Source organism: Stenotrophomonas sp. GQ19, assembly GCF_059758695.1.
This window is the reverse complement of sequence record NZ_JCAXES010000004.1, coordinates 114,278-171,765: the sequence shown is the minus strand read 5'-3', so window position 1 is coordinate 171,765 and position 57,488 is coordinate 114,278. Positions and strand designations below refer to the sequence as shown.

Here is a 57,488-nt window from a genome sequence, read left to right as displayed (position 1 = left end):
GCCGGATTCGGGCGGAAGCGATCGATCACCACAATATTGCCGAGCCCATTGCTGCCCGATGGCGCAGTGGCGGCGGCTTCAGTGGCGGTGATCATACGGGTGCTGCCATCACTCATGTCCACAACGAACAGAACCGCCTTGCCATCGGCACTGCCGTAACCGTTACCGAAGATTGCCTTCCATGCCACGCCATTGCCCGACTTCACCGGCACGATCACCGGCTTGCCCAGCACGTGGCCGATGTTGGCGCGCACCGTCGCATCAAGCTGCGTATTGACGTCGCTGATTTCCCACAATCGGCTGCCCGTGCCGAAACTGGACGGGGTGGTCACGTCAAGCCCGAATACAGCGCGCCCGCCAGCACCCGCGGTGCCCACCAGCGCCGTCGCCCAGCGGCTACTCAACTGCACATCGGCCACGGCAAGGGGGCCATCGACGTAATAGCGATGGCGGAACTTCTGGTCGGTCTTGTCCGACGCCTTGTAGGGATACAGCAGGTTGCCCATGTGGCCCAGCGCCGTACCCGGAACATACGCAAATGTTTCGGTGCCACCTGCGCTGTCCGCGGTTCCTGCGCCATTCATGCCACCGTCAAAGGCATGCAGCATGCCGTCATTCGCGCCGACGTAGACCATGTAACGGCCGTGGTCAGCCTTCGTCTGCAGATAGTCAGCGTACGAGGTGGCAAACGCGGTGCTGATGCGCTGGTAGCCATAGTCATCGGTAGGCGAGCTGATCAACGGGCTGGAGTTCACGATATCGCCCAGCACGGTGGTGCGGGTACGGTAAATGCCATTGGAATTGCGCACTTCGCGAGAAGTATTACCGCGCAGGTATGCCATGGCCGTTGCGATATCGCCCCCCAGCGCCTCGATCTGCGACGCACTGCACAGCACCATGTCGTTGTAAAGCGAATTCGGCTTGCTGCACAGATCAGCAAAGGTGATGTTGGTGCTGTTGAAAGCAACCGCGCCCGCACCCTTGGTCGCCACGATGTTGCGATTCGTCTGCGCGCCGAGCTTGGCCGCCGCCTCCCACACGGTAACGTACTCGGCCTCACGGTCATCATTGACCTGAAGACGCGATGCAGTGAGGCGACTGAACCAGTCGGTCTCTTCGTTGGCAATCTCGAAGGTCGGGGTGACCGACAACGAACCGGTACCGATGCGCGCGCCGGTCAGCCCCAGGCTGCCTGACGGTGCCGCGCCTGCAGTCACCGAGGACAGCACGCGGCGCATCGCGGCGGTGATGTCAGCCGGGGTCCGCGCGTTGATGTACTCGCCACGGGTATTGGTGGCGGCATGCCAAATATCGTCGACGGTGCTGGGGTTGTCGTTCTGGCGGGTCGGCCAGTTCTTGTATACGGCCGGGGTGGTATACGGATTCTGGCTGCGGTTGGGATCGTACAGATTGCCGCGCGCGCCCAGGGTAATGCCGTAAAAGTTGATGTGCAGGTCTTTGTTGCAATCCAGCGACGGATCACCGCCGACGCCACACGCCTGGGGGATCGGCACCTGGCCGCGCGGCATCAGCGCGTCAGTGCGCAGCGGGTTGAGGTAATACTGCGACACGATGTCTGCCATCGTGTCGCTATGGATATCACTGAACGGCTCGCCCATGGCGCCATCAATGTTACCGACGTCCGGACCACCGCCGTTGCTGTAGCCGTCGGTGAACAGCATGACGGCATTCTTCTGGCAAGACAGCTTGATGGGTGCGTTGGCATCCGTTCGCTGGAACTGCATGCCCGCCGAGTTGACCGCCTGCCGGTTGGGCGTACCACCACTGGCGGTCAGGGCGATCATCGACTTGTACAGCGCAACCTTCTCCGCAGGCGTGGCCATGTTACGGATTGCCAGCCGCTTGTTCGTCTCGGTGGCGCTGTTGTAACTGCCGTGATCGTTGATCCGGAAGTACCCGACGTTCATGTTGTTGACGTCGAGGGCGCGGGTCATGCCCGCGATCATGGCGCGATTTCGGTTGCCGTAATACGAGTACCAGTTGGCAAAGTTCTGCATTGCCGCCGTGTCCGTGCTGGCAATGGTGTACTTCCACATATGGCACCCGGTACCACAGGCGTTGTCGATCTTCGTCCTGGTCACGTTGGCGTACGCGCCGGTGGTACCCGCAAGCTGCGGACGGGCGTCGCCGGTGCCGGCCCAGGGCATGAAGAACGTGGAGGGCGTGTATTGAATGCTCGCGTACCCAGTCCCGTTATAAACGGTGCCGTTACGATTGGTGACCACGCCACCAAAACTGAAACCGGTGAAGTTGTTGTTACGGTCATAGTTGGCTGTCGCCGTTCGATACGGCGTGCCAGCGGGAATGGTCATTCCGTTCTGCATGCGCGACACGTCGCCGTCACTGGTACCCAGGTAGGCCGCTGCGAGCGCGACCACGTCGTTCCTGCGCGGATCGATCTTGGTGCTGGTCGGAGATGCGGCCGGGTACGGCGAAACACTCTCCACGCCGTTGGAGGTGAACACCCCCAGCCAGGGCTCGTAATGCACCGTGGGGTCGTAGAAGGTGGGATTGTAGGCGGCAGAACGCGCGAACCCGTACAGATCCAGCTGCGGCAAGCCCACGTAGCCCACGCCGATGCGCGGCCCCGGCAGCACGTAGAAGTAGCTGCATTCGCCCAAATTGGCCGTGTCGCTATTGTTTCTGATCGTCGCCGGTGTATTGAGCGCACCCGCAGTCGTGAAGAAGCTTTGCCGTGCCGAGCTCCAGCAGCCCGTACCATCCTGCCCGGGGAACTGGGTCTGGAACGTCATCGAGCCGGAATCATCCACGGCCATGATGAAGGAAGGGGTGGCCGACACCTTCACATTCAGCGGCGCCTGGGCCAGACTGCCCTGCCCTTGTGCGGCGAACAGCGAGTACGCCAACCAGCCGGCCGCTGCCACCAGCAGCAGGCCCGAGCCAGTGAGAACCTTGGTCTTTCGGGTGAGCATGACGGTGGTCCTCAGAGCTTGAATACGGTGTCGATGGCAGCCGAGGAGGTGCCTTCGTTGTTGTTGGCGTCGTCGCGGTCGGACGCGTACGCGGTGATCTGGTAGACGCGGGTGGGCTCTTCGCTTTCCGGTGCGCCCAGGTCCAGCGCTGCCTCTCCCTGGATGCAGCTTTCGATGCGGCGCACGTTGACTGCCGGCGCATCGGCCAGGGCCTGTTCGCCGACCCAACGGGTGGGGTCGTAGCCATCGTCGCAAATGCGCTTGATGTCATCGGCGCTCAGCGCCCCGCCATCGCCGGATTTGTTGTCAATTTCCTCGATCGAACGCTCGGTGTCGCGCACTGCCTGCTCGCCGGCCTGGAATGCGACGTTTACCGCCCGATAATTGGAGGACATGCGTTCTTGCATGCTTGCCACCTGCATGCCGACGATGCCCAGCAGCGAGAGCAGAATCAGCAGCATGAGCGCGATGTACAGCACCGCGCCCCGCTGCCGTGCGGGTACCTTGAACTGACGTCGGGCAGAAAGGATCATGGCTTAGTTTCCGAACAAACGGTTGCGCAATGCCACCGACACCTCATATGAGGTCCGGTAACGGCGATCATTGGTCGCAGGCGGATTGAAGCCCACTCCGAGCACGCCCAGCTGGGCGACAGCCGCGTCGGCCTGCTCGGCCGAGGCCGGCTGCGGGCTGCGCACCAGGATGCCCAGTTGCACCAACCCGACCCGCCGCCACGCCGCCACTGCACTGGCGTCGGTCGCGGTGCTGACATCGGCCGCGGTGCGCTGCACACTGATCCTGCCCGTCGGCGGGGCGATGCTGCTGATGTTCGGCTCGGCGTCCAGTCCATACAGGAACTGCAGGCTTTCGATACCTTCGGCCAGTTCCTCACCATTCTCGAAGGTGCCAGCGCCGTTGGCCCGCGCGCGGTACAACGCCGGCTCGTTGGCCGGGTTGGTCGCCACGTAATACGCCACCGCCTCAGCACGGTAAACCATGGTGACGGCATTGTTGGCGGCATAGTTCGCCAGCGACGTGGCCGTGGCAGTTATCGTATTGGCAGCCAGGCTGCCGGCGAACACATCGACCCGACTGCAGTCGGAAACGGCGAACAGGGAGGGCGTCGTGGCCGTACCGGCGGACAGTCGCGCGGCGGCATCGGAGGCCACGGTCACTTCCGAATCGGTGCCGCTGATGATGTTCAGTACGGGCGACCCTTCCGAGGTGAGATATCGCATCATCAGGATGTCGCTACCACCGATCGGCGCCGGCGTCAGGCCAGTGATCGCACTCGGCACGCTGCCTGCAGCCGACCAGGTACCGCCAATGGTGAGCGCATCGCCCGGTGCGGTGCCACCCGCTTCGTAGCCCTGGATAGGCACCGAGAAATCCAACGGGCTGCCGTCGCCCTCTGTGATGCCGGCGATGTTGACCCGAATGCTTTTCCCGTCTTTGATCACATGGCCCTGGTCGTTGACGCACCCCATGTGCCCGGCCATGCGGATATCGCGCTCAAGGAAATCCAGTGCGAAACGCGCGTTCTCCTGCGTGCGTGCCGCACCCTCGGACAGCCGGGAGGCCGCATGCGAAGCCATGAAAATCTGCACTACGCCCAGCATCAGGACCAGGCCAATGACCATGGCGACCATGAGCTCAATCAGCGACATGCCGACAGCTGCGCGACGAGTGCGGAACGAGGAGCGGCTCATAGACGCGTGACCAGAGTGAAGGTGGTGGTGGTATCGGCGTTGTCGGCATCCCAGCGTTCGTCGCCCCAGCCAATGCCCACGGTGACCAGGCCATCGATGACGCTGACGTTGGCGCTCGCCTTGTCCCCGAGGGTTTTGACCACCTGGCACTGCCAGCGGGTAACGTTGCTGGACTCGGCAGTGGCATCGGTGCCCACCGGCCAGGTACACGGCGCGGCTGCCACGGTCACGTCACCGGCATCGAACGATGCAGTGGTGTAGTCACCGCCATTGAGCGTGGCAGTGCGTTGTACGCGCATCAACTCAATCAGGTCCGATGCCAGGTTGGTGGCCTGGGTACGCTGCCCCGAACTCTGCACAAAACGCACATTCATGGTCTGCAGCAGGGCGAAACCCAGCAGGCCGAACGCCAGCACCAGCAGCGCGATCAGCACTTCCAGCAGGCTGAAGCCGCCATTGCGACGGCGGCCGGAGAATCCGGAGCGATTGCGCATCATGAGCAGGTTCCGTTGGTGGAGCGAACCTGACCGGACAGGTTCACGGTAAGGGTGCGGCGGGTTTCGCCACTCTTGCAGTCCGCCGGCGCGAGCGTGATCGACTGATCGCTGACGGCGCGGCGGCGGCCACGCGGATCGAAGGCGATGATGGCCGGATCCGGCGCGCCAACGCTCAGGCCTTTGTTGCCGGCGCTGTAGCGCAATACGGTATCGCCCGCGCCGAATGCCCCATCGCCATCGGCATCAGCCCAGGCCATTACGCCGTCGGCCCAGTCGCCATCGCAGGCGGTACCGTCGGTGCTGCCGCAGACCCCGCCACCGGCGTTGTTGCGGATGCCCTCGCTGCGGGCCAGCGAGAGCAGGCCGAGCAGTTCGTTGTTGCCGGTGCTGATCCGGTTGGAGCGCATCATTCCGGTAAAACTCGGATACGCGATACTGGCCAGCACTGAGAACACGATCAACGTGATCATCAACTCGACCAGTGTGAAGCCTTTGGATCGGCGGACGGACATGGAACGCTCCCCAGCGTGATGACACAGAAGATGGACGCCCTGCCGCCCGGCTGCAAGCGGCGACAGGACGAACGGTCGCCCGGGGGCGACAGGCGTCAATCAGTTGACACCGCAAGGCCCGGGCGGGGGCGCCAGGGACGACGGCAGCGCTGCCGCCTCCCCGCCCTGCCCCGCCCGAGGGCGGGGTCGGAACCCCGGCCCGGCTGGCCGGTCAGATCAGGCCAACACCTTGTAGCAAGGCTGGTACTCGCCGGAGATCTTCATCCGACGCTGCTCGACGAAGCCGCGCAGCAGCTCGTCCAAGGCCTGCATCATGTCCGCGTCGCCGTGGATCTCGAACGGGCCGAACTCCTCGATGCGGCGCATGCCGTCTTCCTTCACGTTGCCGGCGACGATGCCGGAGAACGCGCGGCGCAGGTCGGCCGCCAGGGCATGCGGCGGACGCCCGTGATGCAGGTCCAGCGCGGCCATGGCTTCATGGGTCGGCACGAACGGCTGCTGGTACTCCCACGGAATCTCGATGGACCAGTTGAAGAAGAACGAATCCTTCTGCTCCAGGCGGTGCTCGCGCACGCGCTTGATGCCGGCGGACATGCGTCGCGCCACCGCCACCGGGTCGCCGATGATGATCTCGTAGCGCGCGGCCGCCGCATCGCCCAGGGTCAGGCGGATGAAGCGGTCGATCTGCTCGAAGTACGGCGCGGCCACGGTCGGGCCGGTCAGGATCAGCGGGAACGGCAGGTCCTTGTTTTCCTCGCGCAGCAGGATGCCGAGCAGGTACAGGATTTCCTCGGCGGTGCCGACGCCGCCGGCGAACACGATGATGCCGTGGCCGATCCGCACGAACGCTTCGAGACGCTTCTCGATGTCCGGCATGATCACCAGGTGGTTGACGATCGGGTTCGGCGACTCGGCGGCGATGATGCCCGGCTCGGTCAGGCCGATGTAGCGGGTGACGTGCTTGCGCTGCTTGGCGTGGGCAATGGTGGCGCCCTTCATCGGGCCCTTCATCGCGCCCGGGCCACAGCCGGTGCAGATGTCCAGGCCGCGCAGGCCCAGCTCGTAACCGACCTGTTTGGTGTACAGGTACTCATCGCGGCCGATCGAGTGGCCGCCCCAGCACACCACCAGGTTCGGGTCGCCCGGGTTGAGGATGCGCGCGTTGCGCAGCAGCCCGAACACCGCGTTGGTGATGCCTTCGGAGGATTCCAGTTCGGCCGCGTAGGCCGGGCCCATTTCGATGGCCATGTAGGCCAGGTCGCGGACCACGGCGAACAGCAGCTCGGCGACGCCGCGGATGATCTCGCCGTCGACGAAGGCCATCGCCGGTGCGTTCACCAGGTCGATGCGCACACCGCGATCCTGCTGGGCCACCTGGATGTCGAAATCGGGGTACAGATCGCGCGCCGCGCGCGGATCGTCGGAGGCGCTGCCACTGGTCAGCACGGCCAGCGCGCACCGGCGCAGCAGCTCGTGCATGCCACCGCCGGACGCATCGCGCAGGCGTGCCACCTCGGCGCGCGACAACACATCCAGTCCACCGCGCGGGTAGATCCGCGCGTCCTGCACCGGCAGCGTCCGCGCCGGGGTTTCGGTGATCTTCATTTCCATTCTTTTCGCTTCCTCAAGGTAGACGACTGTACTGCTGCCCCCTTAAAAAGCAAAACGGCCGGGAAACCCGACCGTTGGATACATCCTGACGTCAGCAGGCCATTTGGAGCCGCTGCGGCGCGCTGATTTCCGCGCAACCCATTGAGAGTACATGGACCGGACCCATGTGGCAAGAAGACCGATACACACGGGCGAGGTGCCACAAAAAAACGGCCGGGTTTCCCCGGCCGTTTTCAATTACACGTCAAGCTCGCTGGATCAGAACTTGTACTTCAGGGTCAGCTGCATCGACCAGCGCGACACGCCGGTGTTGCCCTTGTCGTTGTTGTTTTCCTGGATCTGCGGGGCATCGGCGGAACTGAAGTTGTAGATGTACTTGCCGGTCGCCGGGTCGATACCCGCATAGCTGGCCACGCGGGCGGTCGAGTTGAAGCCGTAATCCTCGATCTTGCCCCACTTCTTGTTGATCAGGTTGCCGACATTCATGATGTCCAGCGCCAGCTCACCCTTGTGCTCCTTCATGAAGCCCGGGAATTCCTGGGCGATATGCACGTCGAAGCTGTTGGTCCACTTGGTGCGGAAGGCGTTGGCCGGGGCGATCTGGCCCTGATACTTCTCCAGCTGCGGGTTGGCCGCCAGCCAGTCGAAGAAGGCCTTTTCCATCGCCGCGCCGCCGGTGAACTTGACGTCGCCGTAGCCGTTGGGCACGTAGAACAGGTCGTTGAAGACGCCGGCACCCGAGGTGGACGCAGCGTCGCCGTTCATGTCGTTGTAGTAGATGTAGCTGAACGGACGACCCGAACGGCCTTCATAGAACAGGCCCACGGAGGTGTTGTAGTCGCCGAAGAACGCCTTCTTCCAGTTGATCGAGCCGGTGATACGGTCCTTGATCGCATAGCGCGAGTCATAGGCCACGTTCTCGTTGGCGGTGCCGATCAGGGTGCTGCCCCAGTTGGAGGTGTTCTGCGAGCTGGTCAGCGGGCTGACTTCGGTCGCGGCGGTGTAGGTGTAGGCCAGCGACCAGCCCCAGTTTTCGGTCAGCGGCTTGTTCAGGCCGACGGTGAACTGGCGGCTGCTGCCCTTGTCGGTGTTCTTCATCAACAGAACGTCGCCAATGTCATCCGGACGGTTGTACTTGCCACCGACGACACCACCGCCGGGTGCGGTCGCACCCTCTCGGATCGAGCAGGTGGCGCCCACGCACGGGACGTAGCCCTGCGGGTTCCAATACAGCTCACGCCCATCCTGACCGATGCGGGTAGCCGCAACGTCGCCATTCTTGCCACGCAGGTCCAGGCGCTCGAAGTAGATGCCGTTGTTGACCTTGGTGTACAGGAACTCGGCCGACGCGACGATGCCGTACCACGGCAGCTCATGATCGAAGGCCAGGTTGGTCTTCCACACCGACGGCAGCTTGAGGTCCGGCGCGGCAATGTCCACGTTCTGGCGCGCACCCGCACCCGACGCCGGGATGTACGGCGGATCGGTTTCCGGGGTGAAGATACCGTTCTGGTTGCGGACCGTGTACTCGATGTAGTTCAGGCCGGTGTTCTGGTAGGCACCTGCCAGCCACACGTTCGGGGCCGCGCCACCGAACAGGCCCACGCCGCCGCGCAGCTGGGTCGGGCGATCGCTGTCGAAGGTGTAGTTGAAGCCGAAGCGCGGCTGCACCAGCTTGTCATCGGGCAGCTGGGTGTTGTCGTACCCGTACAGCTGCATGATGCGCGGGTTGTACAGCCGCTGCGAGCTGAAGTCCGGCATGTCGACGCGGACGCCGGCCTGCACGGTCAGGTTGCTGTTGACCGCCCAGCTGTCCTGGATGAACACACCGGTGTTCTTCAGGGTGTACTTGGCCGGAATGTCGTCGTAGCTGCCGCCGGCACGCGGGGCACGCACGACGTACTGATTGACGCGGTTCGCTTCGAAATCAGCCAGGGTGTTGAAGATGTACGCGCCATTGACGTTACGGCCGTAGTAGTTCAACAGGTCGTTGTCGGAGTAGTCGAAACCGAACTTGACGGTGTGGTCGCCGACATACCAGGTAGCGGCACCGAAGGCGCTCAGTTCCTTGCTCTCGACCGCATTGACGTGCGAGTTCTGCTCGGTACCGAAGTACAGCGAGTCATTGCCGCCGACGCCAAAGCCACGCACCTGGATCTGCGGCAGGCTCGACGGGGTGGTACGGATCGAGGTGTATTCCTTGTGCGACAGCTTGAACTCGGTCGAGAAGTTCTCGGACCAGTCACTGAACAGCTCGCCCATCCACGATTCGTAGGTCTTCGGCTGCTGGTACCAGAAGCTGCTCAGCGACACGGCGCTGCTGCTGATCTGCGGGAAGCGGACCACGTTCTGCTCGAGCTTGTTGTAACGCACGGCGGCACGGTGGTTGTCGCTGATGTTCCAGTCGACCTTCAGCGCGTACTCTTCCACTTCGGTCTTGTTCGACGGCGCGTTGAGCGAGCCGGCATCGAAGCCGTAACCGGTGGCGATCTGCTGCGCGCGGGCAATGTCGGCATCGGTGATGCTGCCCTTGCCGTACGGCGAGTCGGTCAGGCTGACGCCCGGGGCCGAACGCTCCATCTTCTCGTAGTTGGCGAAGAAGAAGACCTTGTCCTTGATGATCGGACCACCCAGGGTCATGCCGTAGGTCTTTTCGTCATCGAAGCCGTTGAAGCGGACGCCTTCCAGATCCTTGCGGACCATGTCCTTGTCGCGGTACGCGTAGTACACGGTGCCGCCGAAGTTGTTGGTACCCGACTTGGTCACCGCGTTGATCACCGCACCGGTACCACCGGCGATGGTGGTGTCGTAGTTGGCGATGTCGATGTTGATTTCCTGGATCGCATCCATCGACACCGGCTGACGCTCGGTCGGCAGGTTGTTGGATTCCAGGCCGAACGGATCGCCGGCACCGATGCCGTCGATGCGGATCGCGTTGTAACGGGTGTTCTGGCCACCGACCGAGATCGCACCGTCGGCCTTGCTGACCTGCGAGATGCGCGGGTCGAGGCGGATGTAATCCTGGATGTTGCGGTTGACCGACGGCAGCGACTCGATCGTCTGGCGATCAACGTTGGTGCCGGTGCCCATCTTGTAGGCGCTGAAGATTTCCGAACCACCGGCCACGGCCACGACCTGCACGGCATCGAGGTTGGTGGCACCGGCGGCCATGTCACCGGCCAGGTTGGCGTTGACGGTGTTTACCTGATTGAGGTTCAGGTAAACGCCGTCTTCGGTCTTGGTGCCTTCACCGGCCTTGTTGATGGTGATGGTGTACGGACCACCCACGCGCAGGCCGCGCGCGTTGTAACGACCCGACGCATCCGTGGTGGCGCGGCTGACGGTGCCCGACTCGGTGTGCGTGATGGTGACTTCGGCACCGACGACAGGCGAACCTGCGGCGGACGTGACCTGGCCGCCGACACCGGCAGAGGTGCTCTGGGCGAAGGCGGGAGCGGCGGCAAGTGCAGCCACGAGACCAAGAGTGAGCTTGGACATCCGGAGGTGGGTCATTTTGGGGATAGCCTCGATGCGAGATTGGGGATGGCGGAGAAAAAAACGCGCCCAAGCAGCCTTGCTGGCGGCTGACTGGACTTTTGATCTGGGTTCCCTAGCCGCTGGCTGGTTTCAGCCGCAACGGTTAACACTAGATTAACACGGTAGCTTCGGATTGTGACGGTTTGGCGACAAAACACACGCCATCACAACGGTATCGTGACGCTTTCTTCACATTCAGGATGAACCGGCTGAATGGCGGGGAGATGACAGCGCGCGAACCCGTAGAGCCGGGCTCTGCCCGGCTTGGGCCGTGGTCGGCGAACCCGTAGAGCCGGGCAGAGCCCGGCGCTACGCGGCGGGGGTGTGGATCTGGCCGCGGTGGGGCGCACCGGCGGCTGAGAGCAGCAGCACGGCGGCCTGCGCGCAGTCGGCCGGATCGCGGGCGCTGCGGTCTTCATCCAGCGAGAAGGCGCGGGCACGCAAGGCCGTGCGCATCGGGCCCGGCTGCAGGCCGCTGACCCGGACCGTGCTGCGGCCCAGCTCGTCATGCAGGCTGCTGATCAGGCCGCGCAGGCCGTGCTGGGCGGCGCCATAGCCGCCCCAGTACGCCAGCCCTACCCGCCCGGGATCGTCCACGGTGAACACAAGTGCGGCATCGTCACGTTGGCGCAGCAGCGGCAGGCAGGCCTGGGCCAGCCACGCCGGGGCGGTCAGGTTGACGTGCACCGCCCGGGCGAAGGCGGCCGGGTCGGCCAGTTCGAACGGGGTCAGGCCGGCGAAGTCGGCGGCGCAGTACAGCAGGCCGTCCAGACGGCCAAGTTCGCTCTGCAGGCGCTCGGCCAGTGCGGCGTAGTCGTCGGGGGTGGCCCCTTCCAGGTCCATCGGGTACAGCAGCGGCTCGGGGCCGGCGGCCTGGACGGCCGCGTACACCCGGTCGAGCCGGCGCGGCTTGCGCCCCAGCAGGACCACCGTGGCCCCGGCCTCGGCACAGGCCACGGCAGCGGCGCTGCCGAAGCCACCGCCGGCACCGGCGATGAGGATGACGCGATCGGCAAGCGATCCAGTCCCGACCACAACGGACGGGACCGCACTCATGGGAGTGACGCCTCTTCCACGATGCGCTTGAGCTCGCCCGATTCGAACAGTTCCAGCACGATGTCGCAGCCGCCGATCAGTTCGCCGTGGATGAACAGCTGCGGGAAGGTGGGCAGGTTGGAGAAGCGCGGCAGGTTCGCGCGGACCTCCGGTTCCTCAAGCACGTTGACCGTGCGCAGCGCGACCGCGCCGGCGGCCATCAGGGCCTGGATCGCCCGGCTGGAGAACCCGCACATGGGGTACTGGGGGGTGCCCTTCATGAACAACACGAGGGGGTAACGCTCCACTTCGGTCTGGATCTGCTGCATCACCGCCACAACGACTCTCCCTGCGGGTGGGACAACCCGGCCTGGCCGGTCGGATAGACTTCCCTCAGCGCCATTGTAAGCCTTCCGGCCCTGCCACCGGCGCCCCCGTCCCCAATCCAATGCGAGCCATGCCCCTCGACCTGCCCCGCCTGCCCTACGACCGCACCGCCCTGCAGCCGCACCTGTCGGCCGAAACGCTGGACCTGCACCACGGTCGCCACCATCGCGCCTATATCGAGGCGGTCAACGCGCGCATTGAAGGCACCGAGCTGGCCGACCTGCCACTGGAGGACATCGTGCGGCAAAGCCAGGGCAGCCTGTTCGATGCCGCCGCCCAGGCCTGGAACCACGCGTTCTACTTCCAGTGCCTGCATCCGCGCGGCGGCGGCGACCCGAAGGACCGGCTGGGCGAACTGGTGACCCGCCACTTCGGCGACGTGCGCCGGTTGCGCGAGGAGTTCGAGCGCGCCGCGCTGGGCCTGTTCGGCTCGGGCTGGGTATGGCTGGTGCAGCACCCGACCGGCGCGCTGGCGATCCAGTCCACGCGCAACGCCGGTACGCCCCTGACCGGGCAGAGCACGCCGCTGCTGGCGTGCGACGTGTGGGAACACGCGTACTACACCGACTACCAGAATGAGCGGGCGCGCTACCTGGAGGCGTTCTGGAAGCTGGTCAACTGGGACTTCGTGGCGGCGCAGCTGCGCGATTGATGCGCCGACGCGGGTGGGTGTGCCGACCCGGGTTTCGGGAGGGCTGTGTGTACCGACCAACGGTCGGTACCTACCCGGGTTTCGGGAGAGCTGGGTACCAGCAGACGCCGGTAGGTCACGACCGTTGGTCGTGACCGGGGCGCCGGCATCCTGCCACCGCTCTACCCGCGCAGCGCCGCAACCACCGGGGCGACCTGGGCACCGCGATCAAGCTGACCGCCCACGTGGTCCAACACATCGGCCAGCGCGCCCGCATCGTCGTCGCGCAGCGTGGCGTGGCCGACCTTGCGGCCGTCGCGCGGCTGTTTGCCGTAGTCGTGCCAATGCCCACCGGGCTGGCCCAGCACGGCGGCGGCCGCGGGCATCGCGCCCAGCCAGTTGAGCATGCAGGCCTGGCCCAGCATGCGGGTGTCGCCCAGCGGCAGGCCAAGCACCGCACGCAGGTGGTTCTCGAACTGCGAGGTCTCGCTGCCTTCGATGGTCCAGTGGCCGGAGTTGTGCACGCGCGGCGCCATCTCGTTGACCAGCAGTTCATCGCCACGGCAGAACAGCTCCAGCGCGAACACGCCCACGTAGTCCAGCCGCTCGGCCAGCGCGCGGGCATGGCCGATGGCCGCCTCGTGCTGGGCCGGGCTCAACCGGGCCGGGGCCAGGCTGGCCGACAGCACGCCGTCCACATGCCAGTTGCCGGTGACCGGCCAGGCACGGAACTGGCCGTCGCGAGCGCGCACCGCAATCACGCTGACCTCGCGATCAAAGGCGACGAAGCCTTCCAGGATCAGGCCGGTCTTGTCGACGTAGTCACCCAGGGTGGCCCAGGCGGTGTCGATGTCGGCCGCGCTGCGGATACGGAACTGGCCCTTGCCGTCGTAGCCCAGGCGGCGGGTCTTGACGATGCACGGCATGCCGAACTCGGCCACCTTGGCGGCCAGCTCGTCGCGACTGCGGATGTCGGCGAACGGCGGCAGCGGAATGCCCAGCTGCTGGAACAGGGTCTTTTCGCTCAGGCGGTCCTGGGCCACGGCCAGCGCATCCGGATTGGGATACACCGGCACGCGCTCGGCCAGGAAGCGGGCACTGTGCGCGGGCACGTTCTCGAAATCGAAGGTGACCACGTCCACGCGGGCGGCGAATGCCGCCAGCGCGGCCTCGTCGTCGAACGCGGCTACCTGCAGCGGCGCCACCTGGGCACCACAGGCATCAGCGGCCGGGTCGAACAGCTCGAAACGCAGGCCCAACGGTGCGCCAGCCAGCACCATCATGCGGGCCAACTGCCCGCCACCCAGGATGCCAACGGTCTTCATGCTCATTGACGCGGGTCGTCGTGGGCCATGACGTCTTCGGTCTGGCGGGCGCGGAAGGCGTCCAGCGCCTGGCCGATGGCCGGCTGCTCCGGGGCCAGCATGGCCGCGGCGAACAGCGCGGCGTTGGAGGCGCCCGCATTGCCGATGGCGAAGGTGGCCACCGGGATGCCGGCCGGCATCTGCACGATCGACAGCAGCGAGTCCATCCCGTTGAGGGCCTTGGACTGCACCGGCACGCCGAGTACCGGCACGGCGGTCTTGGCCGCGATCATGCCCGGCAGATGGGCCGCGCCCCCCGCACCGGCGATGATCGCGCGCAGGCCGCGCTCACCGGCCTGTTCGGCATAGGTGAACAGCACGTCCGGCGTGCGGTGTGCCGACACGACTTTCACTTCGTAGGGAACGCCGAGCGCATCGAGCTTCTGGGCGGCGTGCTGCATGGTTTCCCAGTCGGAGCGGGAACCCATGACGATGCCGACGAGCGGCGCGGATTGGTTGGGGGTCATTGGCCGTCACCTGCCTTAAAGACGTATTCTAGCCATCTTCCACGCAAGACGAAGAATCCATGGATCGCAAGCTGCTTGACCTGCTGTGCTCGCCCGACACCCGCCAGCCCCTGTCCCTGTTGGACGCCAAGGGCCTGGAGGCACTCAACCGCGCCATCGGCGCCGGGACCGTGCTCAAGGCCGACGGCAGTGCGCAGACCCAGACCCTGCGCGAGGCGCTGCTGACCCGCGACCGCAAGCAGGTGTTCCGCGTCGACGATGGCATTCCGGTGCTGCTGGCCGAGGAGGCCATCGCCACCGCGCAGATCGCCGACTTCCCGGAAAAATGAGCCGGGCCGAGCTTGCGGCACCCGATGCCGCCGGGGTAACGGCCGATGTGGCACGGGCGCTGGCCGAGGATATCGGCAGCGGCGATGTCACCGCCGCACTGCTGCCCGACCGCCCCGACAGCGCCTACCTGCTGTGCAAGCAGGACGCGGTGATCGCCGGCCGGCCGTGGTTCGACGCCACCCATCGCGCCCTGGACCCGCAGGTCCAGATCGACTGGCGGGTGGCCGAGGGCGACCACGTTGCCGCCGGTACGGTGCTGGCGATCCTGCACGGGCGCAACCGCAGCCTGGTGAGCGCCGAACGCACGTCGCTGAACTTCCTGCAGACGCTGTCAGGGACGGCCACCACGACGGCGCGATACGTGGCCGCCGTGGCGGGCACCGGCGCACGCATCCTGGACACCCGCAAGACCCTGCCCGGGCTGCGCGTGGCCCAGAAGTACGCGGTGCGCTGTGGCGGCGGTGACAACCATCGCCTGGGATTGTTCGACACGGTGATGCTCAAGGAAAACCACATCCGCGCCGCGGGCTCGCTCACGGCGGCGGTGCAGTCCGCACGGGCGCAGTGGCCGCAGCTGCCGCTGGTGGTCGAGGTCGAGGATCTGGACCAGTTGCGCGAAGCGCTGGCCGTGGGCTGCGAGCGCATTCTGATCGACGATTTCGACGCCGATCTGCGCCGCGAGGCGGTGCGGCTCGCGGCCGGGCGGATTCCGCTGGAAGTCTCCGGCAGCGTGGGCCTGGACGGGCTGCGCGCGATCGCCGAGGACGGGGTGGACTGCATCTCGATCGGCGGCCTGACCAAGCACGTGCAGGCGATCGACCTGTCGTTGAAATTGGGCCCGCCGCCGGGTTGAGGCGCGCGTGTCGACCCACGGTCGACACCCACCCCGCCGATGCCGCACGACCGTTGGTCGTGCGGCATCGGCGCGCGGCGTTCACGGGATCGGCAGACCGGGTCTGCGAGGCTTGCCCTGCCCCCACCCGGAGAGCGCGTATGCGCCCCTTGTTCCTGCTTGCGTGCCTGTCGCCGCTGGCGACACTGCTGCCGGCCACCGCGTCCGCGGCCGAGGTCTGCGACATCCCGCCCCGGTTCGGGCTGAGCCCCCTGGCGGTGAACATCGTGCAGACCGCCTGCAACGAACATCGGCTCTGGTATCGCCCGTTCATCGACCGCGACGGCCGCGTGGCCAGCATCAGCGCGACCGAGGCCGAGGACGTGCACCTCGCCGACAACGGCATGGTCGCCTGGCAACGCGTGGTGGGGTACTGGCGCCAGAGCGGTACGCTGTCGCCGATGGGCGGGCAGCCCGGTGCAACCAGCTGCATGGCCCCGCCGGGCACGCGCTACACCGATACCGACTGCCGGGCGTTCCTGATCGACAACCCATGGTCGGCCGCCTTCATTTCCTGGGTGATGACCCGCGCCAGCGTGCCGGGCTTTACCCGCTCACCCCGGCATATCGACTACATCCGCGCGGCGTACCAGAACAGCGGGCCGTACCGGATGACCGATCCGGCGCAGGAAAAGCCCGCGCCGGGCGACCTGCTGTGCTACCTGCGCGATCGCCGGGAAGCGCTCAGCTACAGCGGTCTGGTGCAGTCGCTGGGCAGTGGCGCGGTGACCCACTGGAAGTCGCATTGCGAGGTGGTGATCGCGGCCAACATGGGCGGCGACCGCACCCTGTACCTGATCGGCGGCAACGTGATGAACACCGTGGCGATGCGCAAGCTGTCGCTGGACCGCAGCGGCCGTATCGAACTGCCGCCGGCCAAGGCCAATGCCAGCGATGGCATGGAACTGGGATGCACGCCGGGCCGCGAAGAGGAATGCAACTTCAACCGGCAGGACTGGGCCGCACTTCTGAAACTGGTGGCCACCGCGCCCGCGGCGCTCCCGCCCTCGCCCACAGCGCCGCCACGCCCGGTGCCGGTGTCGCCTGCTGCGCCGGGGTCGGCACCGGTCCCGGCACGGCCGTCGTCGTTACCGGCTACGCCACCCCAACCTCCCGTGCCATTGCCCGCTGCCACGCCTCGTACCGACGGATGACGGGCGCGTACCTGGCTTGATCCGGGCACGGTTCGCCGCCATCTTGGGGGTTCCAGCCGCTCAGAACGTCCCGAGTCACCCATGCCCAGTTTGATCCTGTTGATGATTGCCGGTGCGTTCGCGTACGCGTTCTGGAACTCTGCACGCGCCGCCGCCGAGCGTGCCGGCGAGCTGGGCCGCAACGCCTGCCGCGCCGCCGATGTGCAATGGCTGGACCAGAGCGTGCATTCCACCGGGCTGCGCGTCTGCCGCAAGCCCAACGGCTGGCTGGGCTGGGAGCGCACGTTCAAGTTCGAGTATTCGCACGATGGCGTGGACCGCCACAGCGGCCGCATGGTGCTGCGCGGGGACGAGCTGGTGTCGTTCGTCGGCCCGTCGGCGGCCCGCATCAGCGAGATCCGGCGCAGCGTGGACACCAGCGGCGCCGAAGACGTCTGACCCCCGGGGGTAGAGCCGACCGTTGGTCGGCTGAAGCATCCCGCATCCCGCGGTAGAGCCGACCGTTGGTCGGCTGACGTGCCCCGCATTTTGTCGTAGAGCCGACCGTTGGTCGGCTGCCGTCGTTCGGTTGCCGTGGATTTCCGCAGAGAGCAGCCGACCAACGGTCGGCTCTACCGGGTGGGTTACCGTAGATTCCTGCGGAGAGCAGCCGACCAACGGTCGGCTCTACGTGGAATGGCCGCCTTGCGGCGGCCATGCGTGTTCTATTTCACCACGCGCAGATGCGGGCGGCCGCTGGGCTTGGGCGGCACGTCATCGGGCGGGGTCGGGCTGTCGTCCGGCGGCAGCTCATCCTCCGGGCCCGGCTCGTGGCCGGGGATGTCATCCGGCAGGGCCATGCCCTGCCCGGTCTCGCGCGCGTACACGGCCAGCACGGCCGAAATCGGCACGTGCACCGGGTAGCTGGTGCCCGAAAAGCGCGCCGAGAAACTCACGCCGTCGTTGTCGATGTGCAGCTGTACCACGGCGCGTTCGGCGATGTTCAACACCACCCGGCCGTCTTTGACCGCGCTCTGCGGCACCTGCACGCCCGGCATCCCGGCGTCGACCAGGATATGCGGCGTCAGGTCGTTGTCATTGATCCATTCCACCAAGGCCCGCAACAGGTACGGACGGTGGCTGGTCATGCGGAAAGTGTCTTCAGTCATGGGGTAGAGCCGAGCCTTGCTCGGCTGCGGGGATCCGATTGCGTAGTGACAAGTGTACGCGCCCGCCTACCCGCAGGTCAGCCTCCGCGCGCGCCCGCCCTGCGTTTTCATTCAGTGCACCGGCCCGTTGACAGCGCCGGTGCGCCCGGTCAACCCGGCAGATCGCGCAGCTTCTTTTCCTGGTCGGTCAGGCTGCGGATGAAACCGGGATGGCGGAAAATGCGGTTGCCGTAGTCTTCGATCGACTTGCCGTCCTTGGGCAACGGCACGTCCAGCGACTGCAGGCGCCAGATGATCGGGGCCATGGCGCAGTCGGCCAGGCTCATCTCCGGATTGAGGAAGAACTTGCTGGCCTTGAACAGCGGCACCGCGCTGGTCAGCAATTCCTTCAGCCGCTTGCGACCGGCTTCGGCCTGGGTCTTGTTGCCCAGCTGGATGGCCTGCACCTGCGGCACCCAGTCGTGTTCGATGCGCAGCATCGCCAGGCGGATGCGCGCGCGCGACAGCGGATCGACCGGCATCAGCGGCGGGTGCGGGTAGCGCTCGTCCAGATACTCACTGACCACCGATGCCGCGTACAGCACCAGCTCGCGCTCCACCAGGGTGGGCACGGAGTGGTACGGGTTGAGGTCGATCAGGTCCTCGGGCGGATTCTGCGGGTCGACCGGGACGAAGTCGTAGCTCACGCCCTTGGCAGCCAGTACCAGGCGCACGCGATGGCACAGGACATCGTCGTTCGAGGAAAACAGCGTCAAGGTGTTTCGCATGCGTACGCTCGCCGCCATCAAAGGCTCTCCAACGTCCGGTAACCGCCGGTCGTATCGGCGCCGCCAGCCCATTGCCAGCGGTCGTCACAGTACCCGAGTGTGCAACCGCCCATCACAAAAGCCAATAGGCCGATCGACCCCTGCCGGGATCGATCCACGCTCGGTGGCGCCTGGAGGCTCAGTGCACGTCCTTCCAGTATTCCTTCTTGAGCAGGTAGGCAAGGAAGGTCAGCAGGGCCAGGAACAGGATGACCCAGACGCCCAGCTTCTGGCGCTTGAGCGCAGCCGGCTCACCGGCGTACTCCAGGAAGTTGGTGATGTCGCGCACCGTCTGGTCGTACTGCTGTGCATCCACGTTGCCCGGCTGCTCGATCTTCAGGCCGATCACCGGCGGGTCGGCGCCCGGGCTTTCCGCCTTGCCGTGCACCGCGTGCTGCAGGCCCTGCATCTCCCACAGCGGGTTGGGCATGGACGCATTCGGGAACAGGCTGTTGTTCCAGCCCAGGGGCCGAGACGGATCCACGTAGAACGACTTGAGATAGGTGTACACCCAGTCGCTGCCACGCACTCGGGCAATCAGGCTCAGGTCCGGCGGCATCTTGCCGAACCACTTTTCCGCCTGCGCCTTGGGCATGCTCACCGGGATCTGCTCGCCGATCGGGGTGCCGGTGAAGTTGAGGTTGTTCATCACCTCGTCCTCGCTCAGCCCGAGATCGGCAGCCATGCGCGAATAGCGCAGGTACTTCAGCGCGTGGCACCCCGAGCAGTAGTTCATGTACAGCTGCGCGCCACGCTGCAGCGAGGCCCGGTCGCTCAGGTCGTTGCCGGCCTGCAGGGTCTTGCCGCCCTCGGCGGCACCGGCGATGGCGCTGCTCAACATCAGGGCGGCCGCGCAGGCCAGCCGGACAATCCAGTGGTCAGTCATGCGTGGTCACCCGATCCGGTACCGGTTTGGTCCTGTCCAGCCTGGTCCATAGCGGCATGGTGATGAAGAAGGCGAAGTACAGGAAGGTCAGCACGCGGCCCACATAGGTTTCGTGGGCGTCGGTGCCAGGGCCCGAGCCGATCACGCCCAGCCAGACGAAGCACACCGCGAACACGCCCAGCAGCACCCGCGACAGCCAGCCACGGTAGCGGTAGGACTTGACCCGCGCACGGTCCAGCCACGGCACCAGGAACAGGATCGCGATGGCCGAGAACATCACCAGCACGCCACCGAGCTTGTTGGGCACCACCCGCAACATTGCGTAGTACGGGGTGTAGTACCAGACCGGCTTGATGTGTTCGGGCGTGACCAGGCGGTTTGCCTCGGTGAAGTTGTCGTGTTCCAGGAACAGACCCCCAAAGGCCGGGGCGAAGAAGATGATGAAGGCGGCGATGATCAACAGGAACCCGGCGCCCACGCCATCCTTGAGCGTGTAATACGGGTGGAAGGGGATGCCATCGGTAGGCGCGGTGGCCGACCAGCGGTTGCCCTTGGGACCCTTCTTGATTTCCACGCCGTCGGGATTGTTGGAGCCCACCTCGTGCAGCGCGCCCAGGTGCAGCACCACCAGCAGCAACAGCACCAGCGGCAGGGCGATCACGTGCAGGGCGAAGAAGCGGTTGAGGGTGGCGTCGCTGGGCAGGTAGTCGCCCATGATCCACTCGGTCAGGCCGGTCCCGATCACCGGGATCGCGCCGAACAGCGAGATGATCACCTTGGCGCCCCAGAACGACATCTGGCCCCAGGGCAGCACGTAGCCCATGAAGGCTTCGGCCATCAGCACCAGGTAGATCAGCATGCCCAGGATCCACACCAGTTCGCGCGGTTTCTGGTAACTGCCGTACAGCAGCCCGCGGAACATATGCAGGTAGACCACGATGAAGAACAGCGAGGCCCCGGTGGAGTGCATGTAGCGGATCAGCCAGCCCCACTCCACATCACGCATGATGTATTCGATGGAGGCGAACGCTTCGGCGGCGTTGGTCTTGTAGTGCATCGTGAGGAAGATGCCCGTCACGATCTGGTTGACCAGGATCAACAGCGCCAGCGAACCGAAGTAGTACCAGATGTTGAAGTTCTTCGGCGCGTAGTACTCGCTCACATGCTTGCGGTAGACCGGCATCAGGCCCGGTGCGCGGGCATTGACCCAGTCGGCGACGCCGGTGGCGGTGCGGGTAACGATGTTGGCCATGATCAAGCCGCCCCCTGCGGGTCAACGCCGATGATGATGGTGTTGTCGTCCTGGTAATGGTGCGGCGGCACCAGCAGGTTGATCGGTGCCGGAACATCCTTGAACACACGACCGGACATGTCGAAGCGCGACTTGTGGCACGGGCAGAAGTAACCGCCCTTCCACTGCGGGTCGTAAGGCTCGGGACGGATTTCGGCGACCATTTCCGGCGAGCAGCCCAGGTGGGTACACAGCCCGACCAGCACCGACACGTCGGATTTGATCGAACGGAACTCCGGGTTCTGCTTGAGCACGTACTCGGGCTGCTGGTCCTTCTCGCCGGATTCGGGATCCTTCAGGCGATCGTCCAGGCCATGCAGTGCCTCCAGGATGGCCTTGGAACGCTTGACGATCCAGATCGGCTGTCCACGCCACTCCATGACCAGTCGCTGGCCTTCCTGCAGGGCGCTGATATCGGCAATCACAGGGGCACCGGCCAATTTGGCGCGGGCACTGGGATTCCAGGACTTGATGAACGGTACCGCTGCAAATCCGACGCCGACTGCTCCGACCACCGCGGTGGTTGCTGAAAGGAATCGTCGACGTCCGGTGTTGACTGGATCGTTTACCCCATCGTTGGCCATCCGGCACTCCGATATTGATTTAGGTAGCTTGAGGCTGCCAGTGGACCGGTGGGGGCCAGTCCACATTGAATCTGCCGCGAGTGTAGCTGAACCGAAGTCGGCCACACAACGCGGTACTACGGAACAACATTACTGCAGGACATTACGCCATGAAGGGCCGCCAGCGCCATGGGCGCGGTGCCTCATTGGGTGGTGGCCTGCGCACCGCGGTAGCGATCGGCCAACTGCGCCACCCGCTTCACGTAGTACTGGGTTTCGCTGTAGGGCGGCACGCCACCATGGCGATCCACCGCGCCCTCGCCGGCGTTGTAACCGGCTGCGGCCAGGGTGAGGTTGCCATTGAAGCGCTTGAGCAGCCACGACAGGTACTGCACGCCGCCGCGGATGTTCTGCGCTGCGTCATAGGAATCGGTGACGCCGAAGCGCCGCGCGGTGGGCGGCATCAACTGCATCAGGCCCTGGGCGCCGGCGCGACTGAGCGCGGTCGGGTTGTAGGCCGATTCGGCATGGATGATGGCACGCACGACGGCCTCTTCCACCCCGAACTCGCGCGCAGCGGCGGCGATTTCGGTCTGGAAGGCCGTGGTGTTGAGCCGCACCGAACCGAAGTTGACCCCCGGGTTGGCGCCGCAGGCGTAGCAGCGCTCGATGAAGCTGTAGTGGATGGTGCGCACCTGGCCAAGGCTGGCCAGCTGGGTGGGACGGGCGCTGGTGTAGTGGCGCACCCCGTCCTTCATGTAGGAATAGACCTGGCCGTTGACCACGCGCCCGGCTTTGTTGGGCCTCGAGGCGGGCGCCGCCGCCGGGGCGCTGAGCACGGTGGCCGGCTGGGCCGGGGCGCTGGCGGTCAGTGCGGTGCCGGTGCTGGCGCGATCGGCCGCGGCCGGGCTGGCGGCCGGTGCCGCAACGACAGCGGACGGGGTCGGTGCAGGCGGCACGTACCGGCGTGGGGCGTCCCGGCCGGGCCGGTAACTGCTGACCACGCTGCAGGATGCGCCCGCCACCCGCTTGCTGACGTAGCTGGGAATGTTGTCGGCCCCGATGCACTTGTACAGGGTGCCCGCACTGGCCGGCAAAGCGGTCAGCGCAGCCAAGGCCAGCGCAGCGATCCCCAAGATCCCCTTCATGGCGGCGAGTGTCCCAAGTTAACGGAGCGTTGCCAAGTCTTTGACGCGCCACTGACGGACCGCCGGCTCCAACCCCGACGGCCGTCACATCGCGGGCCGGCCCGGGCGCCCGGCGCCCTCCCCCCTTCCCCGCTACAATGGGCGGCTTCCCAGCAGCCTTCCCGGCTGCCTGCCCGCCCACCCGACTGGAATAAGCGCCATGACCGGGACGCCAGCTTCGACCGCGCCGACTTCGCCCGGCTCCGCCTTGCCTGCCTCCGCTTCGCCCGATTCGCCCCGCCCCGACCTGATCCCCCTGCCCGGCTCACGGCCGAAGGTGGACGGACCGGTGCGCGGCAAGCTGTACATCAAGACCCACGGGTGCCAGATGAACGAGTACGACTCGTCCAAGATGGCCGACGTGCTCGCCGCCGCCGAAGGCCTGGAGCTCACCGACGACCCGGCCGAGGCCGACGTGCTGCTGATGAACACCTGCTCGATCCGCGAAAAGGCGCAGGAGAAGGTGTTCAGCCAGCTGGGTTACTGGAAGGCGCTGAAGAACAACGGCCGTGGCGTGATCATCGGCGTGGGCGGCTGCGTGGCCTCGCAGGAAGGCGAGGCGATCATCAAGCGCGCCCCGCACGTCGACCTGGTGTTCGGCCCGCAGACCCTGCACCGCCTGCCCGAGCTGATCCGGCAGCGGCGCGAGTCGGGCAAGTCGCAGGTGGACATCAGCTTCCCGGAGATTGAGAAGTTCGACCGCCTGCCCGAGCCGCGCGCCGACGGTGGCTCGGCCTTCGTGTCGATCATGGAAGGCTGCTCCAAGTACTGCTCGTTCTGCGTGGTGCCCTATACCCGTGGCACCGAAGTGAGCCGTCCGTTCGAGGACGTGGTGGTGGAAGTGGCCCAGCTGGCCGCCCAGGGCGTGCGCGAGATCAACCTGCTCGGCCAGAACGTCAACGCCTACCGCGGCCCGTATGGGGAGGGCGAGTTCGCCGATCTCGGCCTGCTGATCCGCACCATCGCCGAGATCGACGGGGTGGGCCGGATCCGCTTCACCACCTCGCACCCGCTGGAGTTCAGCGACTCGCTGGTGGACGCCTACCGCGACGTGCCGCAGCTGGCCAACTTCCTGCATCTGCCGGTGCAGGCCGGCAGCGACCGGGTGCTGTCGGCGATGAAGCGCGGCTACACCGCGCTGGAATTCAAGGCCAAGATCCGCAAGCTGCGGGCGGTGCGCCCGGACATCTCGATCAGCTCGGACTTCATCGTCGGCTTCCCCGGCGAGACCGACGAGGATTTCGAGAAGACCATGAAGCTGATCGAGGACATCGGCTTCGACCACAGCTTCTCCTTCATCTATTCGCGCCGCCCGGGCACGCCCGCGGCCGATCTGGAAGACACCATCAGCGACGCCGAGAAGCACGCCCGGCTGTCGCGGCTGCAGGCGCGGATCAATGAACATGCCGCCGGCATCTCGGCGAAGATGGTCGGCACCGTGCAGACCGTGCTGGTGGAAGGTCCGTCCAAGCGCGACCCGAACGAGTTGACCGGCAAGACCGAGAACATGCGCTCGGTGAATTTCCCCGGCCACCCGCGCCTGGTGGGCCAGTTCGTCGACGTGGTGATCACCGAGGCATACAGCAATTCGCTGCGCGCGCGGATGGTGACGGCGTAACGGCGTGCCGACCAACGGTCGACACCTACCCCACCGTTGGCCCGTATCCGCCGGCCCCGGTAGATGCCGACCGTTGGTCGGCACTCCGGATCATTGTTGCCACATGCCCACCGTCGGTCGGCGTTGCTAATCCAACCGCTTGCGGAAGCGCAGGATCGCCAGGGTCATCATCACCGCGATGAAGGCCAGCAGGGCCAGCACCTCCGGCCACAGCTCCCACCAGCGCGCGCCCCGCAGCATGATGCCGCGCACCAGCCGCAGGAAATGGGTCAGCGGCAGCACCTCGGCCAGCCACTGCACCACCCTGGGCATCCCCGCGAAGGGGAACATGAAGCCGGACAGCAGGATCGACGGCAGGAACACGAACATCGTCATCTGCATGGCCTGGAACTGCGACTGCGCCTTGGTCGAGATCAACAGCCCCAGCGACAGGTTGGCGGTGATCAGCAGCATCGCCACCAGGTACACGTCCAGAACGCTGCCACGCACCGGCACATCGAACAGCCACATGCCCAGCAGCAGCACCAGCGTGGTCTGCACCAGCCCGATCGCCGCATACGGCAGCACCTTGCCGATCATCAGTTCGCTGCGGGTCAACGGCGTGGCGATCAGCAGCTCCATGTTGCCGCGCTCGCGTTCGCGCACGATCGCCACGGCGGTGAACATCACCATGGTCATGGTCAGGATGATGCCGATCAGCCCCGGCACGATGTTGATCGCCGAGCGCCGCTGCGGGTTGTAGAACGCCACCACGCTGATCTGCCCGGCACTGGCTACCGCGCCGCTGCGCAACGGCCGATCGTTGCCCACTGGCTGGGTACTCAACGGCACCTGCGCCAGCTGCACCGCCGCGCTCTGCACCACGGTGTCGCTGCCGTCCACCATCACCTGGACGGCCTCGCGGCCGTCGAAGCGGCGGCGTTCGAAATCCGGCGGCACCACCACCCCGATGCTGATGCGTCCCTCGCGCAGCGCCTGCACCAGCTGCTCGGGCGTATCCACGCGCAGGATCGGGTGGATCACCCCGGTGGCCACCATGTCCATCAGCAGCGCACGTGAGGCCGAGGTTCCGGCCTGATCGGCCACGCCGGTGTCGAGGTGCCGCAGGTTGAGATTGATGGCATAGCCGAACAGCACCAGCTGCATCACCGGGATGCCCACGATCATCGCCAACGTGATGCGGTCGCGGCGCATCTGGCGCAGCTCCTTCAGCACGATCGCCCACAACCGGCGCAGGCTCATGGCGAGGCGCCCTGCGCCGCAGTGCTGTCGCGTCCGCACGTGGCCGACACGAACACGTCTTCCAGGTTGGCGGCCGCCGGCACGACCTCGGCGCCCTGCCCGCCGCTGCGCAGCGCCTGGCGGATGCGGTCCTCACCTTCGCCGGCGTGCGCCAGCAGCACGCGCAGGGTGTTGCCGATCTGGGCCACGCTGAGCACGCCAGGCAGCCCGGCCAGCAGGCGCTGGGCCTGCCGCGGCTGCTGAGCGGCCACCTCCAGGGTGCGGCCCTGCAGCGCGGCGGTCAGCTCGGCGGGGCTGCCGTCGGCCACCAATGCGCCCTGGTCCAGGATGGCCAGGCGGTGGCAGCGTTCGGCCTCGTCCATGTAGTGGGTGGACACCAGCAGCGTGGTGCCGGCATCGGCCAGGTCGAACAGCTTCTCCCAGAAGTCGCGGCGCGACTCCGGATCCACCGCGCTGGTGGGCTCGTCCAGGAACAGCAGCTCGGGCTGCTGGATCACCGCCCCGGCCAGTGCCAGGCGCTGCTTCTGGCCGCCGCTCAGGGTTCCGGCCAGCTGCCTCTGGCGGTCTTCAAAGTGATACTGCGCCACCAGCGCGTCGATGCGCTGGCGTGCCGCAGCGCGCGGGATGTCCTGCACGGCGGCAAGAAACTCCAGGTTTTCGCGAACGGTCAGGTCGTCGAACAAGGAGAAGCGCTGGGTCATGTAGCCGATGCGCCTGCGCAGCGCTTCGGCCTGCTCGGGAATGCGCAGGCCGAGCACCTCGATGTCGCCCTCGCTCGGGGTGAGCAGCCCGCACAGCATGCGGATGGTGGTGGACTTGCCCGAACCATTCGGGCCAAGGAAGCCGTAGACGTTCGCGCGCGGCACGCTGAGATCGACGTGATCGACGGCCACCAGGTCACCGAAGCGCTTGGTCAGGCCGCGGGCGCGGATGGCCAGTGGCTCTGCCCCCGCCGGTTCGGGCAGTACGGCCGCAGCGGGATCGGCCGGCGCCGTCGGGAGCATCAGAACGTCACCCGCACCGGCACCCCGGCGGGCAACCGGGCCAACGCGGCGGTGTCCGTACCGACCAGCTCGATTTCGGCCAGGTAGCTCAACCGCGCCGCGTCCTCACCGGTGAGCGCGTAGTACGGGGTGAACACCGGGTCGCTGCGCACCGCCCGCACCCGACCGGCCAGGGCGCCGTCGCGCCCCTGCAGGTAAACGTGGGCCGCCTGCCCCACCACCACCGACGGGCGCAGCGCCGAGGGCAGGTACACCCGCGCATACGGATGGTCACCCACCAGCAGCACGGCCAGCGGCGCGCCCACCGGTGCCTGGTCCCCCAGCCGGTAAGGCAGCGCGTCGATCACCCCGGTGCGCGGTGCCACCAGTGCCAGCTTGCCCAGCGTAACCGCCTGTTCGTCCTGCTGGGCCTGCGCGGCCTGCAACGACGCGGCGCCCTGGGCCACCTGCTCGGCGCGGGTGCCATGCTGCAACGCCAGCAATGCCTGTTCGGCGGCCTGCACCACGCCCGTTGCATTGCCGGCGGCGGCGCGGGCGCGGTCGACGTCGGCCGCCGCCACCAGGCGCTGCCGTCCCAGTGGCTGCAGGCGGGCGTAGTACGCCGACGCGTCCGCAGCCTGTGCGCGCGCGGCGGCCAGATTGGCGCGGGCCTGGGCGATGTCTTCCACCCGCGGGCCATGCTCGAGTTCCTCAAGCGCCTGTCCGGCGCGTTGCGACTGCGCCTGCAATGCGGCCAGCTGCGCGGCGGTGCGGGTGGCGTCCAGTTGCAGCAAGGGGGCGCCAGCGGACACATGCTGCCCTTCCACCACCGAGACCGCGACGATGGTCTCCGCAGCGGGCGCCGGTACGGTGATGCGGTCCCATTCGAGGGTGCCAAGGGCTTCAGGCGGCGCAGGGTGGCAGGCGGCGAGCAGCAACACGGCCGCCACGCAGGCCAGGGGGAGGCGACCGGGCGGGACCAGGGCGGGCATCGCAGGCATCCGGGCAGGAGCAGAGCCTGCATGCTGCCTCCCGCGTCGGGCGCAGCCTGTGAAGGTGCGCCGGCCGGGCAGCGCGCATCGCGGCCGGATCAGACCGGCGGCGTATCCGGCACCGTGCGCGTGACGCTGCGCAGCACCCCGATGTAACCGTCATGAAGGTTTTCGCCGGGAATCAACCGTTGCGCCACCAGGTCGGCATGGACGCGGTGCAGATGGTAGAAAGGCATGCGCACGTAGAGGTGGTGTTCGATGTGGTAGTGGACCGCGTGCGGGCCGAACACAAAGGTCTGCCAGTTCCGGCGCACGATGCTGCGCGCGTTGCGGCTCTGATCGTCGCAGGCCGGTAGCCCGGCGTGTTCCATGATCGCCCTGACCCGCCCCATGAAGGGAAGCAGGGTGATCGCGGGCAGCAACCACAGGCCCAGGTACAGCAGCGGATGCCCCGACCAGGCGAGCAGGCCGAACAGGAGCGCGTTGCTGGCCAGCATGGAACCGACCTCCCAGGCCAACGTCCTACGCGACTTGTCCACCGCAGGCATGATCGCGCTGTAGTCGCCGCGCACCAGCTTGAACGCACTGATGAGGTAGCCAATGCCACATAGATCGGCCAGCAGTCGCATGGCCACCGTGCCCCGCGGCTGCGGGTAGTCGGCCAGCCCGAACACCGCCGCCACCGGGTCGTCATGGCGCATGGGATGCAGGTGGTGCTTGAGGTGCCCGGCGCGGTAGGTCTGCAGCGAAATGAACAGCGGCCCGGCGGCCGCCCACTGACCGACCAAGTCGTTCAACCGCTGCCGGGGCAACAGCAGCCCGTGGGCGCTCTCATGCATGATCACCGCGAGGGCGAGCTGGCTGCGGGCGATGACCAGTGCCGCCAGCAGGTAGGTCAGTGGATGCGGCACCACGATGGCCATCACGAATGCCGCCACGATCAATCCCCAGTCGCCCAGCAGGGCCAGCAGGCCGGTCCACGGGTTGACGACGAACAGGCTGGGGTCAGGGGCAAAGCGATTCAGCGCCGCATTGTCGCCGGCACGTGATCTAGGCGGGCACATGGGCAGCGCGTCCTTGTCGGTAAGTGGCCAGCGTACAGGCCAGCGCCAGCAGTGCGCCGGCGACGACGTCGATTGCGGTGTGCTGTTTGAGTGTCAGGGTCGACAGGCAGATCAGCAGTCCGGCAAGGCCGATCCCCCACCTGCCGGGGCGGTTCCAGAGCGCCGCACAGGCCAGGCACGTCACCGCGACATGCAGGCTGGGGCACCCGTTGGACGGCAGATCCAGCTGCCAAAGCCGGGCCAGGCGCTGCTGGAGAAAGGCATTGTCGATCGTGCCGGGATCGGGCCTCGGCACATGTTCGGGGAACAGCCAGAAGCAGACCAGGGCCACACCGAAGGCCAAGCAGGTAGCACTGCTGAAACGGCGGAACCGGTCCGCGCTGGCGTAGGCCGCGGCCAGCACGACGAACGGAAAGAACGCCACATACAGCCACCAGGACTGCGCAACAAACGGAATCTGCTCGTCCAGCCGGGTGACCCAGACATACCGAGGCACCACGACACGCTGCAACGCGATGAACACCGTCAGGCCAGCCACCAGCCCCAGCAGCGCCACCAGCGCCTGGCGCGCGTTGGGACGCAACGGCCATCGTTGCGTGGCTGCAAGGGGACGAGCGGCAGCAGGCGACACGATCAACGCCCCCCCAGGGCAAGCAGACGGCTGACCCATGCATCGATCCGGGTCTGGGCGCGGCGCCGGCCGTCCGCGGCAGCGGGATCCGGTGTGGCCGCGGCACACAGCCGTGCCGCCGCCTGCGCCACCTCACGCTGGAACTGACCTGCATCGCCGTTCCATACCACCACCTGGTGCAGGAGCTTGAGCTGGGCCGCACGTGCCGCGTTGCTTGCCTGTTCGGGCTGATCGCTGAGGACCAGAAGGATCGGACGCTGGTAGACAAGCGCGATCGACAGCGCGGCCATTCCCGGCGCAGAGACGATCAGCTGTGCATGCGCCGCGTGGTTGGCCCAGTCCGGATCAACGGCGATCCACCCGTCACGCCCGGCGTAGCCCTCCCCCACCCGATGCGCCGCGAGGCCTGCATCGGCCAGGCCCGCGCTCAGCGCATCGGCCAAGGCGGGGTCGCTGAAATGCGGGTTGAGGTACACCGCCGCACCGCCCGTGGCCTGTGCCGCCTCGGCCAAGGCGACCGGGGTTGGCAGGCGATGCAGGGCGGGTGCTGCGGCGTCGTCGATCTCACAGGCGAAATCGTGCTCGATGCAGGCCCGCGCCAGGTGCAATTGGCGGTGCACGACCCAGCCAAACAGGCGCCCGAACAGGCGCGGCCCCACCCCTGCAAAATTACTGATCAACGCAGCCTTGAGGCTGGCGCCGTAAACATGCACCACCTTGCGTCGCCAGCCGGGCAGCATGCCCATGTGCAGCAGCGCGGGATGGAAGGAATCGTTGATGACCAGGTCAGCAGCGCGCAAGCGGCGTTGCAGGCGCCCGATGTCGCGCAGCATGCGCCCCGGTCGGAACAGGTAGTGCGCGACAGTACGGTTGGTCGCCGCGCGCAGCATGTTCTGCCCGTCATCGAACTGGACCGCGTAGTGCACTGACAGCACCTGCGCCTGGATACCGAAGCGCAGCAGGAACTGCTGGCCCTGCACGGACGTGGTGAGCACCTCGACGCTGGCGCCTGCGTCACGCAACGCATGCACCAACAACTGCGCACGCATCAGATGGCCACGCGCATCAGCGGTGGCGAGGTAAAGGATACGGGGACTCATCGGTCGCCTGCACCGGTGCCCCGCAGACCGCCAAACACCCAGCCGGCAACGTACATCGCCAGCGCCCCGGTCACGCCGAAGCCGGCGTCGACTGCGCGGATGTCCTTCAGCAGGCGCGCCAGCGCCGGCACTTCATCGGGTGCCACGAGACGCCGCAGGGTGTTCCCGCACACGCGCACATGCGCCTTCTCGTCGCCCAGCACCTGCGACAGCAACGGGTACATCGCATGCTCGGCACCGATCACATCACAGTGGCGGGCCAGCACGCGTTCGGCCATCTGCTCGGCACACAACCCCGTGGCGAAGGCAGGCACCAGCAACCCGTGGCTGAAGTGCCGTGCATACGCATGCGAGAGGCGTCGCCAGCGCTGGATCTTGCGCCGGCTGAGCCAGTCCGGCTCCATGCGGCCGGTGCCTTCATCGCCAGCCCGCCGCAGGGCGTCGGCAAACAGCGCCACATGCCGACGCTCATCGGCCAGATGCCGTTCGATCTGGCGATCAAGCCATTCCGGCGATTGCGGCATCAGTTCATCCAGCAGCGCGCGCTCGGTGGCGTCTTCGCCGACCAGATACATGCGCAGCAGCAGCCGCTCGCCGCGCCGACTGCGGTGAAGCCGGACCAGCGCCGCACGTTTGATCCGGTCCACCCAGCGCGCCTGCAGCCCGCGCAGGCCACGCGCGACGGGCGTGGCCAGGCAGCTGAAATCCAGCGCGTCGGCATCCTGCTGGACGACGCTCATGGCGCAGGTCGCGCGACGGACGGGGTCGCCGGCGGACGGCGGTGCCAGGCAAGGATCAGGCCGATGAAACTCTCGCGCATGAACGCCGCACCTGCCGAGGCTGCGGCCGGGAAGCGCTCTTCCACACCATTGAAGCGCAGATAGCCCGTGCCGTTGACCGCCCCCAGTTCCAGGGTGTCGCGCTTGTTGAACCCCCGCTCGCGCACGCCCGAGAGCAGCGGGCTGGCGTCCAGCCCGAACACGAACAGCTGGCGCTGTACGGCCCAGACCGGTACCTGGCTGCTCAGCGCCTGCAATCGAAGGTTCCACGTTCCGCTGGCCAGCAGCGGATCCAGCGGCGCCGTGCCGGGCGGATCGGCAGTGAAGCTGGCGCGCAGCAAGGGTTTGGACAGCCGACCCATGCCGAGGGAAACAGTGATGTCATTGGCACCCGGCCTGTTCGCGTCGCTGGGACGCACCCGGACGAAGTAGCCGGCAACCCGTGCCGCAAGCGAGGGCTCGGCAAGGGCCCTGCGGGCTTGTCCGGCGGTAAGCAGCACGCGCACGCCGGCGCCGTCGCGGACGCCGATCTGGTAGGGCTCAAGTTCGATCGCGGTGAACGTGCCGCGCACCGGAGCGTGCACGTACGTGTCGGGTTTCCAGGTGTTTCCCGAGCGTCGCAGCAGCACATGCAGGCTCAGCGGCACGCGCTGGCCATCGGCGGCCACGCCACTGCCGTGCAGCAGCACGTCGCCAACCACGGTCTTCCGATCGTGGGCGGCATCGGCGGCGATCACGATCGTGTGGGTTGTGGGGTCTACACGGGCATGGGCATCGGCAACATCCAGGGCAATGCGATGGCACGTACTGGCCGCCGGTTGCGAAGGTGCGGCACAGTCACCGGTTGACGCGAAGTGAAACACGCCCCGTCCGTTGAACGCGGCAGCGTGCGCCTGACTCCCCGGTGCCAGCCAGGCCAGGCACAGCAATGCATACCCAAACGCGCCGATCAAACCGTGTTTCATGTGGGATTCCCCTGGAAGCGCCGCCTGCGGACGGTGCCATCGCACGGCGCGGCTCATTCCAGCGTGCGGTGGTAGGACAAGGCCTGCCCGTGCTGGGCAGCGGCGCGACCGGCGGAGATGCCGCACCCACGAACCACGGCGCCGGCGGTATCGAGCAATGACATGCCCATCACCAGGGTCGCTGCGGCAAGCCGGCGCATGCCACGCAGCGGCGGCAGGTCCTGGTGATTGAGCGCCGCCAGGCTGTAGCGCAGGCGCCCGGCCATGACCAGCAACGGCCCGAGCGGACCGCTGCGCGCCAGCCACTGCAGCCGGTCCGGCAGGTAGGCGCGAATCAGGTGGGGGGTCAGGTCGACGCTGTCGCCGCCGCGCAGCCACCGCAGCTCGACCACTTCCCGCCGGCTGTCGGGCAGTCGGTGCTCGGTGTGCGCGCGCGGCGCGTAGGCCACCGCAACGCCCGCAGCCTGCATGCGCAGCCCCATGACCTGGCAATGGGCCCGATAAACGCCGTCGAGGGGCTCGTAGCGGTGGTGTTCAAAGACTTCATGGCGGAACGCCACGTTGTTCGCATAGAAGTTGCGCGTCGCGCCGACGCGCAACGGGCTGGGGAAGTACATGAAGTCGATCGCCGTCAAGGCAGTGCCCGTGACAGTGGCTGCATAACTGGTGCGTCCGGCGACCGCGACAGGCGCGTCGGGCTGGGCAAACGGCGTCAGCAACTGCTCCAGCCAGTCGTTGCAGGGCAGGCAATCGGCATCGGCAAAGACCACATACTGGCAACGCACGCCGTCGACATGATCAAAGCCGACGTTCTTGGCCTCGTAGTAGCCGGTGCGCGTGTCGATCTCAACGAAATCCAGCGGTCGCCCGGCCAGCAGGCACAACGCCTGGCGGGCCTCCAGATCGAGCCCATCGTGGGTGATGATCCACTGCGCGAACGCACGCGGGGAAACACTCTGCTGGTTGAGCCGGGCGATCAACCGTTGCAGGCTGCCCAGTGCCTCCACCGCGGCATCGCCTCCGCGCAGGTTGTTGGTTTCCAGCACCAGTGCGGTCCGGCTCGCGATATCGGCGAGCCCGTGACCCATGCCGTCGCTGCGGGACGGGGGCAACATGCTGTGTGCCGCTTCCTGGCTGTCCATGTCGAGGTCTTCCTGCAAATGTGTTTCGGCCTTCATTCTAGGGGAAGCCGCCTTCACGCGTCAGCCGCGCATCTGGCGGGCCTTCGTCGAACGCTGAGCTTCCTGCGCTGTGCTCACGGCTCCCACAGATACACCGAGATCATGTAGGCAACATACAACATGGCCCACTGCCCCAACAGGTTCAGCCCCAGCGCCAGCGTTGCAGAGCGCCAGGCCTGCCGAATGATCCCGCGCACCCGCCGCAGGAAATGGGTCAGTGGCGCCACCAGTGCGCTAGCTGCCAGATAGCATCGTAAGCATCGCCATCAGATCACTCAGTGTGGCTTGCACCGCGTCAACCGCAGCTGCCGCCAACGCTGAAACGATCACATAGGCTGAAAAACACAGGATGGCCAGACCCAGCAGGTGCAGCACCAGCGCCGACAGTGACGAGCGCCAGGACTGCCGACGCAGGAACAGGCTGACGACAGCCAGCAGCGCACCCATGGGAAACAGCGCGAGCAATGAAAGCAGTACTACCACCAGGGCATCCACACCGCGTTCGTTGACGGCACCCCACTCCACGGCGAACGCCGCAATGACCAGACACGCTACAAGCAGCAGGCCGGGCACGGCCAGTGCCAGCGAACAGATGGTCAAGCGTGGGAAACGTGGTGCGCCGAGGGGTACGCGGACGGAACCCTCTGCCGGGCCATTCGGGCGGCCCGGGGGTGCAATTACATCGCTGGCCATGGCATTCCTTCCGAGGTAACGGATGTAGTCTCCATTCTCACCCCCTGAGGCGGGGGCCAAGCCCAGCCCATTGAACGGCATCGGCATTGATGCATCATTTCAGACGCGCCCACGAACTTTCTACGGGCCTCTGTGCCTTAACGACTTTCATCATGGCTGAGCTTCTCCACGTCATAGCCGTAGGTGACTGCCATGTATTCCTTGATGCGGTAGTACCCCTTGACCCGCATTGTCCCGTCTGGAGTGCCGCATTCGTGGGCGTAGTGGCCTTTGCCAAAACGCCTGACGTGCCTGTCGCGCCTTGGCTGTGGATCAGGCGTCCACCAGGGAAAGTGCTCGGAGGGTCTGCCGTCGCGCACATCGTATTCCCAGCACACGAAGATCAGGCGCTCTTTCCCCTGCGCGTCGTAGTCATAAACACGATAGCTGGACGGACCGATCGTGGTCGGCGTCACCCTGAGAACACCCGGTTCCACATACGCCTTGAGGGCGTCTCGACCGTCCCCCTCCCCTCCCTGACGATCAAACTGGATCACACGGGTGAGCTTGCCATCTGCACCGTACATCTCCTGCCGGCTCAGATCGACTCCTCGCCACTGACGCTGGCGAGGAGTGCGCGCGCCAGCATCGAATAGTTCCGATATCTGGCTTCCGTCACGGTGTGTATAGCTTCTGATTCGCGGGTAGCGGTCAAGCCCGGCAAAATCATTGCCGACGAGCGAAAGCGGCACCGGGTGAACGGGAAAACTGTAACGAGTAACAACCCCTTCGTCCTGCGCGCGCTCAGCGTACAGCGCTTGCGCATCACCCTTGAAAACATTCGGGTCCGTAGTTTGTAAATGCGTCAATGTGTTTGCCGCACTGAACCTGAAGGCCACGCTCGCCCTCTCACCTTTGCCCAAACCGCGGAGCCATTTTGTGCCGCTCCCGGCTTGGTTCGCGGTCCGGAACTCCCGGGGCGGGCCATTGCCGTCTTGAGCGTTGACTCTGTAGTGCCGCAGCTGTGCCGAAAGCGTCCCATCGGCATTGTATCGATACGAGTCATAGGAAACGCCAGCACGACGCAGTTGATCGCATGCGAAACCTGCGGGCGTACCTGGACCGCTCTTGGCGAATTCAGCGGCAAGTTCCAGCTTGTCATCCCGGTAGGTGAAACAGTACAGCACCCACCTTGTCACATCCTGAGCGGAATTCCTGTTGCTCGTCACACGCATTTCAGGAGAGGCATACCTTCCAACCTCGACCAGATGCCCGCGATCGTCGTAGTAATACGCCATCGCGGAATCCAGGTAGTAATACGGCAACACTTTCGCCAAGATTGCATTACGCTCCTGGGCAGGTGTTGATCTGTATGTGACAGTACGTATCTCTCCACTGCTGTCGACAAGTGGAACCGGGCCACCCCCTCTGCTGTCGCGCACGACCGCATCAAATACCCGACTCTTCCAGGACTCTACACGGCACACCCGCCGCCCTCCGTGCCCATCGTTCTCCATGAAGACTACGTCTCCACCCCAGTGATCAAACTTGCCCGCCTGAATCTCTCCCACACGTGGCGACACACGAGGCGGCGAGACCTTGCCATCAGGAAGCAGGCGCGCTTCGCTTACGGTTATGGGACTGGATCGACCGTCCGTGAATCTCATGACCACATCTCGATTGGGTGAAGCCAGTGGATCCAGGCGATCTGTGCACGCAATCGCCTGGTTCGACGCGCAGACGCCGAAGGCACTCAGCAGCAGCAACCTCAACTGCGCCCTATGATTCATGCCCACTCCAACAAGTACTGCATCGACTAACGCAAGGGAGCGCACAGCCTTTCGTCGCCGACGCGCCTTGAAAATGAATGGGCGCGCCGAATCCGCATGGAGCCGCAGCCTTGTCCCAGCCAATACGCTGGCGCAATGCGATTGTCCAAGGCTGGCTCATGCGCCGCATCGAAAAATCTGCAGTCAACGATCAGATGCCGTCGAACTGCCCTTTACGTTGCCACATCTCGGCGCACGGTCCGCGGCCGACCCCAAAAGCGTGCCGAACAGGGGTCTGCCGTTGCACTTGACCGGACGCACGGCGCCTTGGGGCTCAGCGACCTTCATAGCTGAGCTTGTCCACGTCGTAGCCATACGTCTTCGCCATGTAGGCATCAATCTGTGCCAAGCCCTGTATCACCATCGTGCCGTCCGGCCTACCGCAGCGATTGGCCACGTTCTTCATGCCATACACGAGGGCTTCTTCCCTGCTGCGTTTGGGACCCGGGTCGGGCGTCCACCAGGGGAAGTGCCGGAGAGGCTTGTTGCTGGGGGCATCGTGCTGCCAGCAGACAAAGGCCAGGCTCTCTCTGCCTTTGGCATCGTAGTCATACACACGGTAGCTCGCGTAGCCGGAGGTGGTCGGGGTGAGCCGAAGCACGCCGCGTTCCGCATAGCCCCTGAGGTCGTCCTTATAGGCATCACGCGGGGCTGCTCCATAGTGGATGACCCGGGTCAGCCTGCCGCTTGAATCGAACATCTCCTGCCGGTTCAGATCAAGCCCACGCCATTGCCGCTGCCGTGGCATGCGTTTGTCGGCATCGAACAACTCGGAGATATCCAACCCGCTGCGGTGTGGGTACGTCCTGACGCGCGCGTAGTTGCCCACGCTCACGAACCGACCATCAATTGCGGACAGCGGTACCGGCTTGGCGGGAAAGTCGTAGCGCAGCTTGGCCTGACCGTCGCTTGACCGTTCCTGGAACAGCTGCTGGGCATCGGCGGGCACGAGGCGCATGTCAGCAGTGGAAAGACTGATCACCCCGCTGCCCGGGAGGAAGCTGAAGAGCACGTTGGCTCGCTTGCCAGGTTGGTCGGCATTGGCGTACCAGGCATTGCCCTGCCCCAGCCCCGCAGACGCCGAGGGGGTTCCGCTGGCCGCCGTTGCGGTCTTCGGTGCCGTACGCAGGCTGGCCAGCAAGGTCCCGCCCGGATGGTACTGGTAGGTGGTCATCGCCACATCGCCAGGCTTGATCTGGTCGCATTGCAGCCCGCGCACGGCGCTCAACTGCTCGTCCACCCCGGCGACCATCGCCAACTGCCCCTTCGCATCGTAACGGGCGCAGAAGATCAGCTGATCTGCCACGACCGGGCGCCGGGAGTGGTTACGGACCGCGTTTACCCCCTCGGTTTCGTGGTAGCGGGCCTCGACCAGATGCCCATGGCTGTCGTACCTGAAGGTATCGACGCGGGTCATGAAGTAATACGGCGTCAGTTTGGCCAGGAGCGGGTTGCGCTCCTGCCGGGGTTCTGCCCGATAAGTCACCGCGCGCACCTTGCCATCGTCGTCCCGGCGCAGACCCGGACTGCCATCAGCCTGGACCCGCTCCAAGGGCCCGTGGACCCGGCTTTCCCATTGTTCCAGGCGACAGATGCGCTGGCCCGACCGGCCATCCGACTCCAGATAAACCACCTGCCCCGTTGTCGGAGCGAACTTGCCTGCCGGCAGTTCCGCAACACCTGGGACCAAGGATGGCAGGCGTAGGCGACCATCATCCTGAACCTGCTCCCCCTGTAGTCGCACGCGGCCCGTCGCGCCATCGTTGAACTTCAGCACGACGCCGTCTACAGGCGACACCAGTGGATCAGCGCGATCATTGCATGCCGCGCCGGCCTGCAGCGCGTAAACGCTCAGCATCGCCGAAAGAGCCACCGCAAGCCTTCCCTTCACACTCATACCTGCTCCGTGCCCGTTGCGGGTGATGATACTGATGCCAGACGTGTTCGGTCCCCGTAAAGATCCGACGTCATCGGTACGGCCGCGATCAGGACGTTGGGAAGCTCGGCGGCGGGGTCGTTCATGCCATGCCCCCATTCCAGCGGCATGGTCACCCAGAAACCCTTCACCGCGCCGCCGTCGTCGCGCAGGCGCGCCAGCGCCTTGGCGACATTGTGGCGGCCAACGGTCTTGGTTGCCTCGCCCTCCATCACACTTGGCACGTCCATGTATGCCGGCTGCAGGTCCGAAGGCTGCGCATACAGGTAGCGCAGGGTCTTGGTACGCTTTTCATTCTTCCCTGACGTCGCAAAGCCATGGAAGACATCGTGGTAGGACGCCATGCTGTTGCGCGGTACATTCTGGAAGACCGCTTCGAATGCCGCAGCGTTGGTGTCTGCCAGTGCCTGGATCGTCTTCCAGCACGTGCCCGCGGCGGGCTGCTCGATGAACGCAGCACTCTCGGTGTTCCGCCGGACGGGAGGGTGGAAGCTGTCACCGGCGGCCTTGGTGTACCCCCTGTCTTTGGCAGTGCGCCCGACAACGTCACCCTCTTCAATCGACATACCCAGGAACTTCTTCCACAGGCGCAGGCGCAGGTCGCGTGCAAACGCACGCGTCACCACCTTGGCTCCGTTGCCCAGGTCACGCACGGTCGAGTCGCCGTCCACGATCACCGCCGCGATCTCGGTATCTCCGGTTCCCAGCAGGCTCCGGTCATTGCAGTTCGCACTGCCGATGATCGCAACGGCATCGTCGACGATGAGGAGCTTGGAGTGCACGTAGCACTGTTCGGTGACCAGATAGATCGGCGGATTGGCGCTGCTGCCACCATGGGTCATCGGCGCACTGCGGTAGGTGTCGTGGTTGACGTCCTTCAGCACGCCGTAGCTGCGCAGGTTCAACACCGTGAGATAGTCCTTCCATCCCCCCTGTGCCATCTCGGCGCGCAGGTCGTCCTCGCTGACGCTGTTGCGCCGGATGTTGAGACGCTTTGCAACCAGCGCCTCACAGATTTGACGGACCAGGCTCTCACGCCCCCGAAGCAGGCTCTGCTGGACCCAGTATTGTTGCTTGAGCACCGCGCCGTCGAACAGGCTGCCTTCCGGGTGCACGGGCAGCGTGATGTACACATGGAAGGGTTGCCCGGTGGTAATGGCCTTGATGATGCGGGACGCCAGCGTGGCCACCAGTTTGTTCTGCCCGGCCGATGGCTGGCCCTGCTTGAACGTGCGCAGTGATTTCACCGCATTGCCCGCCCCCAGCCGGTCAGCAGTTCCCTGGGTGGCGCCTACGGCACGATCGGCCACCTTGGTTTTCTTCTGCTGTTCGGCGGTCGGCGTGCCGCGCTTTCCGCCGGCCATGATCATTGCAAGCCGGGTGCCCGGCTCGGCGTCGGAAAACTTGCAATCGGAGATCAGGAACTGGGTTTCAACGTAGACGAACGCCTTGGCCGATTCGATGCAGTTGAGCATCGCGTCCTGGATGGAATGCATGGGATCCTTGCGTTCCCAATAGGGTGACAACCCGCTGCAGTCATTCATATCCAGGCCGTGCTCCGCGCACGCCTTCTTTTCCATCGCGTGAAGTGCAGTGCCCGAGGAGCGCACGATCTGGACGGCGATATTGCCAGCGCTGCCCTTGCTGGACAGATCACCAAACAGCGCCTGACGCCCGCCCATGGCGTCCAGCCACGCCCCTGAAAGCGGCGTGAGCTCGCGGCCGCGAGCCAGCGAGACCTGTTCGGGCAGCGACGCACCAATACGGTTGGCCAGCCGGATGCCACTGTTGGTGGCATCGCGCACCTTGCGGCCTGCCCACTCGTCGCCGCGCTGGTTCTGCCACACCATCGCATTCCAGCGGTGCATGAAATTACGGCAGATATCAAAGACCGCCGGGCCTTCCAAGCGTGCATGCACGTCTTGCCACGGCATGCGTGCGTGTCGCCCTGCATCGAGCAACAGCTGGCTGCGATCGATCGGCTCGTTCAGCCACTTCTCGAACGCGAGGAAGGCATCCTTGGCCTTCTGCAGTGCGTCCAGCGCCGCCTTCTTGGCCGCACTGACGTCCTTTCCAATCTCCGACGGATCGTTGACGTACTCACCCAACCGCTCGACGACCTTGCCACCGGTTTCGGTGGCCGAGTTCACGGTCGCCTTCAGGTCATTCCACTTTTCCAGGAACGCGTTGGCCTGGATGCTGGTGAATGCCTTGGCCGCGTGCAGTGCGTGGTCGGCGGCGCCGCTGACGTTTCCTTTTCCGAGCTCGTCGTAGCTGCGGTTGCTGGAGGTGATCACCTCGTCGTACTTGAGGTCTGCCTGCGCAAGATTGGACTGGATGCTCTCGAGCAGGCTGCCCAAGGTCTGGACGACGCTGGTGGCGGTGGTGTATCCGGGTATTACCAAGCCTTTGATTTTCTCTGCCACAGCGTGCTCGGCCGCGTCGGGAATACCGGCCTTGTCCGCATAATCCAGGATCTCCGCCAGCGCTGCACCGCTGTCCCATTGGCGCTTCAACAGGTCCATGGCCGTGGCGATGTTGGGCAGGTACGCAGGCGCGAAGCCCGGACGTACCCGGGTAGACGCGCCCTCGGCCTCGGCCGTATCGCGCGTGAGGTCCCGCTCCGCAGGCGTCATTTGGCGTGACTTGAACACGCTGTTGTTGTAATGATCGTTGATGACGTGAAGCGCCGGATCGCAGACCACATCGAAATTGCCGTCGTCCCATCGCCCGTGGGCGACGTCAAGCCCGCCGACAAAACCGATGCGGCCGTCGATCACCAGGATCTTCTGGTGATGGGAGAACGCGATATTGAATGCATCCCCGCGGCCAGTGGCGGGATTGTGCAGCCCCACTTCGATATTGCCGGGCGTATCCATATCACGCATTTTGTAGAGCGCGGTACGTGCTTCGTTTTCGTGCGTGTAGGCGGCGGCCTCGATGCTGTCGTAAAGAAGCACCCGAACATCCACCCCACGCACATTGATCGCGTCATACAGCAGCTCGCTCAAGCGACCGCGGTGTGCGCCGTCTCCCCGTCCGGTCAGTTCCGTATCGAAGTTCATCTGCCAGTCGGCGATGAAGATGAACTTCCTCGCCCCGCGGATGGCCTCGGCCATCGCATGCATGGCCGAGCGCCCGTCGGTGTAGGACGTCACCGCGTTCCCGTGCCGCACCGGGGCGAACTGGCGATCAGGCGGTGCGTAGTAGTCACCGCTGGAGGTGCCTACCTGGCCGGTCTGGCAGGTCAGCGCATTGCGCGCGACCGTACTGGTGGTGCCGTCGGCCATGGCTCAGAGCTCCTTGCGCTGTTTGGGCGTGGTGGTCAGCAGGGACTGGAACTCGTACTCCACCCGGTGGCGGATGGCGCGCAGCGCATCGGCATCGGGCAGGTGCTGCAGGTCCTTGCTGTAGTTGTTGGCATCCAGGGTTTCGACGATCTCGCGCACGCCGGGACCGGTGCTGAACTGGCGCATCTGCAGCGGGATGGCGTCGATGCCGTGTACCAGGTACAGGCGCCCCGGGAACCGGGCCACGGCGTCCCAGACGGTCTTGCAGTCGGCATCGTCAAGCGCGACCTTGCCGTCGTCGTCGGCGCTGCCTTCCTTGAGCACCTCCACCCACTGCGCGGCATCCACCGCATGCAGGTTGTCCGGCGTATCGCTGGCGCTCTGGCGGGTACGGACGATTTTCCAGGGCTGGCCAGCCAGCGCGATGCCCTGCGGGCCGGGGATGTCCTGCAGGCGGAAGGCGAAGCTGGGCAGCACATCGGGCGACTCGCTGCGCGGCATGGTCGGCAGCGGATAGGTCAGGTTGGCCGGGCCAACGAAGGATTTGCGGCCCGCGTGCACGGTGATGTTGCCGGGGCAGGTCAGCGTCAGGTTGCCGCCAGCCAGGGTGATGCTGGCACCGCCGGCCGTGGCGATGTGCACGGTTTTGGGCGCGGCCATTTCGACCGCCGCACTGGCACTGGCCGCGCGCAGGGCGTTGCGCGCCTGCAGCAGGATCTGGTTGTCCTGGGCCTGCACGATCAGCTCGCCCTGCCCGCTGACCACGCTGAGCGTGGTGCCGGCCACCGTGCCCACGGTGGCGGCCAGCACGCCGATGGCCTGGCTGCCGTGCACACGTGCCTGGCCCTGGACGACACATTCGGACGCCTGCCCGCTGGCCAGGCTGAGCACCTCGCCCACCGCCCATTGCAGGCTTTGCCCGGCGACCTGCACCAGGCCGTCGCTGCCAGACAGCCCCAGCGTGGCATCGCCGCTGTGCGGCAGGCGCCCTGGTCCGCCACCGCTGGCGTAGGCCGGGGCATCGGCGCGGCCGCTGTCGAAGTCGTCCCCGGTCACGGTAGTGCGGGTGCTGCGCAGCAGGTTGGCCAGCGGCGCGGGCGCATCCTGCTGGCCCGCCACGCCGGCGTGCGCGGCCACGGCGACGCTGCGGTGCACGCTGGCGGCCTGGTGCTGGACCCGGCCAAGTTCGTTGAGCTGGGTCAGCAGCGCACTGGGGGCGACCGCCTCACCGGCAGGTGCGCCGGCAAGGCGTGGTTGCGCACTGAGCCACAGGCCAGCGCGCGCGCGCACGGCGCCCCAGGCGTCGGTGCGAAGCTCGTTGCCTTCGCCACGCAGGCTGCCGCGGAAGTTGTCGGCCTGGTGGATCAGGTGCCCCAGGTTGAGCTGGGTGCTGGCATGGGTGGTGGCCAACTGCAGGCGCAGCTGCCCATCGCTGTCGTCGAACAGCAGCCGTGAATGCCCTTGGCCGTGCCACTCGCGCGACTGGATACCCCACAGCGCGGCCGGGTTGCGGTGCGCGTCTTCGCCGGCGCCCATCGCATGCCAGGCGGGCGCGTGGCCACCGGCAAGGTTGCCCTGCGCACTACTGCGGGCATCCCCTGCCTGCGCATAGGCGCCCAGCTCGCTGGTCGCCGACGCGCCGGCCGGGGTTGCGGCTGTACCGGCTTCACCGCGACCGTTGTAGAGCGTACCGACGATCAGCGGGCGGTCGATGTCGCCTTCCAGGAAGGTCACCAGTACCTCCTGGCCTACCCGTGGCAGGAACTGCGCGCCCACCCCGGGGCCGGCGTAGCGTTGGGCAACGCGCAGCCAACTGCTGCCATCGTCGCCACTGCCTGCCCGCTGGAAGTGGAAGCGCACCTTGATCCGGCCCAGGTCGTCGCAGGACACCTCACCGCTGTCGCTGCCATCGGCGGCGATCACCCGCGCGGTCTGGTAGCCCGGTGCCAGCGGCCGCGGATTCAACCGCAGGCCGGTGCCGTCTTCGCGCGCCGGACGCCACGCCACCGCACGGTCCACGCCCTCGAAGGCGTTGGCATAGCCCAGCGTTTCGGCCCGCGTGCACAGCTGGCGCTGGCGCGCCGGCGTATCCAGCCCGGCCATGGGCGCCGGTGGCGCATGGCCCAGGCGCTGCAGCAGCGCCTCGCGCGCGGTGGTGGGGAAATTGTTGCTGGCCTGGTGCCAGATCCGCGTCACCAGCACATTCGGCACGCCGGCACGGTCGGACAGCGGCCACTGGCGCAGGTTGAACCAGGTGCCGGCGCGAAGCCCCGGGGCGGTGCTGCTGCCCACCCAGCTGGCGCTGCGGGATTCGTGCGCCTGGGCAGCCAGGCGGCTGTAATGGTCGGCCACGCCGCGGTTGGCGAACGCATAGGCGCCCACCGGGGTGTACGCCTCCAGGGTGGTCTCCCCGCGTTGCGCGGACAGCACCGGGGTCTGCCCCTGCCGCGCCTGCTGGCCGCGATAGTCATCACTTGCCAGCACCAGCGCGGTCACGCCGATACGCCGCGAACGCCCCAGCGTCAGCACGCTGTCGGTGGCCTCGGTGGCGTCGGCGCGATGGAAGCGCAGCCCACCGTCGCGCTCGGAGGTGGCGTCCTGCGCCTGCGCGGCGCTGTCGGCGAAGACCACCAGCGCATGCCCTGCAGGCGCGTCGGCGTCTTCTTCGATGCGCCAGCCCAGGCCCTCTTCGGCAAGCAGGCGCTGCAGGAAGACCAGGTCCGATTCGCGGTACTGCACGCAATAGCTGCGCCGCGGCACGGCGGCGAGGAAGTCGACCACTTCGTCGCTGACCCGCCAGGTGCCCTGGGCGGCATAGGGATCCAGTACGGCCTGCAGGATGTCCAGCACCGTCCGCTCCTGGAATACCCGGCTTTGTCGCGCCTGCCCCAGCAGCCAGGTCCACGGCACCAGGCACAGGCGATAGCGCGCCAGCCCACCATCGGCCGCTACGCAGGCCGCCTCGGAAACCACGCCGCTGCGCAGCACGTCGTGCCCGCCGGCCTGCCGCGAGGACAATGTCGCGGCAACGCCCAGCCAGGCATCCACATCGAGCAGGGCGTCGTTGGCCAGTACGTCCACCCACCACTGGAAACCGTCGGACAGCTGTTCGTGCCCGCACCAGCGCTCGACCAGCAGCGCCTGGCCGCTGGCCAGTGCCAGACGGTGTGGACGGCTGGCGCCGTCCAGCCCGGCGACACCGGCGAACAGTGTGATTGCATCCTGCATCGTGCCCATCCATTGCAGCCGTCCGGCCGCCTGACCTGCCCAGCATCCATGGCGCACCCGGCCTACCGGCATAGCGGCAGCACGCTGCACCTCCCCACTCTGTCGCTACCGTCGAACCGCGCGCTACCACAGGTATCCGCAGGCTCTCCCCGCCACGCAGATACATGCTCAAGACTGCATGAGCAAAGAATATAGTTAATTGTCGCCGACCGGTATCCGGGGCAAATCTGACGATAATGTAGGGAAACCCCTACTCGTAGCGCACGCATTTGACCGAACCGACACTGGATGTCGGATTGAACCCGACAACAGAAACTCAGCACATAATGCCGACGGATTACGCCAGGCGGAGCATGCGCCGGCTACAGCGCCCCACCGCAGGATGGCCCTCCGCGCAGCTCGGGCTGACGGGGCCCTGCTCCTGACACGGTCGGTCATTTTTTCACCAGCACTTGTTCAGCCTTGCCGGGCAAGGGCCGGCACGGGATATCCACAGCTTTGCCAACGACTCCCCCACACCCAGTGTGGACAACCGGCATCGGTCTGGCGGCTGCGAGGACCGCGCGCTACCCTGTAGACCCTTTCCCTGCTTGCGGCCACGGTCCCTGGATCGAGGGCTGCCAGATGCAATGACCGCACTCTCGCAACGCGATTTCACCCTGGCTCCCGAAGACACCGAACGCCTGGCCAACCTGGCCGGCCCGTTCGATGAGCACCTGCGCCAGATCGAACTCAAACTGGGCGTGGAAATCGCCAACCGCGGCCACGTGTTCCGCGTGACCGGGCCCCGCCGCCTGGCCGAGGAAGCCCAGCTGTTGATCGAGGCGCTCTACGCCGAAGCGGCGGACGTGACCTTCGACAGCCACGGCATCCACCTGCGCCTGAACCAAGCCAACGTCGACCAGGTCGTCGAACGGGCCTATGAAGCACAGGAAGTGACCATCAAGGTCAAGCGCGGCACGGTACGTGGCCGCGGCGCCAACCAGGCGCGCTACCTGCACCAGATCACCACCCACGACATCAATTTCGGGATCGGCCCGGCCGGCACCGGCAAGACCTTCCTGGCCGTGGCCAGCGCGGTGGACGCATTGAACGAGTCGCGCGTGCAGCGGCTGATCCTGGTGCGACCGGCGGTGGAAGCTGGCGAGAAGCTGGGCTTCCTGCCGGGCGATCTCAGCCAGAAGGTGGACCCGTACCTGCGCCCGCTGTACGACGCGCTGTATGAAATGCTGGGCGTGGAGAAAGTGCTGAAACTGCTGGAAAAGAATGTCATCGAAATCGCGCCGCTGGCCTATATGCGCGGCCGCACGCTCAACGATGCCTATGTGATTCTGGACGAAGCGCAGAACACCACCGTGGAGCAGATGAAAATGTTCCTGACCCGGCTGGGCTTCGGCTCCACCGCGGTGGTCACCGGCGACCTCACCCAGACCGACCTGCCCAAGCACGTGAAGTCCGGGCTGCGCGACGCGATCGAGGTGCTGCGCGACGTGGACGGGGTCAGCTTCACCTTCTTCGAGGCCCGCGACGTGGTCCGCCACCCGTTGGTGGCGCGCATCGTCAGCGCCTACGACCGGCGCGACCTGCAGCAGGTGAATCCCGGCGCGGAGTAGCCGTACACTGCCGGCACTCCCGTCGCACAGGAAGTGCCATGAATCGTGCCTGCGTGCTGTTGTGCCTCTGCCTGCTGGCCGCCGTGCCGGCAACGGCGTCGGCCAGTGAAAAGACGGCCGCCCCCGCGCGTCCGTATGTGGAAACCAGCTACGTGATAGCCCCCAGGTCGGCGGGCGATTTCACCCTGGTACGCAGCGGTCTCGATCCGGATAACCGGTTGGCCGGGGCCAGCCTGCTCTACCGCGCCAAGGATCACCCCGAAGCGACGATCAGCCTGTACATCTATGCAGCGGGCCGCCTCGATCCGGATACCGCAGTGATCGAGGGCATGCAGGCGTTCGGCGAAGGCATGAAGCATGCCGTCAAGGACGGCACCTATTCGCGCCAGCGGACGCTGGGGCCGGCTGACGCATTCCGGCTTACCCCTGCGCCGCCCCCGGCGGCGGCCAACGATGAGGAGGCCGTCATGCGCGACGCCATTGCCAACGCCGGCGGGGTGAACGGGCAGAAGCTGCGCATGGAACTGCATCGCGCGCCGGGCGACGCCCCGCTGCGCTCCAATGCGTATCTGTTTTACAAGCAGCTGTACTACGTCAAGGTGCGCATCTCGGCCGCGCAACCGGACATCGGCGCCGAGGCATTCGACGCGCTTGCGGACCAGGCCACGCGCGCACTGGTGCCGGCGGTGCAGGTGGAGAACGTTGGCGGCTGCGCCGCCGGCGCCATCCAGGTCGACTCCAACGCCTCCGATACGCAGATGATGCACGCAATTACCCGCCAGCTCAGCCAGCAACAGGGGTACCACTGCCACGGCTCGGCCAGCACCGTCCGTATCGAGGAGCGCCGTGCCACCGCCGATGTCATCGAGATCGCCTACGACGCCGACGACTGGAAGTCGCAGTGAAGCGCCGCACGCGCGATACTGTCGGCTCCTGATTGATCTGAATTACCGGTATCGCCATGACCAAGGGCCCTGTCCGCCTCGATGTAGCCGTCAGCTACGCCCTGCCCCGCGCCGGGCTGCCCTCTGCGGTGAGCTTCCGCAAGTGGGTGGCTGCCGCGCTCAAGGGCCGCATCCGTGAAGCCGACCTGGCCATCCGCCTGGTCGATGCCAAGGAAGGTCAGTCGCTGAACCGGCACTACCGCGGCAAGGACTACGCCACCAACGTGCTCAGCTTCCCGGCCGAAGTGCCCGAGGGCCTGCCCAAGGGCGTGAAGTTCCCGCTGCTGGGCGACCTGGTGATCTGCGCGCCGGTGGTGGCCAGCGAAGCGACCGAGCAGGACAAGGCGCTCAATGCCCATTACGCGCACCTGACCGTGCACGGCGTGCTGCACCTGCTCGGCTGGGACCATGAGGACGACAAGGAAGCCGAGGCCATGGAGCAGCTGGAACGCGACATCCTGGCTGAACTGGGCATCGACGACCCCTACGCCAACGAGCAGTAAGCCGCGCCGCCCGGCTCCCCACGGATTCCAGATGACCGCTTTCAAGACCCTCTGCCTGGGCCTGCTGGCCCTGCTGCCCGCCGCTGCGTCGGCCGCCCCGCTGGACCTGGCCGCGCTGATCGAATGCCGCCAGAGCGTGGCCGACTACCGGGCGGTCGGCCCGGTCGTGGCCGATCCGCTCAAGGCAGTGGCCAATGGCCTGCAGCCGCTGCCGCAGGGCAACCAGTTCATGACCGAGTTCCGGCTGGCCACGCCGCTGACGGTGTTCGGGCAGCGCACCGAGTACGTGGCGGTGGCCGGCGCCAGCATCATGGCGATCCTGGACCTGGCCGACCCGCGACCGCTGGCGAAGACACTGGCGCTGGAGGACGGGGTGGACAACCCGGGCAAGTTCATGGCCGGGCGCGAGCTGGTCAGCCGCGATGTCACCGACCCGACCACCGGGGAGCCGATGATCGAATCGATCATCCTGAGCCTGTCCACGGTCAAGAGCCACCCGGGCAAGACCCTGGCCGGCTGCACCTACAGCCTGGACCTGCCCGCGGAGGAGGAGGCGCCGGCACCGGCCCCCACCCCGCCGGCCGCCTCGGTGAATGCGGCCCCGTCAGGCGGGCGCTGACAGGGCCCCGCATCCTGCTAGACTGAATCCAACGCCCGGTTCGCCGGGTGCCCTTTTTTCCAGAGATGTCTGAAGACGACAGTAGTAGCTCCACCCTGGAGCAGAACGAAAAGAAGCGCAGCTGGCTCGAACGCCTGACCTCTGCCTTCTCCGGCGAACCCCACACCCGCGACGAGCTCGTGGCGGTGCTGCACACCGCGCACGATGATGGGCTGATCGCTGCCGATACCCTGCGCATGATGGAGGGGGCGATTTCCGTCGCCGAACTCACCGTGGGCGACGTGATGATCTCGCGTTCGCAGATGGTCTCGCTGCCGGTCGAAGCGCCCTTCCTTGAACTGATGAAGCAGGTGGTCGAATCGGGCCACTCGCGCTTCCCGGTGCACGGCGACAACAAGGACGACATCCTTGGCGTGCTGCTGGCCAAGGACCTGCTGCGCGGCGTGGTTGCCGACAACGGCCCGGCCAACGTGCGCGAGCTGCTGCGCCCGGCGGTGCTGATCCCCGAAGCGAAGAAGCTCAATGTGCTGCTCAAGGAGTTCCGGCTCTCGCGCAACCACATGGCCATCGTGGTGGACGAGTACGGCGGTGTCGCCGGGCTGGTCACCATCGAGGACGTGCTGGAGCAGATCGTCGGTGAAATCGACGACGAGCACGACGAGGCCGAGGACCACACCGCGCAGATCGCCATCCAGGCCGACGGCCAGTACGTGGTGGACGCCCTGACCGCGATCGAGGACTTCAACGAGCGCTTCGGCGCCAGCTTCCCCGACGACGACTACGACACCATCGGTGGCCTGGTCACCGAGGCGATCGGCCACCTGCCCGAAACCGGCGACGAGCTCAGCCTGGACCGCTTCGTGTTCCGGGTGGCGCGTGCCGATGCCCGCCGCGTGCAGGCGTTCCATGTGACCGTGCTGCCGGCCGATACGAACAACGAGGATTGATCCACGCCATGCGGCCTCTGCTGAAGCGGTGGCCGTCGTGCCGCCTGTTGTTCCTGTGCTGGATGCTCACCCTGGCCAGCCTGCCGTTCGCGGCGCTGGCCCAGGATGCGACGGCCCCCGTCACCGTGCCGGTGGCTGACTCCGGCGCGAACGCCTCGGCGGCACCGCGCATCGGCGTGGTGACCATGCAGCCCGGCGAGATTTTCTTCGAGCGCTTCGGTCACGATGCGCTGGTGGTGGTGGACCCGGTAACGGGCCAGGCCACCTCCTACAACTTCGGTTACTTCGATCCGGGTGAAGCGGACTTCATCGGCCGCTTCGTGCGTGGCGAGATGATGTACTACCTGGTGGCGCTGCCGCTGGACGAGGACATGGCCTACTACCGTGAGAGCGGTCGCGGGGCCAGCATCCAGTGGCTGGACCTGGACCCGCAGCAGGCGCGCGCCCTGGCCGCCTCGCTGGCCGAGCGCGCCAAGCCGGAGAACGCGCGCTACCACTACGACTACTACACCGCCAACTGCGCCACCATGGTCCGCGATGCGGTGGACCAGGCGCTCGGCGGCGGCCTGCATTCGCAGCTGTCCGGGCGCTCGCGCGGCAACACCTACCGGAGCGAATCGGTGCGGTTGGCCTCGCCGTCGCCGTGGATGTGGCTGGGCTTCGACATCGGGCTGGGGCCGTTCGCCGATCAGCCGCTGTCGCGTTGGCAGGAAGCCTTCGTGCCGATGCGCCTGGCCGATGCGCTGCGCCAGTCGCGCAACAGCGAAGGCCGCCCGCTGGTACAGGCCGAGCAGGAACTGCTGCCGCACCGCATCGCGCCGGAGCCCACCGAATCACCGCGCCGCTGGTGGCCCTGGCTGCTGTGCGGCCTGCTGGCCGCGGCAGGCGTGTGTGCACTGCGCATGCGCCGACGCCTGCTGGGCGGCATCGCGCTGCCGGTGTGGCTGTTCTGCGGTATCGCCGGTGCGTTGCTGACCTACCTGTGGGGCTTCAGCGCGCACCAGGCTGCGTGGGCCAACCGCAACCTGCTGGTGCTGTCGCCGCTGTGCCTGCTGTTGCTGCCCGGTGCCATCACGCTGCTGCGCGGGCGCACCCCGCGTGCGTGGTTCCGCTGGGTGCTGTGGGCGGTGGCGCTGCTGGCGTCGCTGGGCCTGGTCCTGCACTGGCTGAGCCTGCAGGCGCAGGTCAACCTGCAGTGGATCGTGCTGCTGCTGCCGGTGCACCTGGCACTGGCATGGGCGCTGGGCCGTCGTGACGCATCTGTCACGGGCCGCTGACGCAGGATGCCGCCCATGGAAAGCACCGCACCCGTAAACCCGCCCTGCGTCATCAACTGCGTGCACTACGATGACCAGGGCATTCGCCATGACATCAGCCTGGATGCGATCAGCGATGTGATCGAAAGCGGCAACGGCTTTGTCTGGGTCGGCTTGTACGAGCCGGCCGACAGCGTGCTGCTGAAGCTGCAGGAAGAATTCTGCCTGCACTCGCTGGCCATCGAAGACGCACGCAACGCCCACCAGCGGCCCAAGGTGGAGTCGTATGGCAACTCCTTGTTCGTGGTGGTCACCACCGCGCAGATGGTGGATGAGCGCATCGCCTACGGCGAAACCCATGCCTTCCTTGGTCCCCGCTTCCTGGTGACGGTCCGCCATGGGGCGTCGCTGTCCTATGCCGCCCCGCGCGCCCGGGTGGAGCGCGAGCCGGAGCTGCTGCGCACAATGGGGCCGTCGTACTGCCTGTATGCGGTGCTGGACTTCGTGGTGGACAACTACCTCCCCATCACCCAGCGCTACCGCGACACGCTGGAGCTGCTGGAGAAGGACATTTTCTCGGACAGTTACAAGCGCCAGACCGTGGTGCGGCTGTACGAACTGAAGCGCGAGCTCAACAAGATGCGCATGGCGGTAGCGCCGCTGCAGGACATGCTGGCCCAGATCAAGCGCTACCAGGGCGAGCTGGTGCCCGACGAGGTCAAGCTGTACCTGCGCGACGTGCATGACCATGCGGTGCGGATCAGCGATGTGATCGACACCCTGCGCGAGATGCTGGGCACGGCGCTGAACGTGAACCTGTCGCTGGTGACGCTGGCGCAGGGCGAGACGGTGAAGCGGTTGGGTGCGTGGGCGGCATTGTTGGCGGCGCCGACCCTGATCACCAGCTGGTATGGCATGAACTTTACCCACATGCCGGAGTTGGACCAGCCGTGGGCGTACCCGGCGATGATCATCGGCGTGGGCGCGATCTGCGTGGGGTTGTACCGGCTGTTCAAGCGGGTGCGTTGGCTCTGACGTCGGCCGGCCGCCCGTTTCGGGCGCCGGTGCCGGATGTACGTCATGTATGTCGGCGTTACGGGCAGCCGACCAACGGTCGGCTCTACCCCCGGTTTGAACGATCCGATGTCCGGTAGTGCCGGCCGCTGGCCGGCTCCTGGCGATGCCGGATATACGCGACGTGTGCCGGCGTTACGGGCAGCCGACCAACGGTCGGCTCTACCTCGGGGTGATCGTCGGTAGGTAGCGACCGTTGGTCGCTACCCTCTTCAGATCAGGCCACGTATACCGTTTTGATATTCATGAACTCATGGATGCCGTGGTCGGCCAGTTCGCGGCCGAAGCCGGAGCGCTTGCTGCCGCCGAACGGGAGGCGGGGGTCGCTTTTGACGATGGCGTTGACGAAGGCCGCGCCGCATTCCAGCTTCTTGGCGATGGCTTCGCCGCGCACCGCATCCGCGGTCCAGACGCTGCCCCCCAGACCGAAGGTGGTGTCGTTGGCCACGCGCAGCGCCTCGGCATCATCGCGCACGCGCAGGATGGCCGCGGCGGGGCCGAACAGTTCTTCCTCATAGGCCGGCATGCCCGGCCCGACGTTGTCCAGGATGGTGGCCGGGTAGCCGGCATGGCTGCCCGCCACCGGCTCGCCGCCGAGCAGCAGTTTGGCGCCCTTGGCCACGCTGTCCTGCACCTGGCTGTGCAGTTCGTCGCGCAGGTCGGCGCGGGCCATCGGGGCCAGCGTGGTGCGTTCGTCCTGCGGGTCGCCGTACACGCGCTGCGCAGCGGCGGCCACGAACTTTTCCACGAATGCATCGGCGATGGCATCGACCACGATGAAGCGCTTGGCGGCGATGCAGGTCTGGCCACTGTTGTCGAAGCGCGACTTCACGGCGGCGGCGACGGTCTTGTCGAGATCCGCATCCTCGAGCACGACGAACGCGTCGCTGCCGCCCAGTTCCATCACGCACTTCTTGAGCTGGTCACCGGCATTGGCGGCAATCGAGCGCCCTGCCCGTTCGCTGCCGGTCAGGGTGACGGCCTTGACCCGCTTGTCGCGCAGCACGTCGGCGGCCTGGTCGTTGTCGATGTGCAGGACGTCGAACACGCCGGCGGGCAGGCCGCCATCGCGGCATACGGCCAGGATCAGGTCGGCGCACTGCGGGACGTTGCTGGCATGCTTGAGCAGGGCGACGTTGCCGGCCATGAAGGCCGGCGCGAGGAAGCGGAACACCTGCCAGATCGGGAAGTTCCAGGGCATCACGGCGAACACGCAGCCGATGGGCTCGTAGCGCACGTAGCTGCGTTGGGCCTCGGTGTCGATCAGCTGCGGCTTGAGGTAGTCGGCGGCATGGTCGGCGTAGAACTCGCAGGCCTGCGCGCACTTCTCCACTTCGGTCAGGGCTTCGGCCTTGAGCTTGCCCATCTCAGTGGTCATGGCCTGCTGGATGTCGTCCTTGCGGGTACGCAGCTGCGCGGCGATGCCACGCAGGATGGCGCTGCGCGCCTGCAGGGATTGGCCAGACCAGGCCGGAAACGCGCCTGCCGCGGCAGCCAGGCGCTGTTCGACCTGGGCGGCATCGAGCAATTCATGGCGGTAGGTGACCTGGCCGGTCGCGGGATTGACGATTTCAACGGTCATCGTGGTACTCCGGAAGACAGACCACCATTCTGCGCCCGGTGTTGTGATCCGGATGTTGCCGGGGTTGGCGGCGAGCCGGGAGTGGGTTGCGACGCGGCGTCGCAGGTTAGGGTCTGCGCGGAAAGCAGCGTTTCACTGCTACCTGTTTGGCACGGCGCGGGTGGGAGGCCGGGACACGCCGTGAATCCATCCATGGAGGCTCGCATGCGCCATCCATGGCGCATGACGGTCCCGGCCTCCCACCCGCACCATGCCCAGACAGTTGGCCGTGTCCGCACTAAGAGCAAGAGCCGGCCGACCGGTTTGATTGGGGAGAGAAGAGCAGCCGGGCAGAGCCCGGCTCTACGCGGCGCGTATCCGTGCGGTGCGGATCAGATCGGCGCGACGCGGGTCGGGATGGATCGGGATGGATCGGGATGGATCGGATCGGATCGGATCGGATCGGGACGGATGGGGTCGGTGCGGATCGGGACGGATGGGGTCGGTGCGGATCGGGACGGATGGGGTCGGTGCGGATCGGATCGTGATGGGTGGAGCCGGGCTCTGCCCGGCTGGGACGGTGGAACACCGTCCTGCTCCAGCCCTCCCCCCAACGCGGCAGCTGCCTTGCGCCGTTGCCCTGCGCCTTCAACAAAAGGGCAAGCATTCTGTCGGGCGTCGGCGTGGGTGGGTTGGCGGGACCGTTGGGCGCCATGGATGGCGCCCACGAGCCTCCAGGGGTGAAGGCGCATTGCTTGCGAGGCACTGCCTCGCATGCGACTGAACGCACAGCCGCCAGCGGCTGGGCCGGACCGCGGAGCGGGATTCACGGCGTGTCCCGCCAACCCACCCACGCCGACGCCACTCAGAACATGCAGCCCCGCTGTTGCTGTTGCTGTTGCCGTTGCTTCAACAAACAGCCGCGCCCCCTCACCCCTTATCCTGCAACGCCATCTGCATGTCGCGCTGGCGGCGCTTCTCGCCGCGGGCCGTCACGAACCACCCCACCACCGCCGCGACCGACACCGCCAGCACCATCAGCGTCGCCAGTGCATTGATCTCCGGCTTGATCCCCATCCGCACCGACGCGAACACCTTCATCGGCAGCGTCGTCGAACTCGGGCCCGCCACGAAACTCGCAATCACCACATCGTCCAGCGACAGCGTAAACGCCAACAACCAGCCCGCCACCAGCGCCGGGGCGATGATCGGCAGCGTGATCTGCAGAAACACCTTCAACCGCCCCGCCCCCAGATCCATCGCCGCTTCCTCCAGCGACCGGTCCAGCTCCTGCAGCCGCGAGGACACCACCACCGTCACGAACGACAGCGTAAACGTCACATGCGCAATCCAGATGCTCGTCACCCCGCGTGCCGGAAAGCCGGGAATACCGCCCATCGCTACCAGCAGCGTCATCAGCGAAAATCCCAGGATCACCTCCGGCATCACCAACGGCGCGGTGATCAGCGCACCGAACACCGTCTTGCCCGGGAACCGCTTGAAACGCGTCATCACCATCGCCGCCATCGTGCCCAGCACCGTCGACGCACAGGCCGTCCAGAACGCCACCTTCAGGCTGATCCACAGCGCATCCAGAATCTGCCGGTTGTTGAACAGCTCCCCATACCAGCGCGTGGAAAAGCCCGACCACACCGTGGCCAGCTTGGATTCGTTGAACGAATAGATCATCAGCAGCAGGATCGGCAGATACAGAAAGCCGAAGCCCAGCCCCAGCACCGACCAGCTCAGCCACCGGTTGCCGCGCACCATGCTCATGCCAGCTTCCCTTCCAGCTCACGCTGCTGGACCCGGTTGAACAGCAGGATCGGCACCAGCAGCAACAGCAGCATCACGATCGCCACCGCCGAGGCCGTCGGCCAGTCGCGGTTGTTGAAGAACTCGCCCCACAGCACCCGCCCGATCATCAGCGTGTCCGGACCGCCCAGCATCTCGGGAATCACGAATTCGCCCACCGCCGGAATCATCACCAGCATGCAGCCGGCGATGATGCCGGTGCGCGACAACGGCAAGGTGATCCGCAGGAACGCCTGCCACGGCTTGGCGCCCAGGTCGTAGGCCGCCTCCAGCAGACGGTTGTCCAGCTTGACCAGGTTCGCGTACAGCGGCAGCACCATGAACGGCAGGTAGCAGTACACGATGCCGATGTAAGCGGCGGTCGGCGTGTACAGGATCTGCAGCGGCGCATCGATCACGCCGAGCTTGAGCAGCAGCTGGTTGAGCAGCCCGTTGCGGTCCAGGATGCCGATCCACGCATACACCCGGATCAGGAACGAGGTCCACGACGGCAGCACCACCAGCATCATCGCCACGTTGCGCGCGGCCGGCGACATCCGCGAAATCACGTAGGCCATCGGGTAACCGATCAGCAGCGTGAACAGCGTGGCGATCACCGCGATCTTGATCGAACTCAGGTAGGCCAGCACGTACTGGCTGTCCTTCACCAGCGCCGCGTAGTTGCCCAGGTTGAGCTTCAGCGAGAACGCCCCGTCCACGTATTCCAGCAGCCAGGTGTACGGCGGCGAGCCCACCTGCGTACGCGCGAACGAGATCATCAGGATGATCACGAACGGCACCGCGAAGAACAGCAGCAGCCACAGGTAGGGCGCGGCGATTACACTGCCGCGGGTGCCGGGGAGCCAGCGCTTCCAGACGGCGGCGTTCATGCGGTGAGCACCACGCCGTCGTTGTCGCGCCAGCACACCCACACGCTGTCGCCCCAGGTCAGCCCGTCGCTGGCCCAGCGCTGCGAGTTGGCGAAGTTGGACAGCACCTTGGCCCCGCTGGGCAGGCGCACGTGGTACACCGAATGGCTGCCGAAGTAGGCGATCTCCTCGATCACCCCCTGCGCCTTGTTGGTGTCCCCGGCCGGCTCGTCCTTGCCGATCATCACCTTCTCCGGGCGCAGCGCGAACGCCACCGGCTGGCCTTCGTAGCCGGTGATGCCGTGGGCCACGTAGATCGGCGCGGGGAACAGCGGCGTGCGCACGGTAACGTACTCCGGCAGGTCCTCGTCGATGACCCCGTCGAACAGGTTCACCGAGCCGATGAACTCGGCCACGAAGCGGTTGGCTGGCTGCTCGTAGATTTCATCGGGCTTGCCCACCTGCTGGATCCAGCCGGCGTCCATCACCGCGATGCGGGTGGCCATGGTCATCGCCTCTTCCTGGTCGTGGGTGACCATCACGCAGGTCACGCCCGAGGTTTCGATGATGTTGACCAGCTCCAGCTGCATCTGCGAGCGCAGCTTCTTGTCCAGCGCGCCCATCGGCTCGTCCAGCAGCAGCAGCTTGGGCCCCTTGGCCAGCGACCGCGCCAGCGCCACGCGCTGCTGCTGGCCACCGGACAGCTGGTGCGGCTTGCGCTTGGCCAGCTTGCCCAGCTGCACCAGCTCCAGCATTTCGCCCACGCGGGTGCGGATCGCATCGCGGGCCAGGCCGTCCTGTTTCAGCCCGAAGGCGATGTTCTGTTCCACCGTCATGTGCGGGAACAGCGCGTAGGACTGGAACATCATGTTGATCGGCCGCTGGTACGGCGGCAGGTCGTTGATGCGCTGGCCATCCAGCTCGATGCTGCCCTTGGTGGGGGTTTCGAACCCGCCCAGGCAGCGCAGCAGCGTGGACTTGCCGCTGCCCGAACCGCCGAGCAGGGCGAAGATTTCGCCCTTGCGCACGTCCAGGCTCACATCGTCGAGCGCGACGAAGCCGTCGAATTCCTTGCGCAGCGCGCGGATGGACAGATAGCCCGGCTCGAGGACCGGCACGACCTCGCCTTCCGGCTTGGCATCAAATGGCATGGGGGGCGGCTCCAGGAGCGGCAGCGGACGGGGGGAGGATGGCATTTTACCGGTGGTGGCCGCGTCATGCTGTGCCCCGCCGGGGATCCGGACGTTCACGGCCCCGGCCGGGCCAGTGCCCTGCCCGTCCGGAAACGGCAACGCCGGCCCGGGGGCCGGCGTTGCAGGGGCACGCAGGTCCGCTCAGCGACCGGTCTTCACCTCGGTCCACAACCGGGTGTAGAGCTTGTCCACCTCCGGCGTGTTGATCGAGTAGGTGAACATCTTGGCGGCCACGTCGGCCGGCGGGTAGATGGTCGGGTCGGTGCGGATCGCCTCGTCCACCAGCGGGGTGGCCTTGGTCACCGGGTTGGCGTAGTGGATGAAGTTGGTGTTGGCCGCGGCCACCTTCGGTTCCAGCAGGTAGTTGATGAAGGCATAGGCGGCCTCCGGGTGCTTGGCATCCTTGGGAATGGCCAGCATGTCGAACCACTGCGGGGCGCCCTCGCGCGGGATCGAATAGGCCACGGTCACGCCGTTGGCCGCTTCGGCGGCGCGGTCGCGGGCCTGGATGATGTCACCCGACCAGCCCACCACCAGGCAGGTGCCGCCATTGGCCAGCGAGCCCACGTACTGCGAGGAGTGGAAGTTCTGCACGTAGGGGCGGATGCCCTTGAGCAGGTCGGCCGCCTTCTGCAGCGTGGCCG

50 protein-coding genes (2 of these 50 running past the window's edge) are annotated in these 57,488 nt (G+C 66.3%); 13 read left to right on the top strand and 37 right to left on the bottom strand.

From position 1 onward, the window contains the following. The 9 genes from AC6CHL_RS09960 to grxD form a co-directional block, all read right to left on the bottom strand. Positions 1-2,954 carry the 5' portion of a pilus assembly protein gene (locus AC6CHL_RS09960; RefSeq protein WP_498294278.1) on the bottom strand. Its footprint begins 850 nt before the window's first position, so the window shows 2,954 of its 3,804 coding nt (coding positions 1-2,954); it begins with the start codon at positions 2,952-2,954; its stop codon lies off the left edge, out of view. An 11-nt stretch (positions 2,955-2,965) separates the two neighbouring features. Next, positions 2,966-3,487: a pilus assembly PilX family protein gene (locus tag AC6CHL_RS09955; protein ID WP_498294277.1), complete on the bottom strand. Its 522-nt coding sequence runs from the start codon at positions 3,485-3,487 to the stop codon at positions 2,966-2,968. Positions 3,488-3,490: 3 nt separating this feature from the next. Next, the gene (locus tag AC6CHL_RS09950; protein WP_498294276.1) at positions 3,491-4,621 is read right to left on the bottom strand and encodes a PilW family protein; all 1,131 of its coding nucleotides are present in this window, start codon (positions 4,619-4,621) and stop codon (positions 3,491-3,493) included. Between the two features lie 38 nt (positions 4,622-4,659). After that, a complete protein-coding gene (gene pilV / locus AC6CHL_RS09945) occupies positions 4,660-5,157 on the bottom strand; it encodes a type IV pilus modification protein PilV (RefSeq protein WP_498294373.1) in 498 nt (165 codons plus the stop codon). Beyond that, positions 5,157-5,672, bottom strand: a complete 516-nt coding sequence (locus AC6CHL_RS09940) for a GspH/FimT family pseudopilin (RefSeq protein ID WP_498294275.1) — start codon at positions 5,670-5,672, stop codon at positions 5,157-5,159. Before AC6CHL_RS09940 ends, pilV begins: the two co-directional genes overlap by 1 nt. Before the next feature lie 216 nt (positions 5,673-5,888). Beyond that, positions 5,889-7,277, bottom strand: a complete 1,389-nt coding sequence (ppnN, locus tag AC6CHL_RS09935; protein WP_038692338.1) for a nucleotide 5'-monophosphate nucleosidase PpnN — start codon at positions 7,275-7,277, stop codon at positions 5,889-5,891. Between the two features lie 264 nt (positions 7,278-7,541). Further along, the gene (locus tag AC6CHL_RS09930; protein ID WP_498294274.1) at positions 7,542-10,796 is read right to left on the bottom strand and encodes a TonB-dependent receptor; all 3,255 of its coding nucleotides are present in this window, start codon (positions 10,794-10,796) and stop codon (positions 7,542-7,544) included. Between the two features lie 333 nt (positions 10,797-11,129). Beyond that, positions 11,130-11,876, bottom strand: a complete 747-nt coding sequence (locus AC6CHL_RS09925) for an SDR family NAD(P)-dependent oxidoreductase (RefSeq protein WP_498294273.1) — start codon at positions 11,874-11,876, stop codon at positions 11,130-11,132. After that, complete coding sequence (gene grxD / locus AC6CHL_RS09920) at positions 11,873-12,193, bottom strand: Grx4 family monothiol glutaredoxin (protein ID WP_038689261.1); 321 nt, start codon at positions 12,191-12,193, stop codon at positions 11,873-11,875. Before grxD ends, AC6CHL_RS09925 begins: the two co-directional genes overlap by 4 nt. A gap of 119 nt (positions 12,194-12,312) precedes the next feature. Between grxD and AC6CHL_RS09915 the strand changes: the two genes are divergently transcribed. After that, positions 12,313-12,894 (top strand): superoxide dismutase, encoded by a 582-nt coding sequence (locus AC6CHL_RS09915; protein WP_498294272.1) that lies wholly within the window; start codon positions 12,313-12,315, stop codon positions 12,892-12,894. Positions 12,895-13,055: 161 nt separating this feature from the next. Here the strand turns inward: AC6CHL_RS09915 and AC6CHL_RS09910 are convergent, their stop codons facing one another. Together AC6CHL_RS09910 and purE are read right to left on the bottom strand one after the other, a co-directional pair. Beyond that, a complete protein-coding gene (locus tag AC6CHL_RS09910; protein WP_498294372.1) occupies positions 13,056-14,198 on the bottom strand; it encodes a 5-(carboxyamino)imidazole ribonucleotide synthase in 1,143 nt (380 codons plus the stop codon). Between the two features lie 2 nt (positions 14,199-14,200). Then, positions 14,201-14,704, bottom strand: a complete 504-nt coding sequence (gene purE / locus AC6CHL_RS09905) for a 5-(carboxyamino)imidazole ribonucleotide mutase (protein WP_498294271.1) — start codon at positions 14,702-14,704, stop codon at positions 14,201-14,203. 59 nt (positions 14,705-14,763) lie between these two features. Between purE and AC6CHL_RS09900 the strand changes: the two genes are divergently transcribed. The 4 genes from AC6CHL_RS09900 to AC6CHL_RS09885 all read left to right on the top strand — a co-directional run bounded on the left by AC6CHL_RS09900 (position 14,764) and on the right by AC6CHL_RS09885 (position 17,518). After that, positions 14,764-15,033 carry a Trm112 family protein gene (locus AC6CHL_RS09900; protein WP_498294270.1) on the top strand — a complete coding sequence of 90 codons (270 nt, stop codon included), beginning with the start codon at positions 14,764-14,766 and terminating at the stop codon, positions 15,031-15,033. Beyond that, positions 15,030-15,887, top strand: coding sequence for a carboxylating nicotinate-nucleotide diphosphorylase (nadC, locus tag AC6CHL_RS09895; protein WP_448133356.1), 858 nt, complete (start codon positions 15,030-15,032; stop codon positions 15,885-15,887). The genes AC6CHL_RS09900 and nadC overlap by 4 nt, the downstream gene beginning before the upstream one ends. A 140-nt stretch (positions 15,888-16,027) precedes the next feature. After that, on the top strand, positions 16,028-17,080 hold the full coding sequence (locus tag AC6CHL_RS09890) for a DUF2272 domain-containing protein (protein WP_498294269.1): 1,053 nt from the start codon (positions 16,028-16,030) through the stop codon (positions 17,078-17,080). Positions 17,081-17,161: 81 nt separating this feature from the next. After that, entirely contained in the window at positions 17,162-17,518 is a 357-nt protein-coding gene (locus AC6CHL_RS09885; protein WP_038689272.1) for a DUF3301 domain-containing protein, read from the top strand. A gap of 266 nt (positions 17,519-17,784) precedes the next feature. Here the strand turns inward: AC6CHL_RS09885 and AC6CHL_RS09880 are convergent, their stop codons facing one another. From AC6CHL_RS09880 to AC6CHL_RS09855, 6 genes are all read right to left on the bottom strand, one after another. Continuing rightward, positions 17,785-18,228 (bottom strand): ClpXP protease specificity-enhancing factor, encoded by a 444-nt coding sequence (locus tag AC6CHL_RS09880; RefSeq protein ID WP_038689274.1) that lies wholly within the window; start codon positions 18,226-18,228, stop codon positions 17,785-17,787. Positions 18,229-18,377: 149 nt separating this feature from the next. Continuing rightward, entirely contained in the window at positions 18,378-19,013 is a 636-nt protein-coding gene (locus AC6CHL_RS09875) for a glutathione S-transferase N-terminal domain-containing protein (RefSeq protein ID WP_038689276.1), read from the bottom strand. Between the two features lie 160 nt (positions 19,014-19,173). Beyond that, complete coding sequence (locus AC6CHL_RS09870; protein WP_038689278.1) at positions 19,174-19,920, bottom strand: cytochrome c1; 747 nt, start codon at positions 19,918-19,920, stop codon at positions 19,174-19,176. Continuing rightward, on the bottom strand, positions 19,913-21,172 hold the full coding sequence (locus tag AC6CHL_RS09865; protein ID WP_498294268.1) for a cytochrome b: 1,260 nt from the start codon (positions 21,170-21,172) through the stop codon (positions 19,913-19,915). Before AC6CHL_RS09865 ends, AC6CHL_RS09870 begins: the two co-directional genes overlap by 8 nt. Positions 21,173-21,174: 2 nt before the next feature. Beyond that, entirely contained in the window at positions 21,175-21,795 is a 621-nt protein-coding gene (gene petA, locus AC6CHL_RS09860) for a ubiquinol-cytochrome c reductase iron-sulfur subunit (RefSeq protein WP_038689281.1), read from the bottom strand. A 182-nt stretch (positions 21,796-21,977) separates the two neighbouring features. Beyond that, entirely contained in the window at positions 21,978-22,922 is a 945-nt protein-coding gene (locus AC6CHL_RS09855) for a lytic transglycosylase domain-containing protein (RefSeq protein WP_448133352.1), read from the bottom strand. A 199-nt stretch (positions 22,923-23,121) separates the two neighbouring features. Between AC6CHL_RS09855 and miaB the strand changes: the two genes are divergently transcribed. Then, positions 23,122-24,579, top strand: a complete 1,458-nt coding sequence (gene miaB, locus AC6CHL_RS09850; protein WP_498294267.1) for a tRNA (N6-isopentenyl adenosine(37)-C2)-methylthiotransferase MiaB — start codon at positions 23,122-23,124, stop codon at positions 24,577-24,579. A gap of 126 nt (positions 24,580-24,705) precedes the next feature. Here miaB and AC6CHL_RS09845 read toward each other — a convergent pair whose 3' ends face one another. From AC6CHL_RS09845 to AC6CHL_RS09775, 15 genes are all read right to left on the bottom strand, one after another. After that, the gene (locus AC6CHL_RS09845; RefSeq protein ID WP_038689288.1) at positions 24,706-25,821 is read right to left on the bottom strand and encodes an ABC transporter permease; all 1,116 of its coding nucleotides are present in this window, start codon (positions 25,819-25,821) and stop codon (positions 24,706-24,708) included. Continuing rightward, positions 25,818-26,753: an ABC transporter ATP-binding protein gene (locus AC6CHL_RS09840; RefSeq protein WP_498294371.1), complete on the bottom strand. Its 936-nt coding sequence runs from the start codon at positions 26,751-26,753 to the stop codon at positions 25,818-25,820. Before AC6CHL_RS09840 ends, AC6CHL_RS09845 begins: the two co-directional genes overlap by 4 nt. 71 nt (positions 26,754-26,824) lie before the next feature. Next, a complete protein-coding gene (locus AC6CHL_RS09835) occupies positions 26,825-27,796 on the bottom strand; it encodes an HlyD family secretion protein (RefSeq protein WP_498294266.1) in 972 nt (323 codons plus the stop codon). Between the two features lie 98 nt (positions 27,797-27,894). Beyond that, the gene (locus AC6CHL_RS09830) at positions 27,895-28,860 is read right to left on the bottom strand and encodes a fatty acid desaturase family protein (RefSeq protein ID WP_038689290.1); all 966 of its coding nucleotides are present in this window, start codon (positions 28,858-28,860) and stop codon (positions 27,895-27,897) included. Beyond that, positions 28,847-29,443 carry a phosphatase PAP2 family protein gene (locus AC6CHL_RS09825; protein WP_498294265.1) on the bottom strand — a complete coding sequence of 199 codons (597 nt, stop codon included), beginning with the start codon at positions 29,441-29,443 and terminating at the stop codon, positions 28,847-28,849. Before AC6CHL_RS09825 ends, AC6CHL_RS09830 begins: the two co-directional genes overlap by 14 nt. A gap of 50 nt (positions 29,444-29,493) precedes the next feature. Then, positions 29,494-30,591, bottom strand: coding sequence for a glycosyltransferase family protein (locus AC6CHL_RS09820; RefSeq protein ID WP_498294264.1), 1,098 nt, complete (start codon positions 30,589-30,591; stop codon positions 29,494-29,496). Continuing rightward, on the bottom strand, positions 30,588-31,331 hold the full coding sequence (locus AC6CHL_RS09815) for a hypothetical protein (RefSeq protein WP_498294263.1): 744 nt from the start codon (positions 31,329-31,331) through the stop codon (positions 30,588-30,590). The genes AC6CHL_RS09820 and AC6CHL_RS09815 overlap by 4 nt, the downstream gene beginning before the upstream one ends. Continuing rightward, a complete protein-coding gene (locus tag AC6CHL_RS09810) occupies positions 31,328-32,392 on the bottom strand; it encodes a hypothetical protein (RefSeq protein ID WP_498294262.1) in 1,065 nt (354 codons plus the stop codon). The genes AC6CHL_RS09815 and AC6CHL_RS09810 overlap by 4 nt, the downstream gene beginning before the upstream one ends. Next, positions 32,389-33,450 carry a glycosyltransferase family 2 protein gene (locus AC6CHL_RS09805; RefSeq protein WP_498294261.1) on the bottom strand — a complete coding sequence of 354 codons (1,062 nt, stop codon included), beginning with the start codon at positions 33,448-33,450 and terminating at the stop codon, positions 32,389-32,391. Before AC6CHL_RS09805 ends, AC6CHL_RS09810 begins: the two co-directional genes overlap by 4 nt. 140 nt (positions 33,451-33,590) lie before the next feature. Then, positions 33,591-33,743 carry a hypothetical protein gene (locus tag AC6CHL_RS09800; protein WP_498294260.1) on the bottom strand — a complete coding sequence of 51 codons (153 nt, stop codon included), beginning with the start codon at positions 33,741-33,743 and terminating at the stop codon, positions 33,591-33,593. Positions 33,744-33,750: 7 nt separating this feature from the next. After that, positions 33,751-34,116 (bottom strand): hypothetical protein, encoded by a 366-nt coding sequence (locus tag AC6CHL_RS09795; RefSeq protein ID WP_498294259.1) that lies wholly within the window; start codon positions 34,114-34,116, stop codon positions 33,751-33,753. Positions 34,117-34,346: 230 nt separating this feature from the next. Continuing rightward, positions 34,347-35,525: a hypothetical protein gene (locus AC6CHL_RS09790; RefSeq protein ID WP_498294258.1), complete on the bottom strand. Its 1,179-nt coding sequence runs from the start codon at positions 35,523-35,525 to the stop codon at positions 34,347-34,349. A 766-nt stretch (positions 35,526-36,291) separates the two neighbouring features. Beyond that, positions 36,292-37,914 (bottom strand): hypothetical protein, encoded by a 1,623-nt coding sequence (locus AC6CHL_RS09785; RefSeq protein WP_498294257.1) that lies wholly within the window; start codon positions 37,912-37,914, stop codon positions 36,292-36,294. Further along, a complete protein-coding gene (locus AC6CHL_RS09780; protein WP_498294256.1) occupies positions 37,911-41,243 on the bottom strand; it encodes a phospholipase D-like domain-containing protein in 3,333 nt (1,110 codons plus the stop codon). Before AC6CHL_RS09780 ends, AC6CHL_RS09785 begins: the two co-directional genes overlap by 4 nt. Positions 41,244-41,246: 3 nt before the next feature. After that, positions 41,247-44,471 carry a type VI secretion system Vgr family protein gene (locus AC6CHL_RS09775; protein WP_498294255.1) on the bottom strand — a complete coding sequence of 1,075 codons (3,225 nt, stop codon included), beginning with the start codon at positions 44,469-44,471 and terminating at the stop codon, positions 41,247-41,249. Between the two features lie 629 nt (positions 44,472-45,100). Here AC6CHL_RS09775 and AC6CHL_RS09770 point away from each other — a divergent pair. The 7 genes from AC6CHL_RS09770 (at position 45,101) to AC6CHL_RS09740 (ending at position 51,388) form a co-directional block, all read left to right on the top strand. Further along, the gene (locus AC6CHL_RS09770; protein ID WP_447592809.1) at positions 45,101-46,084 is read left to right on the top strand and encodes a PhoH family protein; all 984 of its coding nucleotides are present in this window, start codon (positions 45,101-45,103) and stop codon (positions 46,082-46,084) included. A 38-nt stretch (positions 46,085-46,122) separates the two neighbouring features. Beyond that, a complete protein-coding gene (locus AC6CHL_RS09765; protein WP_498294254.1) occupies positions 46,123-46,989 on the top strand; it encodes a hypothetical protein in 867 nt (288 codons plus the stop codon). Between the two features lie 56 nt (positions 46,990-47,045). Further along, positions 47,046-47,531 carry an rRNA maturation RNase YbeY gene (ybeY, locus tag AC6CHL_RS09760; protein ID WP_038689309.1) on the top strand — a complete coding sequence of 162 codons (486 nt, stop codon included), beginning with the start codon at positions 47,046-47,048 and terminating at the stop codon, positions 47,529-47,531. Positions 47,532-47,562: 31 nt separating this feature from the next. Beyond that, a complete protein-coding gene (locus AC6CHL_RS09755) occupies positions 47,563-48,150 on the top strand; it encodes a hypothetical protein (RefSeq protein WP_447592805.1) in 588 nt (195 codons plus the stop codon). A 65-nt stretch (positions 48,151-48,215) separates the two neighbouring features. Further along, a complete protein-coding gene (locus tag AC6CHL_RS09750) occupies positions 48,216-49,097 on the top strand; it encodes a CorC family transporter (protein ID WP_038689313.1) in 882 nt (293 codons plus the stop codon). Between the two features lie 62 nt (positions 49,098-49,159). Further along, positions 49,160-50,374, top strand: a complete 1,215-nt coding sequence (locus tag AC6CHL_RS09745; RefSeq protein ID WP_498294370.1) for a lipoprotein N-acyltransferase Lnb domain-containing protein — start codon at positions 49,160-49,162, stop codon at positions 50,372-50,374. Positions 50,375-50,389: 15 nt separating this feature from the next. Further along, positions 50,390-51,388, top strand: coding sequence for a magnesium and cobalt transport protein CorA (locus AC6CHL_RS09740; protein ID WP_038689315.1), 999 nt, complete (start codon positions 50,390-50,392; stop codon positions 51,386-51,388). 256 nt (positions 51,389-51,644) lie between these two features. Here AC6CHL_RS09740 and AC6CHL_RS09735 read toward each other — a convergent pair whose 3' ends face one another. The 5 genes from AC6CHL_RS09735 to AC6CHL_RS09715 form a co-directional block, all read right to left on the bottom strand. Then, positions 51,645-53,009, bottom strand: coding sequence for an NAD-dependent succinate-semialdehyde dehydrogenase (locus tag AC6CHL_RS09735; protein ID WP_498294253.1), 1,365 nt, complete (start codon positions 53,007-53,009; stop codon positions 51,645-51,647). A gap of 909 nt (positions 53,010-53,918) precedes the next feature. After that, a complete protein-coding gene (locus AC6CHL_RS09730) occupies positions 53,919-54,764 on the bottom strand; it encodes an ABC transporter permease subunit (protein ID WP_463600684.1) in 846 nt (281 codons plus the stop codon). After that, a complete protein-coding gene (locus AC6CHL_RS09725; protein WP_038689321.1) occupies positions 54,761-55,672 on the bottom strand; it encodes an ABC transporter permease subunit in 912 nt (303 codons plus the stop codon). The genes AC6CHL_RS09730 and AC6CHL_RS09725 overlap by 4 nt, the downstream gene beginning before the upstream one ends. Further along, positions 55,669-56,802 carry an ABC transporter ATP-binding protein gene (locus tag AC6CHL_RS09720; RefSeq protein WP_038689323.1) on the bottom strand — a complete coding sequence of 378 codons (1,134 nt, stop codon included), beginning with the start codon at positions 56,800-56,802 and terminating at the stop codon, positions 55,669-55,671. Before AC6CHL_RS09720 ends, AC6CHL_RS09725 begins: the two co-directional genes overlap by 4 nt. Positions 56,803-56,985: 183 nt before the next feature. Next, a protein-coding gene (locus AC6CHL_RS09715; RefSeq protein ID WP_498294252.1) for a polyamine ABC transporter substrate-binding protein crosses the window boundary here: on the bottom strand, positions 56,986-57,488 show its end. Its footprint extends 604 nt past the window's final position; the window shows 503 of its 1,107 coding nt (coding positions 605-1,107); the start codon falls outside the window, past its right edge — the gene reads right to left on this strand; the stop codon is at positions 56,986-56,988.

Bases quoted from the DNA above. Each gene is read 5' to 3' on its own strand.
- AC6CHL_RS09780 (WP_498294256.1), bottom strand. From the start codon at position 41,243: ATGGCCGACGGCACCACCAGTACGGTCGCGCGCAATGCGCTGACCTGC.
- AC6CHL_RS09785 (WP_498294257.1), bottom strand. From the start codon at position 37,914: ATGAGTGTGAAGGGAAGGCTTGCGGTGGCTCTTTCGGCGATGCTGAGC.
- AC6CHL_RS09730 (WP_463600684.1), bottom strand. From the start codon at position 54,764: ATGAGCATGGTGCGCGGCAACCGGTGGCTGAGCTGGTCGGTGCTGGGG.
- AC6CHL_RS09900 (WP_498294270.1), top strand. From the start codon at position 14,764: ATGGATCGCAAGCTGCTTGACCTGCTGTGCTCGCCCGACACCCGCCAG.
- AC6CHL_RS09955 (WP_498294277.1), bottom strand. From the start codon at position 3,487: ATGATCCTTTCTGCCCGACGTCAGTTCAAGGTACCCGCACGGCAGCGG.
- AC6CHL_RS09745 (WP_498294370.1), top strand. From the start codon at position 49,160: ATGCTCACCCTGGCCAGCCTGCCGTTCGCGGCGCTGGCCCAGGATGCG.
- AC6CHL_RS09950 (WP_498294276.1), bottom strand. From the start codon at position 4,621: ATGTCGCTGATTGAGCTCATGGTCGCCATGGTCATTGGCCTGGTCCTG.
- purE (WP_498294271.1), bottom strand. From the start codon at position 14,704: ATGACCCCCAACCAATCCGCGCCGCTCGTCGGCATCGTCATGGGTTCC.
- AC6CHL_RS09910 (WP_498294372.1), bottom strand. From the start codon at position 14,198: ATGAAGACCGTTGGCATCCTGGGTGGCGGGCAGTTGGCCCGCATGATG.
- AC6CHL_RS09930 (WP_498294274.1), bottom strand. From the start codon at position 10,796: ATGACCCACCTCCGGATGTCCAAGCTCACTCTTGGTCTCGTGGCTGCA.
- AC6CHL_RS09805 (WP_498294261.1), bottom strand. From the start codon at position 33,450: ATGTTGCCCCCGTCCCGCAGCGACGGCATGGGTCACGGGCTCGCCGAT.
- AC6CHL_RS09735 (WP_498294253.1), bottom strand. From the start codon at position 53,009: ATGACCGTTGAAATCGTCAATCCCGCGACCGGCCAGGTCACCTACCGC.
- AC6CHL_RS09915 (WP_498294272.1), top strand. From the start codon at position 12,313: ATGCCCCTCGACCTGCCCCGCCTGCCCTACGACCGCACCGCCCTGCAG.
- AC6CHL_RS09875 (WP_038689276.1), bottom strand. From the start codon at position 19,013: ATGGCGGCGAGCGTACGCATGCGAAACACCTTGACGCTGTTTTCCTCG.
- AC6CHL_RS09890 (WP_498294269.1), top strand. From the start codon at position 16,028: ATGCGCCCCTTGTTCCTGCTTGCGTGCCTGTCGCCGCTGGCGACACTG.
- AC6CHL_RS09770 (WP_447592809.1), top strand. From the start codon at position 45,101: ATGACCGCACTCTCGCAACGCGATTTCACCCTGGCTCCCGAAGACACC.
- AC6CHL_RS09880 (WP_038689274.1), bottom strand. From the start codon at position 18,228: ATGACTGAAGACACTTTCCGCATGACCAGCCACCGTCCGTACCTGTTG.
- AC6CHL_RS09755 (WP_447592805.1), top strand. From the start codon at position 47,563: ATGACCGCTTTCAAGACCCTCTGCCTGGGCCTGCTGGCCCTGCTGCCC.
- AC6CHL_RS09775 (WP_498294255.1), bottom strand. From the start codon at position 44,471: ATGCAGGATGCAATCACACTGTTCGCCGGTGTCGCCGGGCTGGACGGC.
- ybeY (WP_038689309.1), top strand. From the start codon at position 47,046: ATGACCAAGGGCCCTGTCCGCCTCGATGTAGCCGTCAGCTACGCCCTG.
- miaB (WP_498294267.1), top strand. From the start codon at position 23,122: ATGACCGGGACGCCAGCTTCGACCGCGCCGACTTCGCCCGGCTCCGCC.
- AC6CHL_RS09725 (WP_038689321.1), bottom strand. From the start codon at position 55,672: ATGAACGCCGCCGTCTGGAAGCGCTGGCTCCCCGGCACCCGCGGCAGT.
- AC6CHL_RS09855 (WP_448133352.1), bottom strand. From the start codon at position 22,922: ATGAAGGGGATCTTGGGGATCGCTGCGCTGGCCTTGGCTGCGCTGACC.
- AC6CHL_RS09845 (WP_038689288.1), bottom strand. From the start codon at position 25,821: ATGAGCCTGCGCCGGTTGTGGGCGATCGTGCTGAAGGAGCTGCGCCAG.
- ppnN (WP_038692338.1), bottom strand. From the start codon at position 7,277: ATGAAGATCACCGAAACCCCGGCGCGGACGCTGCCGGTGCAGGACGCG.
- AC6CHL_RS09750 (WP_038689313.1), top strand. From the start codon at position 48,216: ATGTCTGAAGACGACAGTAGTAGCTCCACCCTGGAGCAGAACGAAAAG.
- AC6CHL_RS09820 (WP_498294264.1), bottom strand. From the start codon at position 30,591: ATGAGTCCCCGTATCCTTTACCTCGCCACCGCTGATGCGCGTGGCCAT.
- AC6CHL_RS09885 (WP_038689272.1), top strand. From the start codon at position 17,162: ATGCCCAGTTTGATCCTGTTGATGATTGCCGGTGCGTTCGCGTACGCG.
- AC6CHL_RS09865 (WP_498294268.1), bottom strand. From the start codon at position 21,172: ATGGCCAACATCGTTACCCGCACCGCCACCGGCGTCGCCGACTGGGTC.
- nadC (WP_448133356.1), top strand. From the start codon at position 15,030: ATGAGCCGGGCCGAGCTTGCGGCACCCGATGCCGCCGGGGTAACGGCC.
- AC6CHL_RS09720 (WP_038689323.1), bottom strand. From the start codon at position 56,802: ATGCCATTTGATGCCAAGCCGGAAGGCGAGGTCGTGCCGGTCCTCGAG.
- petA (WP_038689281.1), bottom strand. From the start codon at position 21,795: ATGGCCAACGATGGGGTAAACGATCCAGTCAACACCGGACGTCGACGA.
- AC6CHL_RS09830 (WP_038689290.1), bottom strand. From the start codon at position 28,860: ATGTGCCCGCCTAGATCACGTGCCGGCGACAATGCGGCGCTGAATCGC.
- AC6CHL_RS09810 (WP_498294262.1), bottom strand. From the start codon at position 32,392: ATGAGCCGCGCCGTGCGATGGCACCGTCCGCAGGCGGCGCTTCCAGGG.
- AC6CHL_RS09740 (WP_038689315.1), top strand. From the start codon at position 50,390: ATGGAAAGCACCGCACCCGTAAACCCGCCCTGCGTCATCAACTGCGTG.
- AC6CHL_RS09870 (WP_038689278.1), bottom strand. From the start codon at position 19,920: ATGACTGACCACTGGATTGTCCGGCTGGCCTGCGCGGCCGCCCTGATG.
- AC6CHL_RS09765 (WP_498294254.1), top strand. From the start codon at position 46,123: ATGAATCGTGCCTGCGTGCTGTTGTGCCTCTGCCTGCTGGCCGCCGTG.
- AC6CHL_RS09815 (WP_498294263.1), bottom strand. From the start codon at position 31,331: ATGAGCGTCGTCCAGCAGGATGCCGACGCGCTGGATTTCAGCTGCCTG.
- AC6CHL_RS09925 (WP_498294273.1), bottom strand. From the start codon at position 11,876: ATGAGTGCGGTCCCGTCCGTTGTGGTCGGGACTGGATCGCTTGCCGAT.
- AC6CHL_RS09835 (WP_498294266.1), bottom strand. From the start codon at position 27,796: ATGCCCGCCCTGGTCCCGCCCGGTCGCCTCCCCCTGGCCTGCGTGGCG.
- pilV (WP_498294373.1), bottom strand. From the start codon at position 5,157: ATGCGCAATCGCTCCGGATTCTCCGGCCGCCGTCGCAATGGCGGCTTC.
- AC6CHL_RS09940 (WP_498294275.1), bottom strand. From the start codon at position 5,672: ATGTCCGTCCGCCGATCCAAAGGCTTCACACTGGTCGAGTTGATGATC.